At 74.7% G+C, this 56,849-nt stretch carries 49 protein-coding genes (2 of these 49 cut by a window edge); 27 read left to right on the forward strand and 22 right to left on the reverse strand.

Translation table 11 applies throughout. The features are described 5' to 3' along the window. A protein-coding gene (locus ACIP4P_RS15545) for a helix-turn-helix domain-containing protein (protein ID WP_400918266.1) crosses the window boundary here: on the reverse strand, positions 1–64 show its 5' portion. The gene continues 842 nt to the left of window position 1, outside the view; only the first 64 of its 906 coding nucleotides appear in the window; the start codon lies at positions 62–64; its stop codon lies off the left edge, out of view. 189 nt (positions 65–253) lie between these two features. Between ACIP4P_RS15545 and ACIP4P_RS15550 the strand changes: the two genes are divergently transcribed. Beyond that, positions 254–1,336 (forward strand): NAD(P)-dependent alcohol dehydrogenase, encoded by a 1,083-nt coding sequence (locus tag ACIP4P_RS15550; protein WP_400918269.1) that lies wholly within the window; start codon positions 254–256, stop codon positions 1,334–1,336. Positions 1,337–1,520: 184 nt separating this feature from the next. Here the strand turns inward: ACIP4P_RS15550 and ACIP4P_RS15555 are convergent, their stop codons facing one another. The 3 genes from ACIP4P_RS15555 to ACIP4P_RS15565 all read right to left on the reverse strand — a co-directional run bounded on the left by ACIP4P_RS15555 (position 1,521) and on the right by ACIP4P_RS15565 (position 3,688). After that, positions 1,521–2,135, reverse strand: coding sequence for a DUF6114 domain-containing protein (locus tag ACIP4P_RS15555; RefSeq protein WP_400918272.1), 615 nt, complete (start codon positions 2,133–2,135; stop codon positions 1,521–1,523). 2 nt (positions 2,136–2,137) lie between these two features. Next, on the reverse strand, positions 2,138–2,797 hold the full coding sequence (locus tag ACIP4P_RS15560; protein WP_400918275.1) for a DUF6230 family protein: 660 nt from the start codon (positions 2,795–2,797) through the stop codon (positions 2,138–2,140). A gap of 138 nt (positions 2,798–2,935) precedes the next feature. Next, positions 2,936–3,688 carry a TetR/AcrR family transcriptional regulator gene (locus ACIP4P_RS15565; RefSeq protein ID WP_400918278.1) on the reverse strand — a complete coding sequence of 251 codons (753 nt, stop codon included), beginning with the start codon at positions 3,686–3,688 and terminating at the stop codon, positions 2,936–2,938. Between the two features lie 295 nt (positions 3,689–3,983). Between ACIP4P_RS15565 and ACIP4P_RS15570 the strand changes: the two genes are divergently transcribed. The 3 genes from ACIP4P_RS15570 to ACIP4P_RS15580 all read left to right on the forward strand — a co-directional run bounded on the left by ACIP4P_RS15570 (position 3,984) and on the right by ACIP4P_RS15580 (position 7,201). Continuing rightward, positions 3,984–4,652 (forward strand): Tat pathway signal sequence domain protein, encoded by a 669-nt coding sequence (locus tag ACIP4P_RS15570; protein WP_400918281.1) that lies wholly within the window; start codon positions 3,984–3,986, stop codon positions 4,650–4,652. A 177-nt stretch (positions 4,653–4,829) separates the two neighbouring features. Further along, positions 4,830–5,741, forward strand: coding sequence for an AAA family ATPase (locus ACIP4P_RS15575; RefSeq protein WP_400918284.1), 912 nt, complete (start codon positions 4,830–4,832; stop codon positions 5,739–5,741). Continuing rightward, positions 5,738–7,201 (forward strand): VWA domain-containing protein, encoded by a 1,464-nt coding sequence (locus ACIP4P_RS15580; RefSeq protein WP_400918287.1) that lies wholly within the window; start codon positions 5,738–5,740, stop codon positions 7,199–7,201. Before ACIP4P_RS15575 ends, ACIP4P_RS15580 begins: the two co-directional genes overlap by 4 nt. Before the next feature lie 96 nt (positions 7,202–7,297). Here ACIP4P_RS15580 and ACIP4P_RS15585 read toward each other — a convergent pair whose 3' ends face one another. The 4 genes from ACIP4P_RS15585 to ACIP4P_RS15600 form a co-directional block, all read right to left on the reverse strand. After that, positions 7,298–7,663 carry a peptidoglycan-binding protein gene (locus ACIP4P_RS15585; RefSeq protein WP_400918290.1) on the reverse strand — a complete coding sequence of 122 codons (366 nt, stop codon included), beginning with the start codon at positions 7,661–7,663 and terminating at the stop codon, positions 7,298–7,300. A 295-nt stretch (positions 7,664–7,958) separates the two neighbouring features. Next, entirely contained in the window at positions 7,959–8,927 is a 969-nt protein-coding gene (locus ACIP4P_RS15590; RefSeq protein ID WP_400918293.1) for an alpha/beta fold hydrolase, read from the reverse strand. Between the two features lie 206 nt (positions 8,928–9,133). After that, the gene (locus ACIP4P_RS15595) at positions 9,134–12,619 is read right to left on the reverse strand and encodes a S8 family serine peptidase (protein ID WP_400918296.1); all 3,486 of its coding nucleotides are present in this window, start codon (positions 12,617–12,619) and stop codon (positions 9,134–9,136) included. A gap of 480 nt (positions 12,620–13,099) precedes the next feature. Continuing rightward, entirely contained in the window at positions 13,100–13,954 is an 855-nt protein-coding gene (locus tag ACIP4P_RS15600) for a siderophore-interacting protein (RefSeq protein WP_400918299.1), read from the reverse strand. Between the two features lie 90 nt (positions 13,955–14,044). Between ACIP4P_RS15600 and ACIP4P_RS15605 the strand changes: the two genes are divergently transcribed. After that, the gene (locus tag ACIP4P_RS15605) at positions 14,045–14,827 is read left to right on the forward strand and encodes a TetR/AcrR family transcriptional regulator C-terminal domain-containing protein (RefSeq protein ID WP_400918302.1); all 783 of its coding nucleotides are present in this window, start codon (positions 14,045–14,047) and stop codon (positions 14,825–14,827) included. A gap of 61 nt (positions 14,828–14,888) precedes the next feature. On the opposite strand, the gene ACIP4P_RS15610 is transcribed toward ACIP4P_RS15605, so the two are convergent. Then, positions 14,889–15,086, reverse strand: coding sequence for a hypothetical protein (locus ACIP4P_RS15610; protein WP_350513091.1), 198 nt, complete (start codon positions 15,084–15,086; stop codon positions 14,889–14,891). Between the two features lie 175 nt (positions 15,087–15,261). Here ACIP4P_RS15610 and ACIP4P_RS15615 point away from each other — a divergent pair, with 175 nt between their 5' ends. Both ACIP4P_RS15615 and ACIP4P_RS15620 read left to right on the forward strand, forming a co-directional pair. Beyond that, the gene (locus ACIP4P_RS15615; protein ID WP_400918305.1) at positions 15,262–16,716 is read left to right on the forward strand and encodes a D-alanyl-D-alanine carboxypeptidase family protein; all 1,455 of its coding nucleotides are present in this window, start codon (positions 15,262–15,264) and stop codon (positions 16,714–16,716) included. Positions 16,717–16,756: 40 nt separating this feature from the next. Continuing rightward, positions 16,757–17,167: a PPOX class F420-dependent oxidoreductase gene (locus ACIP4P_RS15620; RefSeq protein ID WP_400918307.1), complete on the forward strand. Its 411-nt coding sequence runs from the start codon at positions 16,757–16,759 to the stop codon at positions 17,165–17,167. Positions 17,168–17,183: 16 nt separating this feature from the next. On the opposite strand, the gene ACIP4P_RS15625 is transcribed toward ACIP4P_RS15620, so the two are convergent. Further along, complete coding sequence (locus tag ACIP4P_RS15625) at positions 17,184–17,963, reverse strand: MBL fold metallo-hydrolase (RefSeq protein ID WP_350513089.1); 780 nt, start codon at positions 17,961–17,963, stop codon at positions 17,184–17,186. A 118-nt stretch (positions 17,964–18,081) separates the two neighbouring features. Beyond that, positions 18,082–19,068, reverse strand: a complete 987-nt coding sequence (locus ACIP4P_RS15630) for a GlxA family transcriptional regulator (RefSeq protein ID WP_400918311.1) — start codon at positions 19,066–19,068, stop codon at positions 18,082–18,084. Between the two features lie 104 nt (positions 19,069–19,172). Here ACIP4P_RS15630 and ACIP4P_RS15635 point away from each other — a divergent pair, with 104 nt between their 5' ends. Then, positions 19,173–19,841, forward strand: coding sequence for an HD domain-containing protein (locus tag ACIP4P_RS15635; RefSeq protein ID WP_400918314.1), 669 nt, complete (start codon positions 19,173–19,175; stop codon positions 19,839–19,841). A gap of 33 nt (positions 19,842–19,874) precedes the next feature. Next, positions 19,875–20,276, forward strand: a complete 402-nt coding sequence (locus tag ACIP4P_RS15640) for an NTP pyrophosphohydrolase (RefSeq protein WP_400918317.1) — start codon at positions 19,875–19,877, stop codon at positions 20,274–20,276. A gap of 6 nt (positions 20,277–20,282) precedes the next feature. Here ACIP4P_RS15640 and ACIP4P_RS15645 read toward each other — a convergent pair whose 3' ends face one another. Next, entirely contained in the window at positions 20,283–20,750 is a 468-nt protein-coding gene (locus ACIP4P_RS15645; RefSeq protein WP_400918320.1) for a hypothetical protein, read from the reverse strand. A gap of 188 nt (positions 20,751–20,938) precedes the next feature. Here ACIP4P_RS15645 and ACIP4P_RS15650 point away from each other — a divergent pair, with 188 nt between their 5' ends. From ACIP4P_RS15650 to ACIP4P_RS15660, 3 genes are read left to right on the forward strand one after another with little or no spacing between them, the layout of a single operon-like run. Next, positions 20,939–21,100, forward strand: coding sequence for a hypothetical protein (locus tag ACIP4P_RS15650; protein WP_400918323.1), 162 nt, complete (start codon positions 20,939–20,941; stop codon positions 21,098–21,100). Further along, the gene (locus ACIP4P_RS15655; RefSeq protein ID WP_400918326.1) at positions 21,097–23,346 is read left to right on the forward strand and encodes a heavy metal translocating P-type ATPase; all 2,250 of its coding nucleotides are present in this window, start codon (positions 21,097–21,099) and stop codon (positions 23,344–23,346) included. The genes ACIP4P_RS15650 and ACIP4P_RS15655 overlap by 4 nt, the downstream gene beginning before the upstream one ends. Continuing rightward, positions 23,343–23,885, forward strand: a complete 543-nt coding sequence (locus tag ACIP4P_RS15660; protein WP_400918329.1) for a copper chaperone PCu(A)C — start codon at positions 23,343–23,345, stop codon at positions 23,883–23,885. Before ACIP4P_RS15655 ends, ACIP4P_RS15660 begins: the two co-directional genes overlap by 4 nt. 100 nt (positions 23,886–23,985) lie before the next feature. Here the strand turns inward: ACIP4P_RS15660 and ACIP4P_RS15665 are convergent, their stop codons facing one another. Beyond that, complete coding sequence (locus tag ACIP4P_RS15665) at positions 23,986–24,855, reverse strand: universal stress protein (protein WP_400918332.1); 870 nt, start codon at positions 24,853–24,855, stop codon at positions 23,986–23,988. Positions 24,856–25,184: 329 nt separating this feature from the next. On the opposite strand from ACIP4P_RS15665, the gene ACIP4P_RS15670 reads away from it, so the two are divergent. After that, positions 25,185–26,912, forward strand: coding sequence for a GAF domain-containing protein (locus ACIP4P_RS15670; RefSeq protein WP_400918877.1), 1,728 nt, complete (start codon positions 25,185–25,187; stop codon positions 26,910–26,912). A gap of 223 nt (positions 26,913–27,135) precedes the next feature. Further along, entirely contained in the window at positions 27,136–28,410 is a 1,275-nt protein-coding gene (locus ACIP4P_RS15675) for a hypothetical protein (protein WP_400918335.1), read from the forward strand. 133 nt (positions 28,411–28,543) lie between these two features. On the opposite strand, the gene ACIP4P_RS15680 is transcribed toward ACIP4P_RS15675, so the two are convergent. Then, positions 28,544–29,275, reverse strand: coding sequence for a class I SAM-dependent methyltransferase (locus ACIP4P_RS15680; RefSeq protein ID WP_400918337.1), 732 nt, complete (start codon positions 29,273–29,275; stop codon positions 28,544–28,546). A 294-nt stretch (positions 29,276–29,569) separates the two neighbouring features. Between ACIP4P_RS15680 and ACIP4P_RS15685 the strand changes: the two genes are divergently transcribed. The 10 genes from ACIP4P_RS15685 to ACIP4P_RS15730 all read left to right on the forward strand — a co-directional run bounded on the left by ACIP4P_RS15685 (position 29,570) and on the right by ACIP4P_RS15730 (position 41,901). After that, positions 29,570–31,144, forward strand: a complete 1,575-nt coding sequence (locus ACIP4P_RS15685) for an amino acid adenylation domain-containing protein (protein WP_400918340.1) — start codon at positions 29,570–29,572, stop codon at positions 31,142–31,144. Then, a complete protein-coding gene (locus ACIP4P_RS15690) occupies positions 31,134–31,394 on the forward strand; it encodes an acyl carrier protein (protein WP_350513077.1) in 261 nt (86 codons plus the stop codon). The genes ACIP4P_RS15685 and ACIP4P_RS15690 overlap by 11 nt, the downstream gene beginning before the upstream one ends. Then, positions 31,391–32,815, forward strand: a complete 1,425-nt coding sequence (locus ACIP4P_RS15695) for a flavin monoamine oxidase family protein (RefSeq protein ID WP_400918343.1) — start codon at positions 31,391–31,393, stop codon at positions 32,813–32,815. The genes ACIP4P_RS15690 and ACIP4P_RS15695 overlap by 4 nt, the downstream gene beginning before the upstream one ends. Before the next feature lie 136 nt (positions 32,816–32,951). Continuing rightward, entirely contained in the window at positions 32,952–34,694 is a 1,743-nt protein-coding gene (locus tag ACIP4P_RS15700) for a class I adenylate-forming enzyme family protein (protein ID WP_400918346.1), read from the forward strand. A gap of 66 nt (positions 34,695–34,760) precedes the next feature. Continuing rightward, positions 34,761–36,161: a KamA family radical SAM protein gene (locus tag ACIP4P_RS15705; protein WP_400918881.1), complete on the forward strand. Its 1,401-nt coding sequence runs from the start codon at positions 34,761–34,763 to the stop codon at positions 36,159–36,161. Continuing rightward, on the forward strand, positions 36,158–37,219 hold the full coding sequence (locus tag ACIP4P_RS15710; protein ID WP_400918349.1) for a RimK family alpha-L-glutamate ligase: 1,062 nt from the start codon (positions 36,158–36,160) through the stop codon (positions 37,217–37,219). Before ACIP4P_RS15705 ends, ACIP4P_RS15710 begins: the two co-directional genes overlap by 4 nt. After that, complete coding sequence (locus ACIP4P_RS15715) at positions 37,216–38,439, forward strand: AMP-binding protein (protein WP_400918351.1); 1,224 nt, start codon at positions 37,216–37,218, stop codon at positions 38,437–38,439. Before ACIP4P_RS15710 ends, ACIP4P_RS15715 begins: the two co-directional genes overlap by 4 nt. Positions 38,440–38,459: 20 nt before the next feature. Next, positions 38,460–39,761 (forward strand): MFS transporter, encoded by a 1,302-nt coding sequence (locus tag ACIP4P_RS15720; RefSeq protein ID WP_400918353.1) that lies wholly within the window; start codon positions 38,460–38,462, stop codon positions 39,759–39,761. Continuing rightward, positions 39,758–40,630 carry an SDR family NAD(P)-dependent oxidoreductase gene (locus ACIP4P_RS15725; protein ID WP_400918355.1) on the forward strand — a complete coding sequence of 291 codons (873 nt, stop codon included), beginning with the start codon at positions 39,758–39,760 and terminating at the stop codon, positions 40,628–40,630. The genes ACIP4P_RS15720 and ACIP4P_RS15725 overlap by 4 nt, the downstream gene beginning before the upstream one ends. A 14-nt stretch (positions 40,631–40,644) precedes the next feature. Next, positions 40,645–41,901 carry a phenylacetate--CoA ligase family protein gene (locus tag ACIP4P_RS15730; protein ID WP_400918358.1) on the forward strand — a complete coding sequence of 419 codons (1,257 nt, stop codon included), beginning with the start codon at positions 40,645–40,647 and terminating at the stop codon, positions 41,899–41,901. A 74-nt stretch (positions 41,902–41,975) separates the two neighbouring features. On the opposite strand, the gene paaI is transcribed toward ACIP4P_RS15730, so the two are convergent. After that, positions 41,976–42,392 carry a hydroxyphenylacetyl-CoA thioesterase PaaI gene (paaI, locus tag ACIP4P_RS15735; protein ID WP_400918361.1) on the reverse strand — a complete coding sequence of 139 codons (417 nt, stop codon included), beginning with the start codon at positions 42,390–42,392 and terminating at the stop codon, positions 41,976–41,978. 211 nt (positions 42,393–42,603) lie between these two features. On the opposite strand from paaI, the gene ACIP4P_RS15740 reads away from it, so the two are divergent. Further along, entirely contained in the window at positions 42,604–43,956 is a 1,353-nt protein-coding gene (locus ACIP4P_RS15740) for an FAD-dependent monooxygenase (RefSeq protein ID WP_400918363.1), read from the forward strand. Between the two features lie 66 nt (positions 43,957–44,022). Here ACIP4P_RS15740 and ACIP4P_RS15745 read toward each other — a convergent pair whose 3' ends face one another. The 4 genes from ACIP4P_RS15745 to ctaD all read right to left on the reverse strand — a co-directional run bounded on the left by ACIP4P_RS15745 (position 44,023) and on the right by ctaD (position 48,051). Further along, the gene (locus ACIP4P_RS15745; RefSeq protein WP_400918366.1) at positions 44,023–44,427 is read right to left on the reverse strand and encodes a pyridoxamine 5'-phosphate oxidase family protein; all 405 of its coding nucleotides are present in this window, start codon (positions 44,425–44,427) and stop codon (positions 44,023–44,025) included. Between the two features lie 90 nt (positions 44,428–44,517). Beyond that, a complete protein-coding gene (locus ACIP4P_RS15750) occupies positions 44,518–45,240 on the reverse strand; it encodes a response regulator transcription factor (RefSeq protein WP_350513065.1) in 723 nt (240 codons plus the stop codon). 460 nt (positions 45,241–45,700) lie between these two features. Continuing rightward, entirely contained in the window at positions 45,701–46,234 is a 534-nt protein-coding gene (locus tag ACIP4P_RS15755) for a hypothetical protein (protein ID WP_400918369.1), read from the reverse strand. 128 nt (positions 46,235–46,362) lie between these two features. Next, the gene (ctaD, locus tag ACIP4P_RS15760) at positions 46,363–48,051 is read right to left on the reverse strand and encodes a cytochrome c oxidase subunit I (RefSeq protein WP_400918885.1); all 1,689 of its coding nucleotides are present in this window, start codon (positions 48,049–48,051) and stop codon (positions 46,363–46,365) included. 680 nt (positions 48,052–48,731) lie between these two features. On the opposite strand from ctaD, the gene ACIP4P_RS15765 reads away from it, so the two are divergent. Then, on the forward strand, positions 48,732–50,576 hold the full coding sequence (locus ACIP4P_RS15765) for a BTAD domain-containing putative transcriptional regulator (RefSeq protein WP_400918372.1): 1,845 nt from the start codon (positions 48,732–48,734) through the stop codon (positions 50,574–50,576). A 333-nt stretch (positions 50,577–50,909) separates the two neighbouring features. Here ACIP4P_RS15765 and lanKC read toward each other — a convergent pair whose 3' ends face one another. From lanKC to ACIP4P_RS15780, 3 genes are all read right to left on the reverse strand, one after another. Continuing rightward, the gene (gene lanKC, locus ACIP4P_RS15770; protein WP_400918375.1) at positions 50,910–53,573 is read right to left on the reverse strand and encodes a class III lanthionine synthetase LanKC; all 2,664 of its coding nucleotides are present in this window, start codon (positions 53,571–53,573) and stop codon (positions 50,910–50,912) included. Between the two features lie 111 nt (positions 53,574–53,684). Further along, positions 53,685–54,923, reverse strand: a complete 1,239-nt coding sequence (locus ACIP4P_RS15775; protein ID WP_350513061.1) for an MFS transporter — start codon at positions 54,921–54,923, stop codon at positions 53,685–53,687. 154 nt (positions 54,924–55,077) lie between these two features. Next, on the reverse strand, positions 55,078–55,266 hold the full coding sequence (locus ACIP4P_RS15780; protein ID WP_400918378.1) for a hypothetical protein: 189 nt from the start codon (positions 55,264–55,266) through the stop codon (positions 55,078–55,080). Between the two features lie 393 nt (positions 55,267–55,659). Here ACIP4P_RS15780 and ACIP4P_RS15785 point away from each other — a divergent pair, with 393 nt between their 5' ends. Next, positions 55,660–56,849: the start of an adenylate/guanylate cyclase domain-containing protein gene (locus ACIP4P_RS15785; RefSeq protein WP_400918381.1), read on the forward strand. The gene runs 2,011 nt beyond the window's last position; 1,190 of the gene's 3,201 nt are visible here — the first part of the coding sequence; the start codon lies at positions 55,660–55,662; the stop codon falls past the right edge of the window.

The raw sequence follows: 56,849 nt of genomic DNA on the forward strand, positions 1-56,849 counted from the left end.
CCTCGGGCCGCAGCCGGGCGCGGCGGGATCGGAGGAACTCGCTGAGTTCGGTGCGCTGGTCCATGACTGCAGTATGCGGGCGCGGCGGCGGGCCCGGGGGCGGGCGAGGGTGACACTGCCGTGCGTAGGTTGCGCGGTCCTACGCTGTGCTCCCGTACGTGCGGCCGTGGTACGCACGACCGTCGTACGCGCGGCTGTCGTACGAAGAACGCCGACCTGGTTGGCCCCGCCGCCCCGGCGCAGTCTGAGGGGCATGACCGACGAGACGACAGCCACGCAGCACACCGCCACCCGCACCGTCGCCGCCTACGCGGCCCAGCGCCCGAACGCCCCGCTGGCCAAGACCACCGTCACCACCCGGGCCGTCGGCGAGCACGACATCGTGATCGACATCCGCTACTCCGGCATCTGCCACTCGGACATCCACCAGGTGGGCGAGGACTGGGGCGACGGGATCTTCCCGATGGTCCCCGGCCACGAGATCGCCGGGCTGGTCAGCGAGGTCGGCCCGGGCGTCACCCGCTGGAAGGTCGGCGACCGGGTCGGGGTCGGCTGCTTCGTCGACTCCTGCCGGGAGTGCGACCACTGCCGGGCCGGGCTGCAGCAGTACTGCACCGGCGAGGGCGGCATGGTCTTCACCTACAACGGCGTCGGCAAGGACGGCCGCCCGACCTACGGCGGTTACGCCGCCGAGCTGGTGGTGGACGAGGCGTACGCGCTGCGCATCCCGGACGGCCTGCCGCTGGACGCCGCCGCGCCGCTGCTGTGCGCGGGCATCACGGTGTACTCGCCGCTGTCCCACTGGGGCGCCGGCCCGGGCAAGAAGGTGGCGATCGTGGGCCTGGGCGGTCTCGGCCACATGGGCGTGCAGCTCGCCCACGCGATGGGCGCGGAGGTCACCGTGCTCAGCCAGTCGCTGCGCAAGCGCGCGGACGGGCTGCGGCTGGGCGCGGACCACTACCGGGCCACCTCCGACACGGCGGTCTTCGAGGAGCTCGCGGGCAGCTTCGACCTGATCGTCAACACCGTCTCCGCCGACCTCGACCTGACCGCCTACATCGGTCTGCTGCGCGTCGACGGCACCATGGTGCAGGTCGGCGTGCCGGAGAAGCCGCTCACCCTGTACCCGTTCCCGCTGGCCATCGGGCGCCGCTCGCTGGCCGGTTCGGCGATCGGCGGGCTGCCGGAGACCCAGGAGATGCTGGACTTCTGCGCCGAGCACGGCATCACCGCGGAGATCGAGCTGATCCGGGCCGAGCAGATCAACGAGGCGTACCGGCGGGTGCTGGACGGGGACGTCCGGTTCCGCTTCGTGATCGACGCCTCGACCATCTGAGGCCCTCGACCGTCTGAAGCCGTCGACCCTCGGAGGCCCTCGACCCTCGGAGGCCCTCGACCGCTCCTCCCACGACGGAGGACGGCAGGGCGGAGGACGGCAGGGCGGAACGCCCCGCGCCCCCGGTGCTCTCCCACCACCGGGGCGCGGGGCGTCGCCGACGACTCCCGGCCGGGCCCGGTCCCTAGACCCCCGCCGGGGCCCGGCGCTGCGTGCGCCGGTCCTCCCGCCGCTGCCGCCCACGGCGCAGCGGCTGGTCGGGCAGCCAGCCGAAGGTCAGGCAGGCGCCCACGATGCCGAGCAGCATCCCGATCACGAAGCCGCCCAGGTTGGACGTCACCCAGCTGCCCAGCGAGGCGAGCACGGCGAGGATGGAGTAGAACAGCCGCTGTGTCGGGTTGAACAGGATCAGCAGGCCGCACAGCACCATCACCGACGGCACCAGGTACCCCGCGAGGCCCACCAGCGAGATGTGCAGCAGGAGGGGCAGCGGGGCCCACAGCGTGAAGAGGATCTCGGCGCCGCCGAGCGTCACCAGCAGCCCGCCCCAGAACGGTCGCCCGCCCCGCCAGTCGCGTTTGACCCGGCCCGCGGGGCTCGCGGGCGCAGGGGTCGCAGCGGTCGTGGCGGCACTCGCGGGCGCAGCGGTCGCAGCGGCTCCGGTGGGAGCGGCGGCGGCGCCGGGGGCGGGGTCGGGGGCCGCGGCGGGCGGGGCGGTCGTCCCCTCGGCCGCCACCTCCCCGCTCTGCGGCCCGGCGCCCTCGCCGGTTCCGGCCCGCTCCGGTACGGACTCCGTCATGGTCAGCAGCCCTTGGAGCTGAAGCTCAGCCGCAGGTTGGGCAGCTTGAACCCGACGGCGGTGCTCGCGTAGTTGTGCTGGTTGACGTTGGTCAGCGTGACGTGGTCGGCCTGCTGGCCGAAGACGCCCTTGCCGCCCACGCCGGCCGACCCGGCCTTGGTGTAGGTGCTGGCGTCGCCGCCGATCTCGATGTTCTTGAACTGCGCGTTGCCGGCGGTCAGCAGGTCGGAGTCGGTGGTGAGGTCGGAGGCCGCCACCGGGGTGCCCTGGTCGCCGGCGTGGATCAGCAGGTTGACGCCGCCGAGGTCCACGCTCTGGCAGAGGTTGGTGATCTCGGCGGTCTTGATCGCCGACACCGCGACCAGCACCTGCCCGCCGGTCTTGCCCTGGTTGGGGCTGCCGGGAATCATGTGGTCCAGCGAGCCGAACTGGGCGAAGCCCTCGCCGTCGATCTTGTCGGCGGTGATGGTGAACGGCATGCCGGAGATGGAGAACTGCGCGGCGAGCACGCCCTGGGCGGTGAGGGTCATCAGGATGCCCCCGACCGCGACGGCCGGGACGGCCATCAGGGCGGAGCGCTTCATCCGCACCCGTCCTCTTGTGCGCCCGGTCGGCGGCTGCGGGGACTCCGCCGCGGCGGCGGTCTCCTCGGACATGGCCATGTGTGCTCCCTGTGGATGGATGGGTGTGCAGGCACTGGCACGTTGTCCTGGCGCGGACAGCGTTCCGCGCTCCGACCGGGCCGTCCGGCCCTCGACTGCGGGGCGGATCGGGTCGGAGCGCGATGAGTAACTGGGAAGCTACTGCTCGGTATTCGCCGGGTCAATACAGGTGCACGAAGGATCTTCACCAATCCTCGACCCGAGCCGGGCGGCCGCCTCGACCGGCCCGAGGAAGGGTGCCAGGCAGAACATCGCCAACACCGGTAGCAGGTCCGGCAGTTGATCGGTACGACCGGAGGAGATCCGCCGGTACACCGCGCTGTAGACGCCGCCGACCACCGCGTCCACCATCTCCTGCACCGCGACCCCGCCCGGAAGTTGGGGCACTTCGGCGAAGAACGCCCGGAACCGGGTCAGCAGTTGGTCCCGCTCACGGCGGCCGGCCGGGCCGACCGCCTCGATCTCGATCACCGCCATGGTCGCGAACGACGGGGTTCCGGAGAGGAGTTGGAGCATCGCCCCGAGCGCCTGGCGGATCCCGGTGCACCAGTCGGATTCGGCCGCGAAGGCCGCCGCCATCCGGCGGATCACCACCCCGGTCCCGTGCCGGTGCGCGGCCAGGAAGGCGTCCTCCTTGCCGCTGAACAGCTCGTAGAAGACCGGCCTGGTCACCCCCGCCGCGCTGCAGATGTCGCTCACCGTCGCGTGCTGGTAGCCGTGTTCGGCCACCGTGCGGACCAGCCCGTCCAGCAGCCGTTCGCGCTGGGTCGCGGCGACCACGCCGGCGGGCAGCCGGCGCGGGCCGGGCTTGATCGACCGGGCCGGATCCCGGCCGGTCCGGGCACCCGGCAGCAGGATCAGGTCGGAACTCCTGCGGCGTTTGGGATCCATCACCAACTCCTGTGTCCTGTATTGACATTGACGTAACACTGGGTTTACAACTCTGCCAGGTTTCCAACCCGGTCGGTGCGCAGGCCACCACCGGCCGGAACCCTACCCAGCACCGCTGCACGCTGCACGATCGCAAGACCGCCGTACCGCACGAGCGGGCCCGTGGCGCCGGGCCCGCAGGCACCCGCGGTCCGGCGGCGCTCCGGCACGCCATGCACCTCCCCCGCCGTGCACACCACCACACCCGCCGGCGGGGATTCCCCCACCCGTCCCCGGGACGGAGAGAGGCACCCTCATGCGCATCCGCCGCACGCTCGCAGCCGCTTCCCTCGCCGCCATCGCCCTCACCGGCGCCGCCGTCGCACCCGCCCAGGCCGACGCCGCCGCCGTCATGACCCAGGGCAGCGCCTCCGGCCCCGCCATCGCCGTCGGCGACAACCTGGTCGCCAACCTGGTCTCCGGCACCGCCGCCACCTTCACCGACGGCGCCGGCAGCACCAACGGCGTCAGCTGTGCCAGCTCCTCCTTCTCCGCGACCGTGACCTCCAACCCGGCCGCCCCCGGCAACGCCACCGAGCAGCTCAACAACCAGTCCTTCGACCAGTGCACCTCCAGCGTCATGGGCGTCATGAGCGTGCAGAGCGTCACCGCCACCAGCCTGCCGTACACCAACACGATCACCTCCGGCTCCGGCGCCGCCTCGCTCAACGGCACCAGCGCCGGCCCGGTCGGCATCACGGTCGTCCTGAACACCCTGCTGGGCCAGATCAGCTGCGTCTACCAGAGCCCGAACGGCATCACCGGCAGCACCTCGAACAGCAACAGCAGCATCACCTTCGCCAACCAGCCGGCCAACCTGGTCTCCGGCCCCGGCCTGTGCTTCTCCACCGGCTACTTCAGCGCCAGCTACGGCCCGGTCACCGACAGCACCGCCGCCGGCAGCCCGGTCCTGTACGTCAACTGACGCCCCGGCGAACGGTTCCACGCGAGCGGCGTACGACGGGCCACCACCCGCCGTACGCCGCTCCACCGCACCCGCCCGCCCCTCCGCCGGCCCCGGGACAAGCAAGTGACCGGCCGGTAGGGTGGCGCCGCACGGGCCCGACGGAACGGGCCCGGCGAACCGGAACGGGGCGGTCGGATGACCAGCGGCAGCAGCGGCGCGAACAGCGGCGGCAGCGCGAACGGCGGCGGCACGGGCTTCTTCACCTCGGTGGCCGACACCGCCGAACGGCTGGCCGCGACCGGCTACCTGGCCTCCACCGCCGTGGCCACCACCGTCTTCCTCGCCGACCGGCTCGGCAAGCCGCTGCTGGTCGAGGGCCCCGCCGGCGTCGGCAAGACCGAACTCGCCAAGGCCGTCGCCGAACTGGGCGCCGCCCGGCTGGTGCGGCTGCAGTGCTACGAGGGCATCGACGAGGCCCGCGCGCTGTACGAGTGGAACCACGCCAAGCAGCTGCTGCGGATCACCGCCGGCCGCGACGAGGGCTGGGACCAGGCCCGCGGCGACATCTTCGGCGAGGAGTTCCTGCTCACCCGCCCGCTGCTCACCGCCATCCGCGGCGAGGAGCCCACGGTGCTGCTGATCGACGAGATGGACAAGGCCGACGTCGAGGTCGAGGCGCTGCTGCTGGAGGTGCTCAGCGACTTCCAGGTGACCGTCCCCGAGCTCGGCACCATCACCGCGAGCCGCCGCCCCTTCGTGCTGCTCACCTCCAACGCCACCCGGGAACTCTCCGAGGCGCTGCGCCGCCGCTGCCTCTTCCTCCACCTCGACTACCCGGACGCGGAGTTGGAGCGCCGGATCGTCCGGCTCAAGGTGCCCGGCCTGGACGACACCCTGGCCGCCTCGCTGGTCCGGGTGGTCGGCGCGCTGCGCGCCCTGGAGCTGCGCAAGGCGCCGTCCGTCGCCGAGACCATCGACTGGGCCCGCACCCTGCTGGCGCTCGGCGCCGACACCCTGGACGACGCGGTCGTCCGGGACACCCTCGGGGTGATCCTCAAGCACCAGGACGACATCCGGAAGGCCGCCCAGAAGCTCACCCTCGCGTGAGCGGCACCCCCGGCACCCCCGAGACTCCCGGCACCCCCGCAGCCCCCGCGCCCGCCGACACCGCCGCCCGGCTCACCGGCCTGGTCCGCGCCCTGCGCGGGCACGGCCTGCGGATCGGCCCGGCCGAGACCGTGGACGCCGCCGCCGTCCTCGACGTGCTCGGCCTCACCGACCGGGAGCAGATGCGGGCCGGACTGGCCGCCGCGCTGCTCCGCTCGGAGGGCCAACGGCCGGTCTTCGACGCCTCCTTCGACCTGTTCTTCCCGCTCGGCGTCGGCACCCCCGAGGCCGTGCGCAACTCCCCGCCGCCGGTGCCCGACGACCCCGAACCGCCCCGCTTCGGCCGCCCCGACCCGCTGCGCGACCAGCTGCGCGAGCGGCTGGCCGCCGCGCTGACCGCCGACGACCGGGCCGCCCAGGCCCGGCTGGCCGGCGAGGTGGTCGAGGCCTTCGGCCGCTACGGCACCGGCGGCACGCCCGGCTCGGACGGCTGGTCCGCGCACCAGGCGCTCGGCCGCCTCGCCCCCGAGACCCTGCTCGCCCGGATCCTCGCCGCGCTGCGGCAGCAGGGCGCGGACGACCTCTCCGACCGCGTCCTCGCCGACGAGATCCGCCGCCGGATCCGGGACTTCCGCGCCCTGGTCTCCGGCGAGGCCCGCCGCCGGGTCGCCGAACTGAGCGGCGCCGAACGGATCGCGGAGCGCGCCGTCGCCCCCACCGCGGACCGGATCGACTTCCTCGCCGCCGGCCGCGAGCAGCTCGCCGAACTGCGCCGCACCGTCCACCCGTTGGCCCGCAAGCTGGCCACCCGGCTGGCCGCCCGGCGCCGCCGCGCCGCCCGCGGACGGATCGACCTGCGCCGCACCCTGCGCCGCTCGCTCGGCACCGGCGGGGTGCCGCTGCGCCCGGCGTACCGGCTGCGCCGCCCGGCCCGGCCCGAACTGGTGCTGCTCTGCGACGTGTCCGGCTCGGTGGCGGGCTTCGCCGACTTCACCATGCTGCTGGTCCGGGCGATGAGCGAACAGTTCAGCAAGGTCCGGGTGTTCGCCTTCGTCAACCGCACCGCCGAGGTCACCGACCTGCTGCGACGCGGCCAGGACGACCCGGCCCGGCTGGCCGCGCGGATCCTCGCCGAGGCGAAGGTGACGGGCTACCACGGCAACAGCGACTACGGTTCGGCGCTCGGCGACTTCGCCGAGCAGCACCTGGACGCGGTCGGCCCGCGCACCTGCGTCCTGGTCCTCGGCGACGCCCGCAACAACCACCGCGACCCCAACCCCGAGGCGCTGCGCCGGATCGCGGCCCGGGCCCGCCGGGTGTTCTGGCTCAACCCCGAGCACCCCGGGCTCTGGGGCACCGGCGACTCCGCCGCCCCGGCGTACGCGGACGTGGTGGAGATGCACGACTGCCGCAACGCCCGCCGCCTCGGCGAGCTGATCGCCCGCCTGCTGCCGGTCTGAGGCCCACGACGGCGGAGGCCGCCGGCCCGAACGCCGAGGAACGGCGGTCGGACCGGCGGCCTGGACCTCACCCCGGTCACGCGGGTGGCGGAGCCGTCAGCGGGTGGTGGGGATGAGGTAGCCGCAGGCCTCGATCTGGACGACGTTCTGCGACTTGGCGAGGTAGTCGTAGTAGAGGCGGTCACCGGTCTTCGGACCGACGATGCCGTCCGCCTGGAGGCCGCGGTTCGACTGGAAGTCGGTCAGCGCCTTGTAGGTGGCGTCGCCGTACTTGCCGTCGACGTCGATGTTGTAGCCGGCGTCCCGCAGGCCCTGCTGCACGCAGGACACGGCCTGGCTGTGCTGGCTGGGCTTGATGTACGCAACGCCCGGGTCGGCGTGCGCGACGCCGCCGAAGACGGTGACGGCGAGGAAGGCGGCACCGGCGGCGACGGCGCCGCGCTGGAACAGGTTCTTGCTCATGGAAGGTCCCCCACACGGAGTTCGGTTCGTCCGGACCACAGTGGCGGGGGATCGCAACTCGCGGTCCCCGGTGCCGGACGGGGACCATCCTGGACAGCCCGGAGGCCGTCCCACGAGGGGCCGGGCTTCCCTGGGACGTCCCGGTCGCCGCGCGGCCTCCCGAGGCCCGCGCTGACGCACTTTCGGGCGCCCGTCCCGGGCCACGCGTCCCCGCGTCCCACGGGTCCGGCCCGGTCGCCACCCGCGGGGACGGGGGAGACCGGGCCGGTGGGTGCCCCGGGCCGGGCCGCGGCGGCTACTTGTCCAGGCTCGCCAGGAAGTCCAGCAGCGCCGCGGTCACCTCGGCCGGGCGCTCCTGCTGGGTCCAGTGCCCGGTGTCCGGCAGCCGCACGTGCCCGTGCAGCCTGGGCAGCCGGCCCAGCAGGTGGGCCAGGGCGCCCGGCGGCAGCATCGCGTTCACCAGGTCCTGGTCGCCCGCGATGTACAGCGCCGGCACCTCGACCGTCACCCCGGTGAAGGCGGCCAGCAGTTCGGCGTTGCGGTCCAGGTTGCGGTACCAGTTGAGCCCGCCGGTGAAGGCCCGCTCGCCGTGCGGCGCGTAGTCGGCGGTGAAGGCGTCGAGGTCGGCCTCGGTGAGCCAGTCCGGCAGCCGCTCGGGCTCCGGGACGGTGTCCAGCAGGCCCTGGCCCTCGGGGACGATCCACGGGCGCGGCACGCCGTCCGGCTGGATGCCGCACAGGATGCGCCGCAGGCTGGACCTGATGTCGGCGGCCAGCTCGGCGTCGGCCCGGCCGGGCTCCTGGAAGTAGATCTGGTAGAAGCCCTCGCCGAAGTTCTCCCGGGCCGCGGTCAGCGGCGGCGGCCCGCCCAGCGGCAGCGGCGGCACGCTCAGCCCGGCGACCCCGCGCACCAGGTCCGGCCGCAGCGCGGCGGTGGCCCAGGCGACCGGCGCGCCCCAGTCGTGCCCGACCAGCACGGCCCGCTCCTCGCCCAGCGCGCCGATCAGCGCGGTGACGTCGCCGACCAGGTGCAGCAGGGAGTACTTGTCCACGTCCTCCGGCTGGGAGCTCCGGGCGTACCCGCGCTGGTCGGGGGCGACCACCCGGTACCCGGCCTCGGCGAGCGGCCCGAACTGGTGCCGCCAGGAGTACCAGCTCTCCGGGAAGCCGTGCAGCAGCAGGACCAGCGGTCCCTCGCCCTGTTCCGCGAGGTGCAGCCGGACGCCGTTCACCTCGACCTGGCTGTGCTTGATCGCCTCGTTCAACTGCCGCTCCCGATCTGCTCGGTCCGATCCTCGCGACCCTCCTGCCCGCTCGGCGGCCGGGTGACACCGGCGGTTTCCGCCCGCCGGAACACCCGGAACACCCGGAACACCCGGAGCAACCTGAACGACCACGACAAGCAGCCGAGGCCGCCCCGGAACTCCGGGACGGCCTCGGCCTCAGAACCGCTCGCTGAACTGATTGAGCGTCAGTTCACCGTGTAGCTGTACGGGATCGCCGCGAGCACCGAACCGGTGGTGCCGAGGCTGTTGTTGGCGGTCGGCACGAAGGTCGGGCCGGACACCAGGTAGAGCACACCCTTGACCGTGCTGCCCTTCGGGCCGGTCGGGGTCACGGTCACCTGCAGCGAACCGCTGGCGCCGGGGGCGACGGTCACCGGGGCGGCGGCCGGGGCCGAGGCGTTGACACCGGAGGCGTACGGGTCACCGGTGCTGGAGGTCAGCGCCGGGTCGAAGGCCAGGGTGTGCGCGGTGGCGCTGATGCTGGAGGTGCCCTTCGGCGCGCCGGCCGGCCCGAACGGGCCGATCTGCTGGACGAAGGTGCCCCAGGAACCGGGGACGACCGGCTGCTCGGCGCTGCCCTTGGAGGTCACGGTCGAGATGGCCGAGCCGTTCTGGGCCTTCTTCAGGTCACCGAAGAGGTCCGGCGAGGCGGTGGTGGCGCTCAGCTCGATCTGTGCCGGCGTCGAGGACGCCGCCACGGCCTTGAGCTGGTCGGTGCCCGGGGGCACCAGGAAGCTCGGCACCGAGGAGGTCAGGCTCAGCGGCAGGTTGACGCTGGCCGAGGCACCCTGCGGCACCAGCGGCAGGTCGACGCGCTTGTCGAGGCGACCGTCGGCCGCGATCGACTGGGTGGCGACCGTGTTGTTGGTGTAGTTCACGTTGACGGTGACCGGCTTGCCGGCCGCCAGCTTCGTGTTGGTGTCGTTCGGCAGACCGGCCGCGGTGGCCTGGTTCTGGTTGAACGCGATGGTGCCGGCGAAGTCCTGGGCGAGCTCCTGGCCGCTGACCGGGCCGAGCACGTTCAGGACGAAGCGCCAGTGGCCCTCGGCCGGGTTGATCGTGGTGGCCGAGACGCCGTTGGCGGAGCCGGTGACGTTGCCCTGGGCGTCGAAGAGGGCGTTGCCCTCGATGTCGACCGGGGTGCCGTTCGGGCTGATCAGGGCGCCCTGCATGAACAGGTTCGCGTCCTTGGCGACGGTCACGCCGACCCGCAGGTCCTTCTGGCCCTTCGGGACGTCGAAGCCGTAGGCGAACATCTGGGTCGGCGAGGAGCCGCGGCCGTTGCCACCGGTGATGGTGCCGGTGAAGGCGCCCTGGCCGTTGGTGACCGGGACGAGGCTGCGCAGCACGACCGGGACGCTGGTGCTGTTGCCGTTCGAGCTGGAGACGACGACCGCCTCGCTGCTGTCACCGCTGGTGGCCGGGGTGGTGAGCTGGACCTTGAGGGTCTTGGTCTCACCGGGCTGCACGTCGGTGCTGGTCGGGCTCACCGCGCCGGCCGGGACCGCGCGCTGGGTGGAGGTGCCGAGCTGGACGTCACCGGTGTAACCGGCCTTGCCCGCCGGGGTGTACAGGACCGCGGTCCACTCGCCGGCGGCCGGGTGCGGGACGTCCACCAGACCGAAGTTGGACGGCGTGGCGCCACCCTGCGGGCGGGTGTTGGTCTCGAAGCCGCCCGACGGGTTGAGCAGCGTCATGCGGACCACGGGGCCGTTGGTGACCGGGTTCGGGCCACCGTGCCAGGCGATCGACGCCGCGAGGCGGTCGGCACCGGCCGGAACCGTGAACTTGACCTGCTTCTGCACCCAGTCCGCACCGTTGGTGGCGTACTTGAAGGTGTCGGTGGAGGCCGTGTCCAGCTTGACGGTCTGCTGGTTGTTGGCCAGCGGCGCGAAGCTGCGGGTGGTGGCGCTCACCGTCTGCGGCTCGTCACTGGTGTTGGTGACGGAGACGTCGGTGGTGTGGGTCGAGCCCGGGGCGCCGGCGATGCTCACCTGGCCGGTGTTCACCACGACGGTGTTGGCACCGTCGGTGCCGTCGCCGTCGTCGTAGCCGCGGGCGGCCTCGACGGCGGCCCGGACGTTCAGGAGGCCCGCGCCCTGCTCCTCGGCCGGAACGCCGAGGTCGGTGGCGGTGCCGGTGATGAACTTCTTCACCAGCGCCGGGGACGGGGAGTCGCCGCCGTGGGTGTCACGGTAGGCCTGGATGACCAGGGCCGCGGCACCGGTGACGAACGGGGCGGCCTGGCTGGTGCCGCCGAAGGGCTGGATGTTCGCGCCCTTGCCGTTGTAGTTGGTGCAGTCCGCGTACTTGGTGGTGTCCGCGGTGCACAGCGCCCAGTCCGACTCGCCCGGGGCGACCAGGTCGAGGGTGCGGCCGGCCATGGTGAAGCCGCCCGAGGAGAGCGCGGAGATCCGGCTGTTGCTCCAGGTCCCGTTGGAGAACTTGGCGGCCGCGTAACCGGTCTGCTGGTAGTTCTGGTTGTCCGTCGACGCGCCGACCGAGATCACGTACGGGTCGGTGGCCGGGGTGCCGATGGTGCCGCTGAGGCCCGCGTCACCGGTGGAGACGGCGATCGTGACACCGGCCTTGACGGCCTGCTCGTTGAAGAGCGCGATGGTGTCGTGGGCGCCGCTGTCCGGGGTGACGTTGCCGCCGAAGGACTCGTTCAGCACGTCCACGTGGGCGACCCGCACCGCGTAGTCGATGGACTGCAGGATCGACGAGTTGGACATCATCTCGCCGCCGGCCTTCAGGGCGACCAGGTCGGCGTCCGGGGCTAGGCCGCGGATCTTGATGTTGCAGCCGGCCGGCAGCGGGTGCGAGGCGTTGACGAACTGCGAGACGTCGTAGGTCTGACGGCCCTGGGCGATGACCGCCGAGGCGTCGCCGAAGGCCTCGGCGCCACCGCTCGGCGCGTTCCAGCCCTCACCCGAGAAGTCCTGGTAGTCGACCACGGCGTGCGAACCGTCGGCCCGGATGAAGTCCGGGTTGTTCGGGTCGAGCGCGTCGGCGATGTAGGCGACCTTGACGCCCTTGCCGGTGGCCAGGTTCTCCACGCCGGGCTTGCCGTTGCCGGAGTAGGCGTGGACCGAGTAGAGGCCTTCCGGCTCCAGCAGCGGCTTGCTCGGGTCGGAGGGGCAGACCGTGTTGGTCGCGTTCTCCTGGGCACCCTGGCCGTTGCTGCCCGAAACGGCCTGCGCGTCGTCGCCGGACTTGCCGGTCGTCGCGGCCGCGCTGTCCGCCTTCTTGGCCGCGGTCCCGGGGACCGGGGCGACCTGCACCTGGGTGTCGGCGACGACGGCGGCGACCGCCGGGTCGGACTGCAGCGAGGCGCGCAGGGCGGGGCTGACGGTGGCCGAGAAGGCGTTGCCGACCACGAAGGTCTTGACGTCGGTGCCGCCGTTGGCCTTGACCTTCTTCAGCAGCGGCGCCTGCGAACTGGCGGTCTTCTGCTGACGGTCGCCGAGGTGGCCGTGGTCGGCCGGGGCGTCCGCAATCTGGTCCTTGAGGATCACGATCACCGGCGCCGGCGCCCCGTCCGCGGACGCCTGGGCGTGCTGCGGATCCTGGGCCGGAGCTGCGCTGGCAATGGTCCCGAGGCTCAGGACCATGGAGGCGGCGGTGACGGTGACGGCGGCTGCTAGCTGGGTCTTGCGCCAGCCGATCAATGGACATCCTTTCGTCTGATGAGACGTCAGGATGCACGGCTGAGCGCACCCGAATCCTGGTAGGACGCGTGGTTGCTCCGGACCGCGCGTCCCGACAGCGGACGCATTCCAGCGCATCCGCCACGACCACGACAAGGGGTTAAAACCCCATCAGAAAGTAAAAATGACCATCGGAAAGTAAAATACACAGTATAAATCGAGCCGGGTCCGCCCCATTTTTCACCGATCAGAGCCGGTCAGAGAACGGTGAGAACTGATCGATCCCCCTGCAAAGACCGACGTGGCGAACACTGGCCACCGGCGGAACATCGCCAACTGCTGACAACTTGTCGACATCGCGGCCCTTCTTCCCCGTCGATCGCGGTCGAAACAGCGCACGGCAGGGCTCGCGCCGAGGCGCACGGCATGCAGAACGTCCCGGACGCCCGGAGAGTTCACGGGCGCCCGGGACGGTTTCCGGGGCTTCAGCGACGCGCACGTTCAGGAGGAGGACGCCAACCGCTCCCGGGCGTCCGCCAGGTCCTCCTCGGTCGGCGCGTCGTCCTGGCCGAGCCGGTGGCGCCAGTACCCGGCGAAGTCGATGTTCTCCTTCGGCACCCCCTCCCCCTCGATCAGGAACCGGCGCACCGCCCGCACCGCCCCGGCCTCCCCGGCCAGCCAGACCAGGGGCTCGCCGCCCGGCAGCACGGCGTCCCGGAACTCCTCGACCAGCAGGCTGCCCGGCGCGGCGCCGTCCCGGTACAGCCAGCGCACCTCCAGCTCGGCGCGGCTGGTCAGCTCCTGACGCTCCGCCCGGTCCGCGACCTCGATCCAGACGTACGCCGGCTTCCCCTCCGGCAGCGCCTCCAGCAGCGTCGCGACGGCCGGCAGCGCGGTCTCGTCACCGGCCAGCAGCAGCCAGTCGGCCTCCTGCCCGGCCTCGGCGAACGGGACCGCCGGGGCGTACAGCGCGGAGGGGCCGACCATCCCGAGCCGGTCCCCCGGCGCGGCCCGCAGCGCCCAGGCCGCGGCCGGGCCTGCGTCGCCGTGCAGCACGAAGTCGATCTCGATCCGCCGGGTGCCGGGGTGCCGGCGGCGCAGGGTGAAGCTGCGCAGCACCGGGCGCTCGGCCTCCGGGATCGCCAGGTAGACCTGGTACCAGCCCATCGGGTCGTCCTGTCCGGCGGGCAGCAGCGGCTCGCGCTGACCGGGGCGCGGGAAGCAGAGCTTGAGCTGCTGGTCGGGCGCGGTGCCCACGGTGTCGGCCAGTTCCTCGGCCTCGAAGGCGACCCGGGCGGTGCGCGGTGTGATCCGGTCGACCGCTACCACCTGGAGACGGGTGACGGGCAGTGTCATCGCGAAACCCCTTCACTGCGGAATCCTGATACCTTACGGCATAAAGAGTTGCTGCCGCGAGGATACTTTACGCCATAAGGAGATGTCGGGATGACCGTCTACGCCGGACAGGGGGACGCCCACCGTTCCCTCGCCCTGCTCTGGGGCCGACCCGACGAACCGCCCACCGGGCGCGGCGGACGCACCGGACGCAGCGGCCCCAAGCCCGGGCTGAGTACGGACACGATCGTCTCCGCCGGGATCGCGGTCGCCGACGCCGAGGGAATGGCGGCACTGTCGATGCGCGCCGTCGGCGAACGGCTCGGCCGCACCGCGATGGCGCTCTACACCTACGTCCCCGGCAAGGCCGAACTGCTCGACCTGATGCACGACCGGGTGCTCGCCGAACTCCCGGCCCGACCGGCACCGTCGGACCACTGGCGGGACGCCGTCACCGCCTGGGCCGAGGAGTTGTCCGCCTGCTACCTGCGCCACCCCTGGGTGCTCCAGGTCTCGCAGGCCCGGCCCGTCCTCGGCCCCGCCGAACTCGCCGCGATGGAGCACCTGTTGAGCGCCCTGCGGCCCGCCGGGCTGGCACCGGAACGGCTCCGCGGAGCGGTCGCCGCGCTCTGGCAGTACGTCCGCGGCATGGCCGCCACCACCGCCGACGCGCGCGGCGCGGCGGCCGCCACCGGCGTCGCGGACGAGGAGTGGTGGCACACCCGGTCCGCCCGACTCGCCGAACTGGCACCGGACTTCGCGCAGCGCTTCCCGCTGCTGACCGCCCTGCAGAGCTCCGGCGGCGGCGCGCCGGAGGAGAGCGGCCGGGAGGCCTTCCGGAGCGGGCTCGCGGTGCTGCTGGACGGGATCGCGGCGAGCAGCACGACGGCCTGACCGGTCGGACCGGTCGGACCGCCCGATCGGACCGCCCGGCCGGGCCCTCCTTCCGGAGGGGTCAGCCCCGGCGGGCGGCCGGGATCGACAACAGCACGCCGAGCACCAGCAGGACGACGTACCCGACGGTCTCATGGCCGTCCGGCACCAGGAACCGGACGAACCCGAACAGCCGGAAGCCCCCGAGCCGGTCGGCCAGCAGGCCGGAACCGCCGCCCAGGATCAGCACGAAACCGAGGTATCCGAGCAGGGTCTTCATGCCCCCGAGCCTAGGAAACCGGCGCCGCCCGCCCAACCGACTTTCGGCGCGACCCGGGCCCACCAAAGTCGCGACCCGGGCGGGCGCCGGTGGGGCCCGGGCCCCGCCGGGTCCGGAACTCCGGACGGAGCAGCAGCGCACGGCGGCCCCGCGGCCCCGCCGGTACGTTCGCCGTGTGCAGTCAAAGCGTGTGCAGCAGAAACGCGTGCCGCGGGACCGCGTGCCGCAGAAGTCGCAGCAGTCCCCGTCCGTCGCCAGGGTCGCGGCCGCCACCGCCGCCTCCGCCCTGGTGCTCGCCGCCGGAGCCCCGGCGGCCCTCGCCCAGGACGCCGCCTCCATCGTCGGCGGGGAGCGGCTCGGCCGCCCGGCCGTCCAGGTCGCGCCGCTCGCCGGGGCCCCCGCCCTCCCCACCGAACTCACCGGCCGCTCCTGGCTGATCGCCGACGCCGGCACCGGCGAGGTGCTCGCCGCCCGCAACGCCCACCAGCCGCTGCCCCCGGCCAGCACTCTCAAGATGCTGTTCGCGGACACCGTGCTGCCCAAGTTCGACCGGTCCACCGAGCACCAGGTCACCCCGGCCGAACTCGCCAACCTGGGCGTCGGCAGCAGCCTGGTCGGCGTCAAGGAGAACCTGCCGTACCGGGTCGAGGACCTCTGGCGGGGCGTCTTCCTCAGCTCCGGCAACGACGCCGTGCACGTCCTGGCGCACATGAACGGCGGCGTCCAGCAGACCGTCGGCGAGATGCAGGCCCGCGCCCGCTCGCTCCAGGCCCAGGACACCAAGGTGGTCTCCCCCGACGGCTACGACATGGACGGCCAGGTCTCCTCCGCGTACGACCTCACCCTGTTCGCCCGGGCCGGCCTGCGCAACGCCGACTTCCGCTCCTACTGCGCCACCCGCACCGCCCGGTTCCCCGGCGGCCTGGACAAGACCACCGGGCAGCGCACCGCCTTCGACATCGCCAACACCGACCGGCTGCTCGGCAAGTACCCCGGCCTGATCGGCGTCAAGAACGGCTACACCACCAACGCGGGCGCCACCTTCACCGGCGCCGCCGAACGGAACGGCCGCACCCTGCTGGTCACCGTGATGCACCCCGAGGCGCAGGTCAAGGTCTACGACGAGGCCGCCAGCCTGCTCGACTGGGGCTTCGCGGCCGCGGGCAAGGTCCAGCCGGTCGGGCAGCTGGTCGAGGACCTCGGCGCCCCGAAGGCCACCGGCGGCCCCGGTGACCCCGGCGCCGCCGGTGCCGCGGGCGCCCCGCTCGGCGGCGACCCCCGGGCCGCCGCCGACCTCGACGCCGGGCTGCCGCCCTGGTCCCGTCCGCCGACCATCAGCGGCCACGACTCCGCTCTGACGCCCGCGCTGTGGACCGGCGCCGCGGTCGCCACCGGCCTCGCCGTCTGGGGCACCGCCCGCACCGCCGCCCGCCGCCGCACCGCGGCGCTCGCCGCCCGTCCGGCCCCCACCACGGCCACGGCCACCGGCGGCCCGACCGGCAGCGGATCCACCGGCGTCGGCGGCACCTCCGCGATCGGATCCACCGGCGTCGGCGGCCGCAGCCACCGGCGGCTCACCCGCCGCGCCCGCGCCCTGCTGCGCACCGTCCGCCCCCGCCGCCGCCCGTGACCCGCCGGGGCGGCGGACCCGAGGCCCTAGAATTCCGATCATGACCACGCCCGACCCCGCCGCCCCGGACCGGCTCGCCCGGATCGTCAGCCTCTCGGCCGGCAGCTACCTGCTCGTCACCACCTACAAGAAGGACGGCACCCCGGTGCCCACCCCGGTGTGGGTGGTCCGCGACGGCGAGGCCCTCGGCGTCTGGACCGTCGCGGACTCCTGGAAGGTCAAGCGGATCCGCAACCGCGCCGACGTCCTGGTCGGCCCCTGCGACGTCAAGGGCCGCCCGACCGACGAGCAGTACCCGGCCACCGCCGAGCTCCTCTCCCCCGAGCGCACCGCCGCCTACCGCACCCTGCTGCGCCAGAAGTACGGGCTGCTCGGCGTGCTCACCCTGCTCGGCAGCCGGCTGCGCCGCGGCGAGCGCGGCACGATCGGCATCCGGATCACCCTCGCCTGACCCACCCTGACGGACCTCAGGGGTGCGGGTCCGCCAGCACGCTCGGCACGCCGACGAACTCCGACTCCGGGCCGAACCGTTCCTCCAGCGCGTCCGCCAGGGCGGTCAGCGCGGCCGCGCCGTCGCCCCGGTACGAGGAGCCGTGCATCACCGCCAGGGTGCGCGGCCGCAGGTCGGCCAGGGCGCGCAGCGTGGTGGCGGCTGCGGTCAGGCAGGAGGTCTGGCGGAACAGCCGCTCGGACTCCAGGGCGGCCTCGACCAGGTCGGCCTCGGTCACGGCCGGACCGTTGCCGAGGTGGGTGAACAGGTCCCCGCAGAACAGGGTGCCGGTCTGCTCCTCGAACAGCACCCGCGCCTCCCAACCGTGCGGCACGTGCGGGGTGTTGATGTTGCGCAGCCGCCGGCGCACCTGCCGCCCGCCGAGGTCCAGCACCTCGCCGTCGTCCATCGGCACCGGCGGGCGGTCCGCGAGGTCGTTCAACGAGACCAGGCAGCCCAGCGTGTTGTGTGCCACCCGGGCGTGCGGGGCGGCCGCCAGGAACTCGTTCATCGCCCCGCACTCGTCCGCCTCGACGTGCCCGAAGGTGACCCAGCGCAACCGCTCCAGCGGCAGCACCCGGCTGATCGCCTCCGACACCACCGGGAACAGCTGCCGCATCCCGGTGTGGAAGAGCAGCGGCTCCTCGGCGTCGACCAGGAACTGGTTGAAGGTGAATCCGGCGGGCGGGGCGATCTCCGGGACGTGGGTCGACACCCGGTAGATCCGCTCGGCGATCTCGTCGATGCGTGTCTCCATGGGCCCGTTGCCTACCTGTCCCCCGGACGGGCCCCCGGCAGGCGGCGCCGGACATGCCGCCGGGGTCGCCGGTTCGGCTGAGCCCCGGGTGGCCGGAAGCCCGGACGGCCGGGGGCGGTCAGCCGGTGCCGGGGGCGCCCGGGGTACTGGTACTGCCGAACCGGCGGCGGTACTCGGTGGGGGTGGTGCCCAGGTGGCGGGCGAAGGCGCGGCGCAGGGTCTCGTCGCTGCCCAGGCCGCTGTGCCGGGCGGTGGCGGTGATGCTGTGCCCGTCCAGCAGCAGCTGCTGGGCGCGGTCCAGGCGGACCCGCTCGACCCAGCGGGCCGGGGTGGTGTGCAGTTCGGCCTGGAAGAGCCGGGTCAGGTGGCGGGTGCTGACGGCGGCGGTGGCGGCCATCGCGGGCAGGCTGTGGTCGGCGGCCGGGTCGGCGAGCACGGCGTCGGTGAGGGTGCGCAGCAGCTCGCCGCGGGCCGGCGGGGTGGCCAGCGCGGTGGAGAACTGGGACTGGCCGCCGGGGCGCTGCATGAAGACGACCAGTTCGCGGGCGATCTCCCGGGCGGTGTCGGGCCCGTGGTCGTGTTCGACCAGTGCCAGGGCGAGGTCGATGCCCGCGCTGATGCCCGCGCTGGTGTGGTAGCGCCCGTCCCGTACGTGCAGGGCGTCGGGTTCGACCCGGACCCGGGGGTGGCGCAGTTCGAGGGCCCGGGCGTGCCGCCAGTGGGTGGTGGCGCGGCGGCCGTCCAGCAGGCCCAGCGCGGCCAGCACGAAGGCGCCGCTGCACACCGAGGCGACCCGCTGCGCCCGTTCGGCCAGGCTTCGCGCGGCGGCGAGCAGGGCTTCGTCCGGGCCGCCGTCCGGGCCCTCGGCGGCGAGGTGGTCGGCGCCGGCGACCACCAGGGTGTCCAGCGGCCCCACGTCCTCCGGTGCGGCGGTGGCGGCCAGCGCGACGCCGTTGGAGGCGGTGACGGTGCCGCCGGACGGGGAGACCAGCACCGTCGCGTACGGGTGGCCGAGCCGCCCGGACTCGTGGAGCACCTCCAGCGGGCCGCTGACGTCCAGCAGGGTCACGCCGTCGAACACGAGGAAGGCGACCCGGCGCGTCATGTCCGGATCCGAGGGGTGGAGGTCTGTACGGACATGGCGCCAGCCTACCCGGCCGGGCGACGGTGGAGGAGTCCACCGATCGGCTCCCGAAGGAGATGACCCCCATGACCGACATGACCACCGGAACCACCGGAACCACCGAGACCGTCGCCGGCGTACGGATCCCGGACAGCGCCCTGGCCCGCGAGGCCACCGAACTGGTCCGGGACGCGGCCTCGCCGCTGATCTTCGACCACTCGCGCCGGGTGTACCTGTTCGGGGCGCTGCGCGGCGCCGAACAGGGCCTGGCGTACGACCCGGAGCTGCTCTACGTCGGGGCGATGTTCCACGACCTCGGCCTCACCGGGCGCTACGGCCGCACCGACCAGCGGTTCGAGATCGACGGCGCGGACGAGGCCCGCCGCTTCCTGACCGCCCACGGGATCGCCGACGAGCCGGCCCAGCGGGTGTGGACCGCGATCGCCCTGCACACCACCCCGGAGATCCCGCTGCACATGGCGCCGGAGATCGCCCTGGTCACCCGTGGCGTGGAACTCGACGTGTTGGGCCTCGGCTACCACGCCGTCAGCGCCGAGCAGCGGGCCGCCGTGGTCGCCGCCCACCCCCGGCCCGACTTCAAGAACCGGATCCTGGCCGCGTTCACCGAGGGCATCCGGAACCGCCCGGACAGCACCTTCGGCAACGTCAAGGCCGATGTGCTGGCGCACTTCGTCCCCGGCTTCGAGCGCGGCGACTTCGTCGAGGTCATCCGGGGCTCCGACTGGGCGGAGTGAGCCCGCCCCTTCGCCGTGGCAGGCTTGGCGGTCATGGAACAGGACGAGGCGGCGCCGCCGACCCTGCTGGTGGTGGACGGCGCGAACGTGGTGGGCTCGGTGCCGGACGGCTGGTGGCGGGACCGGCGGGCCGCCGCCGAACGGCTGCGGGACGCGCTGGTGGCGGTCGCCGCCCGGGGCGTGCCGGAGCACCCCGGTCCGCTGGAGGTGGTGCTGGTGGTCGAGGGCGCGGCCCGGGGCGTGAGCGGTGTGCCCGAGGTGCGGGTGGTGTCGGCGGTCGGCAGCGGCGACGACCGGATCGTGGAGCTGGTCCGCGAGGCCCGCGCCGAACACCCGGCGCGGGCCTGCGTGGTGGTCACCGCCGACCGTGAACTCCGCGGCCGGGTGGGCGCGTTGGGCGCGGCCGTGACGGGGCCGCGGAGCGTCCGGTCCTGAGCCGGCTCAGTCCTGGTGGACGGGCCGGATCTGGAGGGCATTGATGCCCCAGTGGATCGACGGGTCCGAGGTGTGCACGGTGAACTGGAAGTCCCGGCCCGGACGGGCGGGGATCTCCACCGAGCCGACGCCCACGGAGCCAACCGGGCACTGCACCGTGAAGTCGGCCGGGGCCTGGCCGCCTACGTGCACCCGCACCGAACCGCCGCCCTGGCAGCCGACGGTGACGGAGATCGGCAGCGTCTCGATCGCCGAGGCGGTCACCGCGCCGCCGTTCCCGACCCAGTCCGCGATCGAGAACATGGTGTCCTCGTCCGGGGTGGGCGGCAGGACCTGACCCGTCCCCAGGTGGCCGAACGGCTCGTCCGGGCCGGGCCCGTCGGTCGGCTGCGCCGACGCCGTCCCGAGCAGCGTCACCGACACCCCCAGCACCCCCGCCGCCATGGTCAGGGCGCGCGTCTTCGTCCGCTTCATGATCATCCCCCCGGATGTCCGTCGTCCGTGCCGGTGATCGGCACGCGCAGCGATCGTACGACGTCGAACGGCCGGGGCCGGTGGGGAGTGACGAGCACCACTCCGGACGACTCCGGCCGCACGGGAACCAACCGTTCCGGCCGTCCGACTGGTGGGGGGTGAATGCGAAGTCGCCGGGTGTCCGGCCGTTGAGTGTGCTGGCGGGGTTCGTCCTGCTGCTGGTGGTGGTGTTCGTGGTGGCGTACGCGGTGGGGCGGCAGGCCGGGCCGGTGGCGCCGGGGCTGACACCGAGCCGGGGCGCCGGAGCCTCGCCCGGCATGGGTGGGCACGACATGGGCGGCATGCGGTGAGCCCGGTCGCGGGAGCGGACGCCGACGCGCTGGTGTCCACCGACCTGGCGGTCGGCGGGATGACCTGCGCCGCCTGCGTGGGCCGGGTCGAGAAGCGGCTGGGCCGGATCGACGGGGTGACGGCCGGGGTGAACCTGGCGACCGGCCGGGCTCGGGTGCTGCACCCCGCCGGGGTGTCCGTGGACGAGCTGGTCGCGGCGGTCGAACGGGCCGGTTACACCGCCGAGTTGGCACCGGCCGGGGTGCCCGCCGGGATCGCCGCCGAGGAGCCGGACGAGCGGTGGCGCCTGCTGGTGACGGCGCTGCTGGCCGTCCCGGTGCTGGTGCTGTCGATGGTGCCCGGGCTGCAGTTCACCGGCTGGCAGTGGGTCTGCTTCGGGCTGGCCGTCCCGGTGGTGACCTGGGGTTCGGCAGGCTTCCACCGGCGGGCCGGGCAGGGGCTGCGGCACGCCGCGGCGACCATGGACACCCTGGTCAGCCTGGGCGTCCTGGCCTCCTTCGGCTGGTCCGCGTACGCCCTGTTCCTCGGCGGCGCCGGGCAGTTGGGCATGCGGATGCCGTTCTCGCTGACCGCCGACGGCGGCGGCGCCGCGCACGTGTACCTGGAGGCGGCGGTCGGCGTACCGCTGTTCGTGCTGGCCGGGCGACTGCTGGAGGGCCGGGTGCGCCGCCGCAGCGGCTCCGCGCTGCGGGCGCTCGCCGAGCTGGGCGCCAAGCAGGTGTGCGTCCGGGCGGAGGACGGCGAGGAACGGCTGATACCGATCGAACTCCTGCTGCCCGGGCAGGAGTTCGTGGTGCGACCGGGGGAACGGGTGGCCACCGACGGGGTGGTGCTCGAAGGGGGTTCGGCACTCGACCTGAGTCTGCTGACCGGGGAGAGCGTGCCGGTCGAGGTCGGCCCCGGGGACCGGGTCGCCGGGGCGACGGTGAACGTCGGCGGCGCGCTGGTGGTCCGGGCCACGGCGGTCGGCGCGGACACCCAACTGGCCCGGATCACCGCCCTGGTGGCCGACGCCCAGGCCGGCAAGGCCCGGGCGCAGCGGCTGGCGGACGCGGTGGCCGGGGTGTTCGTCCCGTGCGTGCTGACGGTCGCGGTGAGCGTGCTGGGCTTCTGGCTGGGCGCGGGCGCGGCCCCGCAGGCGGCGGTGACGGCGGCGGTCGCCGTCCTGGTGGTGGCCTGCCCGTGCGCGCTCGGCCTGGCCACCCCGACGGCACTGCTGGCGGCCACCGGCCGGGGCGCCGAACTGGGCGTGCTGGTACGCGGACCGGAGGTGCTGGAGAGCCTGCGCCGGGTGGACACCGTGGTGGTCGACAAGACCGGCACGCTGACCACCGGCCGGATGGAGCTGACGGCGGTGACCGTCGCCGAGGACGGTGCGGAGCAGGAGGTGCTGCGGCTGGCGGGCGCGGTCGAGCACCGCTCGGAGCACCCGATCGGACGGGCCGTCGCGGCCGCCGCCCGGGAGCGCTGCGGGGCCCTGCCCCCGGTGGACGGCTTCGCCGCCACGACCGGCCTCGGGGTGTCCGGCACGGTCGAGGGCCGGACCGTCCGGGCCGTCCGGCCGGACGGCGCCGAACTGCCCCCCGCACTCGACGCGGCGGTGGCGGCGGCCGGAGCGGCCGGCCGCAGCGCCGTCCTGGTGGAACTGGACGGGCGGGCCGCGGCCGTGCTGGCGGTCGGCGACACCCTGCGCTCCGGCAGTTGGCGGGCCCTCCACCGGCTGCGCGGGATGGGCCTGGAGACCGTCCTGCTGACCGGCGACGGCCCCGGCGCGGCCCGGACGGTGGCCGCCGAACTGGGCATCGAGCAGGTCCACTCCTCGGCCTCGCCCGAGCGCAAGGCCGAGGTGGTGGCCGAACTGCGCGCCGCCGGACGGACGGTGGCGGTGGTCGGCGACGGCGTCAACGACGCGGTCGCCCTGGCCTCGGCCGACCTCGGGGTGGCGCTGGCCTCCGGCAGCGACGCCGCGATCGGCGCCGCCGGACTGACCCTGGTCCGCGGCGAGATCGAGGCGGTGGTGGACGCCGTACGGCTGGCCCGGCAGACCCTCGCCACCATCCGGGCCAACCTGCTCTGGGCCTTCGGCTACAACCTGGTGCTGATCCCGCTGGCGGCCGTCGGACTGCTGAACCCGATGCTGGCGGCGGTCGCGATGTCGCTCAGCTCCCTGCTGGTGGTGGGCAACAGCCTGCGGCTGCGCACCTGGGAACCGGGGCGCGGCCAGCGGAAGGGGGCCCGGCGATGAGGGCGGGCAAGCGGCTCAAGGCGGCCGGCCCGGCGACGGCGTGGGCCGAGCGGCTCGGGACGGCCGAGCGGCTCAGGGTGGTCGGCCCGCCGGTCGGCGCGGCGGTGCTCGCGCTGGCCCTGCTCACCGGCTGGACGGCGGTCGGCGGCGCCGGGCGCCCCCGCCCGGTGGTAGCCGACAACGGCTGGATACTGCAGCCCACGGCGGGCGCGGCCCCGGCCACCGCGGCGTTCTTCACGATCCGCAACCCGGGCGACGTGCCGGACGAACTCACCGGCGCTAGCTGGGAGTTCGGCGGACCGATCACCCTCAAGCGGCACCTGCACCAGGGCTCGGCGGGCCGCTGGGAACCGGTCGCCGCGCTGCCCGTGCCCGGCCGGGGCGAACTGGCGATGTCACCGGAGGACGCCGACCTGATGATCGCCGCCCCGCCCCCGTTGCGGCCCGGCCAGCAGGTGGCCTTCACCCTCACCTTCCGGCACAGCCCGCCCCTGCAGCTCACCGCCGTGGTCCGCACGCCGGCCGACCGGCCGCGCTGAGCTGAGCTGAGCTGAGCCGAGCCGAGCCGAGCCGAGCTGAACCGTTTCGGCCCGGCCTCGGGGGGTTCCCCGAGGCCGGGCCGAAACGCTGCGGGGCCCGTCACCCGTGCGGGACGACCGCCACCGGCGCCTCGGCGTGGTGCAGCGCCGCGTGGGCGACCCGGCCGAGCCGGGGGCCGAACTCGACCGGGCGGCGACGCCGGCCCACGACCACCAGGGCGGCCCCGGCCGAGGACTCGACCAGGCCGCGGGCCACGCCCAGGCGAACGTCCTCGACCACCGCGACCTCCGGGTGCCGCTCGCGCGGCCCGGCCAGGGCGAGCGACAGCAGCTTCGCCTCCAGGGTCTCCAGCTGGGCGACCTCACCGGCCGGGACGGCGCCGCCCGCGTAGCCGAACAGCGGGGGCAGGTCCCAGCCGTGGACGGCCCGGAGCCGGGCGCCGCGCAGGGCGGCCGCGCGGAAGGCGAAGTCCAGCACCTCCTCCTCGGGGGCGTGGGCGTCGACCCCGACCACCACCTCACCGGCGCCCGGGGAACCCGGGGAACCGGCGGAGCCCGCCTCCCGCACCACGACCACCGGCACCTCGCTGCGCCCGGCCACCGCCATGCTGACCGAGCCCAGCAGCAGCCCGGCGAAGCCGCCGTGCCCGCGCGAGCCGAGCACCAGCAGACCGGCGTCCGCCGCGGCCGCGACCAGCCCGTCCACCGGGGCGTCCAGGACGGCGTCGGTGTGCACGGCCAGGTCCGGGTGGTCCGCGCGGACCGCATCGGCGGCCTCGGCCAGGGTGCGCTGGGCGGCGGCCGGCAGGTCGTCGGGCTCGGCGAAGGAGGACACACCGTCGGTCAGCCACGGCCAGGCGTGCACCAGCCGCAGCGGGGCCCCGCGCCGCAGCGCCTCCTCGGCGGCCCAACGGGCGGCGACGGTGCTCGCCGCGGAGCCGTCGACCCCGGCCACAACGGTTGACGTCATGAGAGTTCCTCCACTGGTTCGGCCACTGGTCCGGCTCCGGCGACGGTGCGCCCTGACGCCCCGTCCGTACTGCTCCGCCCCTCACCCTGCCCTCCGCCGGCGACCCGGCGCCAGAGGCCGCAAGCCCTGCGCGCACGGGACGAAAGACCCGCCCCCGGGCACCCTACGGGCGACCCCGCCCTGCACCCCGCCGACACCCGGGCACTACCGTGAGGACACAGCATTCCCGCTGGTCGGACGGCCCCGCGCCGCCCGGCCGGGCAAGCGGGCGGACGAGGAGGACAGCGGTGGGCGGAGCGGACGGCAGCGCGGCGGGCGGCGGCGCGCGGATGCCCCGACTGCGCCTGGACGAGCTGCTGGAGGAGCTCCAGTGGCGGATCGACGCGGCGCGCGGGACGCAGAACCGGGTGCACAGCCTGCTGGAGGCGGTGCTCGCGGTCGGCCGCGAACTGGACCTCGCCCAGGCGCTGCACCGGATCGTCGAGGCCGCCGTCGACCTGGTGGACGCCCGCTACGGCGCGCTGGGCGTGATCGGGCCGGACGGGCACACCCTGTCGCAGTTCCTGACGGTCGGTCTGTCCGAGGGCGAGATCGCGGAGATCGGCCCGCCGCCCTCCGGCCGGGGCATCCTCGGCGAACTGATCCGCCACCCGCAGCCGCTGCGCTGCCCGGTGCTCTCCGAGCACCCGGCCTCGGCCGGCTTCCCGCCCGACCACCCGCCGATGCACACCTTCCTGGGGGTGCCGGTGCGGGTGCACGGCGAGGTGTTCGGCAACCTCTACCTGACCGACAAGCGCGGCGGGCTGGACTTCGACGAGGACGACGAGGCGGTGATCTCCACCCTGGCGGTCGCGGCCGGGGTCGCCATCGACAACGCCCGGCTGTACGAGGAGGCACAGCTGCGCCAGCGCTGGCTGCGGGCCAGCACCGAGATCACCCGCAGCCTGCTGTCCGGCGCGCCGCGCCTGGAGGTGGTGGAGCTGATCGCCCGTCGGGCCCGGGAGATCGCCGGCGCCGAGCTGGCGGACGTCTCGGTGGCGCTGGCCGGCCCGGAGGAGCGGGCCGAGGAGCTGGCGGTGGAGGTCGCGCTCGGCGCCGAGCCCACCGCGCGGCTGGGCGTGACGGTGCCGGTGGACGGCACCCTCTCCGGCGCCGCGTACGCCTCCGGCTCGCCCGCCACCAGCGACGACCTGGCCTGCGACCCGCGCTTCCCGGCCGGTCCGGCGGGCCGCTTCGACGGGCTGGGCCCGGCCGTCGCGGTACCGCTGGGCACCGGCCCCGGGTACGGGCGCGGCGTGCTGCTGCTGGCCCGGGCACAGGGGCAGCCGGCCTTCGGGCCGGAGGAGACCGGCCCGCTGCTGGGCTTCGCCGACCAGGCCGCGCTGGCCCTGGAGCTGGCCGAACGGCGGCGCGACGCCGAGCAGTTGAACCTGCTGGAGGACCGCGACCGGATCGCCCGGGACCTGCACGACCTGGCCATCCAACGGCTGTTCGCCACCGGGATGACGCTGCAGAGCGCGGGCCGGCTGATCGACAGCCCGGCCGCCGCCGACCGGGTCGCCCGCGCGGTGGCGGACCTGGACGAGACCATCAAGATCATCCGCTCGACCATCTTCGGCCTGCGCGCCCACAGCGAACCCGACCGCGGACTGCGCGCCCGCGCCACCCGGGTCGTCACCGAGGCGCAGGGCCCGCTCGGCCTCGCGCCGCGGCTGAGCATGGAGGGCCTGCTGGACACCGACGTGCCGCAGGAACTCGCCGAGCACGTGGTCGCGGTCCTGGCGGAGGCCCTCAGCAACGCCGCCCGGCACGCCCGGGCCACCCGGGTCGAGGTCACCCTGCGGGCGCTGGCCGGGCGGGTGGTGCTCACCGTCACGGACGACGGGGTGGGCATCCCCGAGGGCGGGCGGCGCAGCGGGCTGCGCAACCTCGCCGAGCGCGCCGAACGGGTCGGCGGGGTCTTCACCCACGGCCCGGCGGACGGCTCCGCAGCGAGCGCGGGCGGCGGTGAGGCCGGCGGGACCCGGCTGGTGTGGGAGGCCCCGCTGGGCCGCTGAACCGCCCGGGTAGGCCGCTGAACCACCCGGGTGGGCCGCTGACCCGCCCACGCGGCTCCCGGAGCCGCCCGCCGCCGTACGGGGGAACTCCGCCACCGCCGCCGCGCCGCGCTCCCGGCCCCGGGCCGGGCCGCCCCTAGCCTGCTCGCGTTCCCCTTCCCGCCTGCCGCCACGCCCGGCGGCCGGCGGTGGAGCCAGCCGAGCACGAGCACGAGGACGGCCGATGGCCCACGAGTCACCCGCGACCGCCGCCCCGCCCCCGGGCACCGCCGAGGTCCCGTCCGCGCCGCCGCCCAGCGGGCCGGTGACGGCCCTGCGGCTGGCCGTCGCCGCGGCCGGCGCGCTGCCCGCCGTGGTGCTGCGGCTGGCCGGGATCCACCCCGCACCGGTGCCGGCCATGCTGCTGTTCGGCCTGGGCGTGCTGTCGGCGGCGCTGCTGCTGATGTGGGCGGCGGAGACGGCCCGGGCGGACATCTCCGGTCCGCTCGCGCTGGCCCTGCTCGCCTTCATCGCCGTCCTGCCCGAGTACGCCGTCGACCTCTGGTTCGCCTACACGGCCGGCACCCGCCCCGAGTACGCCGCCTACGCGGCCGCCAACATGACCGGCGCCAACCGGCTGCTGGTCGGCATCGGCTGGCCGCTGGTGGCGCTGGCCGGGTACTTCGCCGCCCGTCGCCGGGGCGCCGCGCCGGGGATCACCCTGCGCGAGCACCGCCGGATCGACACCGCCTTCCTGGGCGCCGCCGCCCTGGTGGCCTTCGTGATGCCGGCGACCCGGCAGATCTCCTGGGTGCTGTCGGTGGTGCTGATCGCCTGGTACGCCTACTACCTGTTCCGGATCAGCCGCTGCAGCGAGACCGACGAGGAGGAACTCCTCGGCGTCCCGGCCCGGTTGGCGCTGCTGCCGGCCCGCCGCCGGCAGGCCGTCACGGTGCTGGTGTTCGTCGCGGCCGCGGCCGTGGTCTTCGCCTGCGCCGAGCCCTTCGCCACCTCACTGGTCGATGCCGGGTCCTCGCTGGGCATCGACCGCTTCCTGCTGGTGCAGTGGCTGGCCCCGCTGGCCTCCGAGGCCCCCGAACTGATCGTCGCGGTGGTCTTCGCCTGGCGGCTGCGCGGCGACGACGGGCTGGGCGCGCTGCTCTCCAGCAAGGTCAACCAGTGGAGCCTGCTGATCGGCTGCCTCCCGCTCGCCCACCTGCTGGGCGGCGGCCCGGCCTCGCTCCCGCTGGTCGAACGCCAGGTGGACGAGGTGCTGCTGACCGCCGCGCAGACCGTCCTCGCCGTCGTCCTCCTGCTGGACCTGCGCTTCCAGCCGTGGAAGGCCGGGCTGCTGTTCGTCCTCTTCGTTGCGCAGTTCGTCCTGCCCGGGGAGTCCGCCCGGCTGGTACTGAGCGGGGTCTACCTCGGCCTGGCGGTGCCGATGCTCGCCGTCCGGCTGCGTGAACTGCCGCCCACGGTACGGGCCCTGGCGGGTCGGATCGCGGGCGATCCGCACTGAAGCCGCACTCCCCCGTGTTGCCCCGCACCGCCCCTACGCACTGCGCCCGGCGGGCGGGCGGCGCGGCCAGGACGCCCGGCAGGTGTTCGGTGAACACCTCGGGGCGTTCCATGGTCGGGTGGTGACAGGACCCTCAGCCGCGGAAGGCGAGCAGGCGGTAGCGCGGGTCGGGGCGCGGGGCGTCCTGGTCCGGCAGGGCCGCCAACGCCCGCACCGCGGCGGCGAGTTCCGCGGGCTCCCGGCACCACGGGAGCCGGCCGCGCTCGGCGGCCTCCCGCCAGGCCCGGGGGCTGCGACCCTGGCCGAGGCCGGGGAACGACGTCTCGCCCACCGGACGCAGGCCGAGCGCGGTGGCCTGGGCGGTCAGCAGGTCGGCGGCGTCCGGCACCCGCGGGGCGTGGCGACGGCGCAGTGCGGCGGTGGCCTCGGCGAGGTCGCTCGACTCGGTGAAGTACGCGTCGTTCTTGTCCGCCGTGGTGACCAGCACCCCGCCCGGGCGCAGCACCCGGCGGGCCTCCGCCAGCACGGGCGCGGCGTCGGGCAGCAGGTGGAGCAGCCAGACCAGCAGCACGGCGTCCACCGTGCCCGCGCGCAGCGGCAGTTGCGCGGCGTCCGCGCACAGCACGGCGCCGGGCAGCCGGCGCGCCGCGAGCCGCAGCATCCCGGGTGAGCGGTCGGCGCCCAGAACGGTCCGGCCGGGGCGGAGCAGCCGGGCGGTGACGATGCCCGTGCCGCAGGCGACGTCCAGCACCACCCGCGCACCGACCGGCAGCAGCCGTTCGACGGCCGCCGCGGCGACCCGGGCCCGTGGTTCGCCGCCGCGCGAGGCGTCGTAGTCGCGCGCCTCGGCGTCGTAGTCGAGCATCGGCCGCCTCCGTTCCGGGCGTAGTCAAGCGAACCGGAGGGCGGTCGGGCAAGTACCGCGCACGGATCGGCCGGCGGCCCTCCCCGTTCCGCCCGCGCGGCACTGACGTGACGTCAGAACATGTCAACCACACCGTCCTTGCCCGAACAGTCGGACCAGTCCGGGGCGGTTCACAGTTCCGCCACGGGGCCTTGGAAGAACACCCTCAACATCCATTGTCGCCACGCATGTTCGAAGGTAGAGTCGCCGTTCGCCGAGCACGGATGAGCGGTTCTCAGCGCATTTGGGGCGGGCATGTCAATTAATCGCGGTTCCCTCCAGGTCGCCCCCGACCTGCTCGACGTGTTCAGAGATATCGCACGTCGAAATCCCCATCGTCCGGCGATCGTCCACAACGGACGCGCCCTGACCTACCGCCGGCTCCTGGAGTCGGTGAACACCCTGGCCGACGGCCTGGGACCGGCGCCCGGCACGGTCGCCGTACCGGCCGTCCACGCGACCGGAACGGTGGTCGCACTGCTCGGCGTGCTGACCGCCGGGGGCGCCTATTGCCCCGTCGATCCGGCATTCCCGACGGCCCGCCGACACGCCATGGCGGCGGCCGCGCAGTGCCGTACCGCGGTGTCCGGAAGCTCCGGCGACCGGCTCCGACTCGGCCTCCGATTAGTGGCGTCACCGGAACCGCCGGAAATCGCCGGGAACCCCCCGGGAAGCCCCCCGGGGGATCCACCCGGGACGGACCCGGAACAACCGGCCTGCATTCTCTTCACGTCGGGTTCGACCGGGCAGCCGAAACCCGTCCTCACCCCCCGCCGGGCCCTCACGGCCACCGCCCGCGCCCTGGGCCGGCTGTTCGGGCTCACCCCCGAGGACCGGGTGCTCCAGTTCGCCTCCCTGAACTGGGACACCAGCTTCGAGGAGATCCTCCCCACCCTCACCACCGGCGCGACCCTGGTCATCGACCGGGACGCGCACAGCGGCTCCTTCCCCCGGTTCCTGCGACTGCTCGACCGCGAGCGGATCACCGTCCTGGACCTGCCGACCGCCTTCTGGCACGAACTGGTCCACCACCTGGTCGACTCGGGCGACCGACTGCCCTCCTGCCTCCGCCTGCTGGTGATCGGCGGGGAGGCGGCCGCACCCGCCCGGCTGGCCGACTGGACCCGGCTGCCGACCGGCGGGATCAGGCTGCTGAACACCTACGGCTGCACCGAGACCACCCAGATCACCCACGCCGTGGACCTCGCCGGCCCGCTCGCCCCCGGGCGGCACTGGGACGGCACCGCCCGCGCCCCGATCGGCCTCGCCCTGCCGCACGTCGTCGAACGCATCGACGAGCGGGGCGAGTTGCTGATCGGCGGCCCGTCCGTCGCGCTCGGCTACCTCGGCCTGCCCGAGGCCACCGCGGCACGCTTCACCACCCTGGACGGCGAACGCTACTTCCGCACCGGCGACCGGACGGCCCGCGACCCGGACGGGCTGCTCACCCACCAGGGCCGACTGGACGGCGAGTTGAAGGTCCGCGGCATCCGGGTGGACCCGGCCGAGGTGGAGGCCCACCTCACCGCCCACCCGGACGTCACCGCCGCCGCCGTCACCGGCGCCACCGAGGCCGGCCGCACCACCCTGGTCGCGTACGTGGTGGCGCGCCCGCACGCCGCCGCCCGCGCACCCGGCCCCGAATTCGGCCGCGCACTGCTGCAGCACCTGCGGGAGCGGGTCCCCGGCCACCTCGTACCGGCTCGGATCACCCTCGTGCCCGCCCTGCCGCACACCCCGAGCGGCAAGGTCGACCGGGCCGGCTGCCACCGGCAGTACGCGACCCACCCCGACAGGTCGAGACCGAAGGAGACCCCTCGTGAACACTGACCCCGTGCGCACCGCCGAACCCACCGCCCCCGCCACCCCGGAGGCGCTGGCCGCCGTCTTCCGGCGGGTCCTGGAACGCGAGGACGTCACCGCCGACTCCGACTTCTTCGACCTGGGCGGGGACTCGCTGGTCGCCACCCGGGTGCTGAGCGCCGTCGCCCGCCTCCACGGCGTGGAACTGACCTTCGACGACTTCCTGTTCGCGCCCACCCCGGCCCGCCTGGCCCGGCGGATCGCGGCCGCCGCATGAACGAGGGCCACAGACGCAGCGCGGTCGTGGTCGGCGCCGGCCTCGCCGGACTCACCGCCGCGACCGGACTGGCCGCCCACGGCTACGCCGTCACCGTCCTGGAGGCCCGGGACCGGGTCGGCGGCCGCACCCACGGCATCGAGGCCGCCCCCGGCGTCCGGGTCGACGCCGGCGCCGCCTACCTCGGCGACCGGCACACCGAACTGCTCGCACTGGCAGCGGACTTGGGCCTCAAGACCACCCCCACCACGATGCTCGGTGCCAGCCGCTTCGCCCTCACCCCCGACCGCCCCGACAGCACCGGCAGCCCTGCCCGTCCCGACCGCCCTGCCCGTCCCGACACTCCCGGCGCCGGGGACGAACCCGCCACCCGGGACGGCCGGTTCCCCCCGCTGGACGCCGTCGCCCTCGGCGACCTCTTCGAGCGGCTGACCGAACTCACCGACGCGGTACGGCCCGAGGCCCCCTGGCTCACCCCGGACGCCGAGCGGCTGGACGCCCTCACCGCCGCCGACTGGGCCGAGCAGCACGTCACCCACCCCGACGCCCGGCTGTTCTTCCCGCTCTTCCTCGGCGAGATGTGCGCCGCCGACCCGGCCGACCTCTCCGTCCTCCACCTCGCCTTCTACCTGCGCTCCGGCGGCGGCCTGCGCTACCTCAACGCCTTCGCCGGCGGCGCCCAGCAGGACCGGATCGACGGCGGCGCCCACCAGCTCTGCGAGCGGCTGGCCGAACCGCTGGGCGCCCGGGTACGCCTCGGCGAGCCGGTCCGGGCCGTCCACCAGGACGACCGGTCGGTGACGGTGCACACCGACCGGGGCGCCCACCGGGCCGACGTCGCGGTGCTGGCGCTGCCGCCGCTGCTCGCCGACGCCGTCGCGTACGAACCCGCCCTGCCCGCACCACGCGCCGGGGACCGCACCGCGCGCGGCTGCGCGATCAAGGTCCACCTGGTCTACCCGTCCCCGCTCTGGCGCGAACACGGCCTCTCCGGCTGGTCGGTGAACGCCCGGGGGCCGCTGCTCTCCACCGTGGACGACTCGCCCGGCGGCGGCCCGCCCACGGCGGGGATCGGCGTGCTGACCGGCTTCGTCACCGGCGCCGAGGCCCACCGCTTCGGCGCCCTCACCCCCGAACGGCAGCACGCCGAGGCCGCCGGCCAGGCCGCCCGGCTGTTCCCGATGCTGCCCGAGCCGCTCGACGTCCACGTCACCGACTGGCTCGACGACCCCTACAGCCGGGGCTGTTACGCCGCCCTGCTCGGCCCCGGCGACTGGATCCGCACCGGCCCGACCCTCACCCGGCCGCACCGACGGGTGCACTGGGCCGGCACCGAGACCAGCACCGCGTTCTTCGGCCTGATGGAGGGCGCGGTCCGCTCCGGCCACCGGGTGGTCGCCGAGATCCTCGCCCGCGCCTGAGCCCGCGCCTGAGCCCGCGCCTGAGTCCGCACCTGAGCCCACGGCCCTCCCTCCCCCTTCACCTTCACCTCCACCACGCCCCCCAGGCGCCCGCCCCACCGGGCCGCGCGCCCGGCACCCCACGCCCGGAGATCCCATGAGCGACCAGACCGCCCCGAGCGGGCAGACCCCCATCGCGCCGCTCGCCGCCCGCGAGCGGCTGATGGCCGAACCCGCCCTCGGGGCCGGCAACTTCCTCGACCACGCGGTCGCGGCGAACCCGCACCGGTCCGTCCCCTCCGTCTTCACCCACCGCACCGACCACCGCGGTGAGGTCGTGCTGCGCGGCCACAGCCTGCTCGACCTGGTCGCCCTGCGCGACCGCTACGCCGCCTGGTACCACGCCAACGGGGTCCGTCCCGGCGAGCCGGTCGCCGTGGTGGTCGGCGAGGGCCTGGAGCCGCTGCTGCACTTCCTCGCGCTCACCTCGCTCGGCGCCGTCCCCGCACTGGTCAACGACGCGCTGCGGCACGACGTGCTGGTGCGCTACCTGGACCACGTGGGGGTGGTCGGCGTGGTCGCCGACGACACCACCCGGCTGGCCGCCGCCTACCGGCAGGACCCGCAGCGGCGGCCCCGCTTCCTCGCCCCGGCCGCCGAGGTCCGGGCCTTCGACGCCGACGCCGTCACCCTGCCCACCGGGCACCCGTACCGGCACGCCGCCGAGGACGTGGTGGCGCTGATCCACTCCTCCGGCACCACCGGCACCCCCAAGTCCACCATGCTGGCGCACCGCGGCTTCTGGGACGGCAAGCAGCCCCGGATGACCCGCTTCCCCGCCGAGCCGTACGACCGGCTGATGTCGCTGATGCCGCACACCCACGCGGGCGGCCTCAGCTACTTCCTCACCGCCGTACTGCTCGGGCTGCCGACCGTGGTGATGTCGGACTGGCGCCGCGTCGTCGTCGAGCCGGTGATGGAGGCCTTCCAGCCGACCATGGTCGCCTCCTTCCCGCGCACCTTCGTCGAACTGGCCACCGGCGAGCTGCCGGTGCGCGGCGCGGCCCGGGTGCACTCCTGGTTCAACACCGGCGACAGCGCCCACCACGGGCACATCCGCCGACTGGTCACCCTCGGCGAGCGGCCCGCCGGACTGGTCCGCCCCTGGCTGCTGCCGCGCGAGAAGGCGGAACAACCCGCCCTGCCCGGTTCGCAGTTCATCGACGGCCTGGGCTCCTCGGAGATGGGCATGGCCCTGTTCGGGCAGGTCACCACCCCGGAGAGCGAACGGGACGACCGCTGCGTGGGCCGACCGCTGGAGGTGGTCCGCCGGGCCGCCGTCCTGGACCACAACGGCACCGAAGTCCCGGACGGCACGGTCGGGTTGCTCGCCGTCGACGCCCCCTCGCTGACCCCCGGCTACTGGAACGACGAGCGGCTGACCGCGAGCTTCGAGCTGGCCGGCTACTGGCTCACCGGCGACGTCGCCCGCCGCGGCGCCGACGGCCGCTTCCACCACCTCGACCGCACGGTGGACGTCATCGACACCGTCCACGGCCCGGTCTACAGCCTGCCGGTCGAGGAGGTGCTGCTGGCCGACTGCGCCGAACTGATCCGGGACTGCGCGGTGGTGGGCGTCCCGGCCGGCCCCGGAGGCGGTCAACTCCCCATCGCCGTCGTCCAGTTGCAGGAGGTCCGGGCCGAGGTCGAGGCCGGGGCCGGGGCCGGAGCCGAGGAGGTGCGCGCCGCCGCCAACCGGGCACTGGCCGCCGCCGGGCTGCCCGCCCTCGCCGCCGTCCGACTCGCCCTGAAGCCCGAGGACTTCCCGCTCGGCCCGACCGGCAAGGTGCTCAAACGCGAACTGCGCACCCGCCACGCCGGCCTCCTCACCGGCCAGTAGGGCACCGTGGACCACCCCGCCGACGGCACCGACCACACCGGCCGTGCCGACCCCACCGACCGCCCGGTGATCCGCCAGCCGTACCAGTACACCCGGACGCCCCTGGTCGAACCGGACTGGCGCCGACTGCCCGGCTGGCGCCAGGTCACCGAGGCCCAGTGGCGCGACGCCCAGTGGCAGCGCGCCCACTCCGTCCGGACCGCCCGCCAGCTGCGGGCCGTCGTCGGCGACCTGCTCACCGACCACGTCTACACCGAACTCGCCGCCGACCAGGTCCAGTTCGCCACCATGCCGGTGCTGCTGCCGCCCCAGGTGCTGAACACCATGGCCGCCGACGCACCGACCGAGCCGGGCGCCTTCACCGACGCCTTCCTCGCCGACCCGGTGCGCCGCTACATGCTGCCCGTGCGCACCGACCGCCACCCGCGCTGGCCCAGCCACCCCCGGGCCGAACGGGACTCCCTGCACGAGGCCGAGATGTGGGCCGTCGAGGGCCTGACCCACCGCTACCCCACCAAGGTGCTGGCCGAGCTGACCGCCACCTGCCCCCAGTACTGCGGCCAGTGCACCCGGATGGACCTGGTCGGCACCTCCACCCCGCAGGTCGCCAAGACCCGGCTGCTGCTGCGCCCCGCCGACCGCCAGGAGCAGATCCTCGACTACCTCAAGCGCACCCCCTCGGTGCGCGACGTGGTGCTCTCCGGCGGCGACCTCGCCAACGTGCCCTGGCCGCGCCTGGAGTCCTTCCTGCTGCGGCTGCTGGAACTCGGCTCGGTCCGCGACATCCGGCTCGCCAGCAAGGCCGTGGTGGGCCTGCCCCAGCACTGGCTGCAGCCCCGGGTGCTGGCCGGCGTGGCGCGGGTCGCCGGGATCGCCGCCCGCCGGTCCGTCAACCTCGCCGTGCACACCCACGCCAACCACGTCCGCTCGGTCACCCCGCTGGTCGCCGAGGCGGCCCGGGCGCTGCTGGACGCGGGCGTCCGGGACGTCCGCAACCAGGGCGTGCTGATGCGCGGCGTCAACGACACCCCGCAGGACCTGCTGGACCTCTGCTTCGCCCTCCAGGGCGAGGCCAACGTGCTGCCGTACTACTTCTACCTCTGCGACCTCGTGCCGGGCGCCGAGCACTGGCGCACCCCGCTGCACCGGGCGCAGCACCTCCAGGAGGCGATCATGGGCTACCTGCCCGGCTACGCCACCCCGCGCCTGGTCTGCGACGTCCCGCGGGTCGGCAAGCGCTGGGTGCACCAGGCGGTGGCGTACGACCGCGAGCGCGGCATCTCGTACTGGACCAAGAACTACCGCACCAGCCTGGAGGGCGACGCCGCCGACCCGGACGTCCTCGACCGCCGCCACGCCTACTACGACCCGGTGGACACCCTGCCCGAGGCCGGCCGCCGCTGGTGGGCCGGGCAGGCCGCCACCCCCGGACCCGCACCCGCGCCCGCACCCCGAGGAGCCGCATGAACACCGCCGACCAGGCCGACCCCGCCGACCCGGCCGGCCCGCTGCGCCGGATGTGCTGGATCTTCCCCGACCGGGAGTCCTCCCGGATGGCCGAGATGTGGCACGGCTTCTTCTGGGACCGCTACGCCGAGTGCGCCGCCGAACTCGGCCTGCACTGGAGCCGGCACGCCCCGGACGCCGTCAGCGTGGACGCCACCGGCCCCGGCCGCCCCCGGGTGTACGTGGACGACGAGTTGGTCACCCCCGAGTCCACCCTGTTCATCACCGCGCTCTACTCGCTGCCGTACCAGGCGATGGACGTCTTCAACCAGTACGCCCTGTACGCGGTGCTCGAACAGGCCGGCTTCTACCTGCCGTTCCCGCCGCAGGTGTCGCTGATCGGCAACGACAAGCTGGCCACCCTGCTGTTCCTGGCCGGCTCCCCGGTCCCGACCATCCCGACCGTGCGGATCGGCACCGGGCGGGAGACCGCCAAGTACGGCTACGAGGTGGCGCTCGGCGGCATGACCTACCCGGCCATCGTCAAGCCGGCCGGCTGGTGCGGCGGCGGCGGGATCAACCTGGCCCGCGGCCCCGAGGACGTCCGCGGCCTGGCCACCCTCGCCCAGGGCGGCGACACCACCCTGGTGATCCAGCCGTACCTGGGCGACGGCACCGTCGACTACCGGGTGTACGTGGTCGACGGCCGCCCGTACGCGGTGATGAAGCGCACCCCGCTGCCCGGCTCCCCAGTGGCCAACGCCAGCCGCGGCGGGACCATGGAGTTCCCCCCGGTACCTCCCGAACTCGCCGCCGCCACCGCCTGGTTCGCCGAACGGCTGCCGATCCCGTTCTTCTGCGTCGACTTCCTCCACGACGGCGAGCGCTACTGGTTCTCCGAGCTGGAGCCGGACGGCGTGATCGCCCCCGACCTCACCGACCCGGACCGCACCCTGCAACGCGACGTCACCCGGGCCCGGTTCGCCGCCTACCGGGACGGCCACGCCAAGTGGCTCGCCGACGGCGCCCGCCCGCTCACCCTCCCCCTCGGCCCCGACCACCGGACGGACCCCCGATGACCGCCTTCTCCCTCCCCCCGGAGGAAGCCGCCCCGCGGCTGTCCGTCGCCCGGCGCACCCTCGCCCGCCTGCGGACCGTGCCCGGCCTCGCCGAACGCTACGAAGGCCACCCGGACGTCCGCACCCTCGACGGCCTCGCCGCGCTCCCGCCGCTGGCCAAGGACGACCTCAACACCGCCCTCGCCCACCTGGAACCGGCCGCCGAGCACACCGCCACCTGGCTGTTCCAGAGTGGCGGCTCCACCGGCGCGCCCAAGCTCGGCTACGCCCCCACCGGCTTCTACATGGCCGGCGTGCACGCCCACTGGCAACCGCTGGACCGCTCGGACGTCTTCGTCAACGCCTGGGGCGCGGGCCGGATGTGGGGCGCCCACTTCCTGGCCGCCGCGCTCGCCGACCTCGCCGGCTGCCGGATCATCGCCCTCGGCTCGGTCACCGCGGCGGAGTACGGCCCGTGGCTGGAGTTCCTGGCCGCCCGGCGGGTGACGGCCATCGGCGGCACCCCCAGCGTGCTGCGGCTCTGGTTCACCCACGCCCGCGCCGCCGGGATCCGCCTGCCCGACCTGCGCAAGGTGCTGTGGCTCGGCGAGGCCTGGCAGGACCAACTCGCCGAGGACCTCGCGGTGGTGGCCCCGCAGGCCCGCCGCTGGGGCATGTTCGGCAGCACCGAGACCTGGGTCGTCGCCACCAACACCCCGGACTGCCCGGCCGACACCTTCCACCCGCTGCCGCACCAGTTGGTGCACGCCGACGCCGACGGCCTGCTGGACTTCACCACCCTCGACCCCGAGATGCTCAACCCTGTGCTGCGCTACCGCACCGGCGACGCGGGCGAGTTGACCGGCTGCCCGTGCGGCCGCCGGGGCCCGGCGATGCGGGTGCACGGCCGCCGCGACAGCGTCGTCCAGGTGCGCGGCCTCGGACTGGACGTGGACCAGGTGATCGCCCACGCGGAACGCGCACCCGGCGTCGCCCGCGCCCAGCTCGTACTCACCCGACGGGGCGGCCGGGTCACCGAGTTGGACGTCCTGCTGCTCACCGCCCCCGGCGCCGCCCCGGACACCGGCCGGCTGCGCAGGGAACTGCTCGCCGCCACCTTCACCCTGAGCACCGCCTTCCAGCACGACCCCGGCAACGTCCGGGTCCGCACGGTCAGCGAGCTGATCGGCAACGAGCGCACCGGCAAGACCGCCGCCCTGGTCGTCCGGGAGGAGACGTGAAGAGCGGACCCGGAGGAGACGTGAAAGGCGGACCCGCGAGCACCCGACTGGGGCGCGGCTTCTCGCTGTTCTGGGCCGGCCAGACCGTCAGCCTGGTCGGCGACAAGGTCACCGTCTTCGTCGTCCCGACCCTGATGATCTTCGCCCTGCACGCCTCCGCCCTCCAGGTCGGCGTGGTGGCGATGGCCCAGTACCTCGGCATCCCGCTGCTCGGCCCGATCGCCGGGGTGCTGGTCGACCGCTGGGACAAGCGCCGCACCATGCTGGTCTGCGACCTGGTCCGGCTGGCCGCCGTCGCCGCGATCCCGCTGGCCTACGCGCTGGACGTGCTCTCCACCCCGCTGCTGTTCGGCTGCGTCGCCGTCATCAGCGGCGCGACCATCTTCTTCAACGTCGGCTACCTGGTCGCCGTCCCCGCCGTGGTGCCCGAGGACGGCATGGTCCGCGCCTACTCCCGGCTGGAGGGCAGCGGTTCGGTCGCCGAGGTCGCCGGACCGTCCATCGCGGCCGCCCTCTACAGCGCGCTCGGCGTGGCCGCCCTGCTCGCCGACGCGGCCAGCTACCTGGTCTCGGCGGTCTGCTTCCGCGCCATGCGCCCCTGGGGCGAGCGGACCGTCGAGGAGGGCGGCATCCGGGAGCGGCTGACCCGCGGCTTCCGGCTGAACTGGGCCGACCCGGTGCTGCGCCGGGTGGTGCTGGCGGCCGTCGTGCTCAACTGCGGCGGGCCGGTGTTCGTCACCGTGCTGCCCGTCCTCGCCTACCGGGGCCTGGGCGTCCAGGTCGGCGTCTTCGGCGCGGCCATGTCGGTCGCGGCCCTCGGCGCACTGCTCGGCGCCGTGGTCGCGCCCCGGCTCTCCCGGAGCTTCGGCCTGGGCCGGACCCTGGCCTGGTCGCTGCTGTTGCACTGCCTGGTCGGCCTCGGCGTGCTCGCCGCGCCCGCTCTGCCGCCCGGCCCGGTGATCGCCGTGACCATGGGCTGCTACGGCTTCTTCATGTCCTGCCTCAACGTGTGCAGCGCCCCCACCCGGCAGTCCCGGATGTCCGCGCGCAACCAGGGCGTGATGCACGCCGCCTTCCGGACCGTCACCTGGGGCGTGATCCCGCTCGCCGCCCTGGTCGGCGGCCTGGCCGTGACCCTGCTGACCGGGCCGCTCGGCGTCCTCGATGCCGCCCGGGCCGTGATGGCGGGCGGCACCCTGCTGGCCGCCTGCTCCTTCCTCCCGGCCCTCGGCATCCAACCGCTGCTCGACGCGTCCGCCGCCGAGGCCGCCGCCGAATCCACGGTCGAACCGGCCGCAGAGCCCGTGGAGCGCACCCCGTGAGCGCCCGGGGCCAGGTGCTGCTGGTCACCGGGACGTCCTCCGGCATCGGCCTCGCCACCGCCGTCGCCGCGGCCCGCGCCGGGTTCACCACCGTCGCCTCGCTGCGCGACCCCGCCCGCTCGGGCCCGCTGCGGGAGGCCGCCCGAGAGGCCGGGGTCACCCTGGACATCCGGCACCTCGACGTCACCGAACCCGCCTCCGTCGCCGACTGCGTGGACGACCTCGCCCGGACGTACGGGCGGCTGGACGCCGTCGTCAACAACGCCGGCGTCGCCAACTCCGACCCGACCCTGGAGATGTCCACCGACGCCGCGCTGCGAGCCAACCTGGAGGTCAACTTCTTCGGCGTGGCCGCCGTCAGCCGCGCCGCGATGCCCCTGCTGCGGGCCTCCGGGGGCCGGCTGATCACCGTCGGCAGCGTGCACGGCGTCATCGGCCAGCCCTTCAACGAGGCCTACTGCGCGGCCAAGTTCGCCGTCGAGGGCTTCATGGAGGCGCTCGCCCCGGTGGCCGCCGCCCACGGCGTGCGGGTCTCCGTCGTCGTCCCCGGCTTCGTGCCGGACTCCCGTTTCGGGATCTTCCCCGACGTCGACCGCCGGACCCTGCACGCCGCCTCCGGCCCGTACGCGCCCACCTTCGCCGGCTACCTGGACCGACTCGGCGCCCAGGGCTGGGAGAGCGCCGCCCAGAGCGCGCGGGAGGTGGCGGCCGTCGTGCTCCGCACCCTCGACGACGAGGACCCGCCGTTCCGGGTGCCGACCGGCCCGTGGGCCTCCGCCTACCTCGCCGCCAAACTCGCCGACCGGGACGGCTCGACCGTCCAGCGGCTCGCCCGCACCTGGCTCGGCCAGCCCGAATTCCCCTCCTGAACCGTGGAGTCGACGTGCCCGCCAAATCCGTCTCCGAACTGGTCGCGTTCGCCCGCGCCCACTCGCCGTTCTACGCCGAGCTCTACCGCGACCTGCCTCCCGGCACCGACCGGCTCGACCGGCTCCCGGTGATCGACCAGGCCGCCTTCTGGACCGCCAACTCCTGGCCCGACAACCGGGTGCTGACCGGCCCGCTCACCGACGCCGGCGTCTACCGGACCGGCGGCACCACCGGCGCCCCCAAGCTCTCGCCGTGGACCCGCACCGAACACGCCGACTCCGTCACCGCCTTCGGCGCCGGCCTGGTCCGCGCCGGCCTCCGGCCCGGCCACCGGGTCGCCAACCTCTTCATGGCCGGCGAACTCTACGGCGGCTTCCTCTACATCGAGAACGCCCTGCACCACGCGCCGGTGGAGAACGTCCGCCTGGCCGTCGGCGGCGCCGCCCCGGACGACGCCGTCGCCGACCTGATCGGCGGCTTCGGCGTGCACGTCCTGGCCGGCGAGCCGATGAAGCTCAGCTCCGTCGCCGAGTGCCTGGTGCGGCGCGGCGAACGCGCCGACTCCGTCGAACTCCTGCTGTTCGGCGGCGACCTGCTCTTCGCCGACCTGCGCCCGCTGCTCGCCCGCGCCTTCCCGAAGGCCGTCGTCGCCTCCGTGGGCTACGCCTCCAACGACGCCGGGCTGGTCGGCTCCCCGGTGCCCGGCGACGACCCCCGGGTGCACGAGGCCTTCCCGGACCGGACGGTCGTCGAGCTGGTCGACGACGCCACCGGCGAGCCGATCACCACCCCCGGCGTGCCCGGCCGGGTCGTGGTCACCAACCTGTTCCGCACCCTGCTGCCGATCCTGCGCTACCCCACCGGCGACCGCGCCGAATGGACCGACGACGGGTGCCGCCGCTTCCGCCTGCTCGGCCGCTCCGCCGAGGGCGCCCGGGTCGGACCGGTCGCGATGCCCACCGAGGAGGTCCGGGCCGCCCTGCTCGCCGCCGACCCCGCCGGAGCCATCGCCGGGATGCAGCTGGTCCAGCGCCGCTGGGACGGCCGCGACGGCCTCGTCCTGCGGCTCGGCTGCACCGAACAGCCCCCGCCCGGCCTCTCCGAGCGCCTGGTCGAGGCCGTCTACGCCGCCCGCCCGCTCTACCCCGCGGAGGTCGCGCTCGGCACCGTCCACCACCTCACCGTGGAGTGGGTCCCGCGCGCCGAACTCGTCACCAACCCGCGCACGGGCAAGCTCCAGCAGGTTCTGGACGAGCGCCCGCACGACTGAGCGTGCGAGCCGTGCGTGCGAGCTGTGCGCGCGAGCCGTGCGTGCGAGCCGTGCGTGCCGGGGGGGTCGGCCGCTCAACCGCCGTTCTGCGGCCGGCCCCCGACCACCACGCTCTGCCCGCGGAACTCGGCGATCACCCGGTCGTCCGCCGGCCGGCGCACCGTCACGTCGTAGATCCCGGTACGCCCGGCCCGCGAACGCTCCACCGCCTCGGCCACCAGCTCGTCCCCCACCGCCGCCGGAGCCAGGAAGACCACCTGGGCCGCCTGGGCGACGGTCACCGGACCGTGGCTGTTGCAGGCGTACGCGAAGGCGGCGTCGGCCAGCAGGAAGAGGAACCCGCCGTGCGCCGTGCCGTGCCCGTTCACCATCGTCGGGGCCACCGTCATCCGCATCACCGCGCGCCCGACGGACGCCTCCGCCAGCACGAGGCCCAGCGAGCGGCTGGTCTCGTCCCGCTCGTACAGGGCGGCGATCACGGGGTCGAACATGGCGGCGCGGTCCCTCCGTCGACGGTGTCCGGCCCAGCGTAGGGGACCGGCTGCCTCCGGTCAGCTGCTGATCCCCGGTCAGTGGCTGATCGCCGTCAGCGGCTGATTCCCGGTCAGCGGTCCACCACCGGTACCGGCGGGCTGTCAGCGGGTTGCCGACGGGTTGCCAGTGGGTTGCCGGTGCTGTGAGCGGACTGTTCGCGTCCTGTGAGTGGGCGGGCGCAGGCTGGTCCACAACAGCAGCACCGACTCACCGGAGGCCACCGTGTCGATCGACTCCCGCACCAACTCCTCTGCGGACCACGCACCTTCGAGGCCTGAAGCCCGCCGGCCCCGGGCCTCCGTCCTGGTCTCCGGCGCCGGGATCGCCGGCACCGCCCTCGCCTACTGGCTCCACCGCTACGGCTTCCGGGTCACCGTCGTGGAGCGTGCCCCGGCCCTGCGCGGCGGCGGCCAGGCCGTCGACATCCGCGGCAACGCCCTGGACGTCATCGACCGGATGGGCCTGCTCGACGAGGTCCGGGCCCGCCGCACCGGCCTGCGCGGGATGTCCCTGCTCGACGCGGACGGCCGCGAACTGAACCGCACCACCGAATGGACCGCCAGCGGCGGGCCGGTCGGCGGCCCCGACGTGGAGATCCTGCGCGACGAACTGGCGGAACTGATCGCCGCGGCGGCCGGGCCCGGCGTCGAGTACCGCTTCGACGACTCCATCGCCACCCTCGTCCAGGGCCCGGACGACGTCCGGGTCCGCTTCCGCGACGGCACCGAACGCTCCTACGACCTGGTCGTGGGCGCCGACGGACTCCACTCCACCACCCGCCGGCTGGTCTTCGGCCCCGAGACCGACCACCTCCGCTCCACCGGCATCTACATCGCCGGCTGGAGCGTCCCCAACCACCTCGGCCTCGACCGCTGGGAGATCATCCAGCAGTCCGACGACGGCTGGGGCTCCCTGGTGATGACCGTCCGGGACAACACCGAACTGCGGGTCTTCGTCCGCTTCAACACCGACGAGCCGCTCGACCGGATGCTCCCGCGCGACCGCGCCGAGCAGCGCAAACTGGTCGCCGAACGCTGCGCCCACCTGCGCTGGGAGGTGCCGCGCTTCCTCACCGGGATGTGGGAGACCGAGGCCTTCCACTACGACGTCGTCGCCCAGATCCGGATGGACCGCTGGTCGAAGGACCGGGTCGCCCTGGTCGGCGACGCCGGGTACTGCTGCTCCCCGCTCACCGGCCAGGGCACCAGCGTGGCCCTGACCGGCGCCTACGTCCTGGCCGGGGAGCTGCACGCGGCGGACGGCGACCACCGCACCGCCTTCCGCGCCTACGAGCACCGCCTGCGCGACCACGTCGCGGCCAACCAGGCCATCCTCGATCTGACCACCGGCCCCGACGGGCACGGCACCAACCTGTTCGAGGCCCCGGACGGCCCGGCGGCCGGCGGCGAGCACGACGGTGGAAGTGCGGGCGAGGGCGTGCGGGGCTTCGACCGGCCGGGGATCGAGATGGAGACGGCCTTCCGCGCCGCCACCGTCTTCGACCTGCCCGACTACTCCTGAACGCCCCGCCCCCGCCGGGGCCGAACCGCCGCCGCCCGTGCCGCCGCCCGTGCCGTCGGCCCCGGGCTACGGCAGGCGGCGGCCGATGACCAGCTCCGGGCGGATCCGGATCCGGACCGCGTCGGGGGCGCCGGCCGCCACCGGACGGACCTGGGCGCGGCCGAGGACGGTGACGAACCAGCCGGAACCGTCCCGGCCGTCCACCTCGTCGGCCTCGAAGGCGATCACCGCGCCGTCCACCGCCCGGGCCAGCTCGGATTCGGCGGACGCCGCGACCAGCACCCCGCCGGGCGCCAGCCGGAACGACACCGGGAGCACCGCCGGCAGGGCGCCGACCGTGTAGACCACCCGCCCGACCGGGGCCCGGCGCAACAGCTCCAACGCCCGGCTCCGGTCGAGTTCACGGAGGCCGGACCGGTCGGGGACGTCGCCGGAGGAGGGTCGGGGGGACGGAACGTGATCGCGCTTCATGCGAGCGATGCTCGCCCCGGGCCGGGCCCCCTCACGAGGGCCGATGGTCCCGCCGAGGGGCCCTGGCGGGTCCCGGCCCGCCCAGCCGTCTCAGCTCGCCCAGCCCCGGCCGCCGCGCGGCTGGGCGGCCTGCGCCGCCGACTGCCGCAGCTCGGTGGCGATCAGCGCCGCCTGCACCCGCCGCTCCACGCCCAGCTTGGCGAGCAACCGGGACACGTGGTTCTTCACCGTCTTCTCCGCCAGGTAGAGCCGCTCACCGATCTGCCGATTGGTCAGGCCCTCGCCGATCAGCGCCAGCACCTCCTGCTCGCGCGCCGTCAACCCCGGCCCGGCGGTCACCGGCCGGGCCGGCTCGGCGTCGCTGCGCAACCGGTTCAACAACCGGGTCGCCGCGCCGGGGTCGAGCATCGACCGCCCCGAGGCGACGGTACGGACGGCGGCGACCAGGTCGGTACCACTGATCTGCTTCAGCACGTACCCCGCGGCACCCGCCATCACGGCGTCCAACAGCGCCTCCTCGTCGTCGAAGGAGGTCAGCATCAGACAGGCCAGATCGGGCATCCGCGAGCGCAGCTCCCGGCACACCGACACCCCGTCCCCGTCGCCCAACCGCACGTCCAGCACCGCCACATCGGGCCGCAGCGCCGGCACCCGTACCAGGGCCTGCTCCGCCGTCGCGGCCTCCCCGACCACCTCCAGGTCCGGCTCACCGTCCAACAGGTCGTGCACCCCACGGCGCACCACCTCGTGGTCGTCCAGCAGGAACACCCGGACCGGCGCCGGAGCCCCGGCGCCCTCCGCCTTGGTCGCCATCACGCGGCTCGCTCCACCTTCGTCACCCCCGCACACTCCCAGCGGGGCCCACCGCATCATCCCCCACCCCGACACCCCCTCCCAGGGCCCAACGACCCCATTCCGCCCTGCCCACTCCCGGCCCTGCTCCCTCGCTCACGGTTTCCGCCAGCGCCCCGCCCTGCTCCCCGTCCCTCTCCCCCGCTCACCGTTTCCGCCAACTCCCCCTCTCCGCACACCCTCCCCACCCCACCAACCCCCCCGCCCCTTTCACGCCCCCACGACTTCCCTCCGCCCCCTTTCCCGCCCCGCCCATAGCGCGCCCCGGAGGGGAGCAACAGCGCGGCCCCGGAGGGGCCCAAAGCCCGCACGGCGGCGGGCCTGAAGCCCCGCCGCCGCCAAACCCCCCATGCGCGCCCCTACCTGCCAGCCCACCCCCGTCGCGCCCCGGAGGGGCGCCATGGCCCCCGGAGCCCCCGACTCAACGCCCCTGCCTCCGCACGCTTCCCAGCCCCATCAGCAGGAACGCCAGGGCCACGCCCGCCCCGCTGACCGCCGCGAGCAGGACCTTCGCGCCGAGCCCGCCGCCGTCCGACAGCAGGATCGCCGCCGCCCCCAGCGAGGCCACGGCGGCCCCCACCACCAGCCACCCGGCCAGGGCGACGGCCGCCGGTCGGCCGCCCCGCGGTACCGGCCCGGCGTCGAGGGCGGCCCACCGGACCGCGCTCTCCCGCTGCTCCCCGCGCCGTTCCCACAGCGCCCGCACCCGCAGGGCCGTACCGCCGACCAGCCCGGTGAGGGCCACCTGGGCGGCGGGCCGCCAGTCGGTCAGGGCGAGCAGCAGCCCGCCCGCCAGCGCGAGCGTCGCCCACCAGAGCACGCAGGCCGCCGCGGCGGTGCGGGTGGAGCGCGGCCGGTCGGCGCCGGCCTGCAGGTCGGCGATGGCGGGCAGGTACCAGACGCAGCCGCTCGCGGTGAGCGCGGCGGTGCCGATGGCGAGGACGGTGTGGGTCACGGGCCGGCCTTCCTTGGGTCGCGGGGTTCACGGTGTCACGGGGATCACGGGGATCACGGGATTCGGGGAGCCGTCCCCGCCCGCCCGGGGCAGCGCTGCGGGCGGGGACGGCGGTCAGGGGACCGGCCTCAGCCGTCGGCGGCCGACGAGCCCGCGTCCGAGCCCGAGCCCGCCACCGCCTCGGCCACCCGCGCCCGTTCCGCCCGGGTCAGCGGCCGGTCGTACTTCGCCGGCTCCACGTCCCCCAGGTGCTGGGCCGGCTTCCCGCTGTGCTGCAGCACGTCGCGGGCGGCGATGTCCGGGTGGTGGAGGTCGAAGGCCGGGGATTCGGAGCGGATCCGCGGCAGCTTGACGAAGTTGTGCCGGGGCGGCGGGCAGGAGGTGGCCCATTCCAGCGAGCGGCCCCAGCCCCACGGGTCGTCGGAGGTGACCTTCTCGCCGTACTTGGCGGTCTTCCAGACGTTGTACAGGAACGGCAGGATCGACAGCCCGAGCAGGAACGATCCGATGGTGGAGACGGTGTTCAGGGTGGTGAAGCCGTCCGAGGCGAGGTAGTCGGCGTACCGGCGCGGCATGCCTTCGGCGCCCAGCCAGTGCTGTACCAGGAAGGTCGCGTGGAAGCCGACGGTGAGCGTCCAGAAGGTGATCCGGCCGAGCCGTTCGTCGAGTTTCTTGCCGGTCATCTTGGGCCACCAGAAGTGGAATCCGGCGAACATCGCGTACACCACCGTGCCGAACAGCGTGTAGTGGAAGTGCGCGACGACGAAGTACGAGTCGGAGACGTGGAAGTCGATCGGCGGTGCCGCGAGCAGCACGCCCGTCAGGCCGCCGAACAGGAAGGTGACCAGGAAGCCGACCGTCCACAGCATCGGCGTCTCGAAGCTGAGCGAGCCCTTCCACATGGTGCCGACCCAGTTGAAGAACTTCACGCCGGTCGGCACGGCGATCAGGAAGGTCATGAAGGAGAAGAAGGGCAGCAGTACCTGCCCGGTGACGTACATGTGGTGCGCCCACACCGTCACCGACAGCCCCGCGATGGCCACCGTGGCGGCGATCAGGCCCGCGTAGCCGAACATCGGCTTTCGGCTGAACACCGGGATGATCTCCGACACGATGCCGAAGAACGGCAGGGCCAGGATGTACACCTCGGGATGCCCGAAGAACCAGAACAGGTGTTGCCACAGCATCGCCCCGCCGTTGGTCGGGTCGAAGACGTGCGAGCCGAACTTGCGGTCGCACTCCAGGGCGAGCAGCGCGGCGGCCAGCACCGGGAAGACCAGCAGCACCAGCACCGAGGTGAGCAGCACGTTCCAGCAGAAGATGGACATCCGGAACATGGTCAGGCCGGGGGCGCGCATGCAGATGATGGTGGTGATGAAGTTGACCGCGCCGAAGATGCTGCCGAAGCCGGACAGCGTGACGCCCATGATCCACATGTCGGAGCCGATGCTCGGCGAGTGGACGGCGTCGGAGAGCGGCGCGTAGAGGAACCAGCCGAAGTCGGCGGCCCCCTGCGGGGTGGCGAAGCCGGCGGCGGCGATCAGCGAGCCGAACATGAACAGCCAGTAGGACAGCATGTTCAGGCGTGGGAACGCCACGTCCGGCGCGCCGAGTTGCAGCGGCATGATCCAGTTGGCGAAGCCGGTGAACAGCGGCATCGCGAACAGCAGCAGCATCACCGAGCCGTGCATGGTGAAGGCCTGGTTGAACTGCTCGTTGGAGAGGATCTGCGTCCCGGGCCGGGCGAGTTCGGCGCGCATGACCAGCGCGAGGATGCCGCCGATCAGGAAGAACGCGAACGAGGACACCAGGTACATGGTGCCGATCGTCTTGTGGTCGGTGGTGGTCAGCAGCCTGACCACGGCCGATCCGGGTCGGCGGGCTCGAACCGGCGCGGCCGGAAGGGGCGTTGGCGGTGAGGTGGGGTCGCCCTGTGCCTGGGTGGCGCTCAAGGACGCACTCCTTCGGAACGTCGTGCGAATGATGGCGATCCATGATCCGAACGCGCACCCCGCGCACCCCAGGGTCCTTGGGCCCGCCCGGCCCGGGCCGCTGGGCCCGAGTTCCGGCCCCCCGACCGGGACCTCCCGACCGGGACCCGGCGCCCGCCCTCCCGCTCGCGCCCCGCTCACCCCGCCGCCCAGCCCCGCTGGAGGACCAACGGAGCACCCCCGCCGTACCGTTCCCGAACCGTCCCCCGACCGCTCCCGAACCATCGGACGACGAACCCCCGTACGACCCCTGTACGACCCCCGAACGCCGCACCCCGACGCCGCCCCGCACCCCTGCCCACCAGCCACGGCCCCGCCCGGCCGGGAGCTTCCCAAGATCCTTCAACCATCCTCCGACAGGAGGGAGTTGTGTCGATCCCGTGCCCGAACCCGCCCGGTTCCGTGCCCTTCGACGCCCCCGGCCGTCCACTAGCCTGCGCCCAGGAACCGCACCACCCCCCGGTCACGCCCCCGCACGCCCCCAGTCACGTCCCGGAGGTACGCCGATGACCCAGGCCCGGCCCGCCGCCCCCACCTCGCAGCGCTTCTGCGTCCTCGGCCCGCTCACCGCCGAGGCGGGCGACCGCCCGCTCCCGCTCGGCCCGCCGAAGCAGCGCTTGGTGCTGGCCGTCCTGCTGAGCCGGGCCAACACGGCCGTCCCGGTCGAGCTGCTCACCGACGCGGTGTGGCCCGAGGAGCCACCGCGCACCGCCCGCAAGAACCTCCAGGTCTACGTGTGCGCCCTGCGCACCCTGCTCGGCCGCCGGGACGACCCGGACCGGCTGGTCCACTCGGCCGGCGGCTACCTGCTGCGGATCGCCGAACCCGAGCTGGACGTCCTGCAGTTCCGCGCCCTCGCCCGGGCCGGCCGGTCCGCCGCCGACCGCGGCGCCCTCGCCCCCGCCGCCCGCCTGCTGCGCCAGGCCCTCGACCTGTGGCAGGGCCCGCCGCTCGCCGACCTGCGCCGCTCCCCCGCCGTCCAGGCCGAGGCCGACCGCCTGGAGGCCCGCTGCCTGGGCGTCCACGAGGACTGGGCGGAAACCGAGTTGGAGCTCGGCAACGCCACCGCCGTGGCCGAGGAGCTCGCCGACCTCGCCGAACGCCATCCGCTGCGCGAACGCCTCCAGGCCGCCCGGATGAACGCCCTCCACCAGTCCGGCCGCCAGGCCGAGGCGCTCGCCGTCTACGACACCCACCGCCAGCTGCTCGCCCGCGAGTTGGGCCTCGAACCCAGCCCCGCCCTGACCGACCGCTACCGCCTGCTGCTCGCCCGCGGCCGCACCCGGCCCGCCACCGGCCGCACCGCCCGGGCCTCCGCCGCCGCCACCCTGCTGCCCGCCGACACCGCCGACTTCACCGGAAGGACCGACGAACTGCACGAACTGGTCGCGGAGTTGGGCGAGTCCGGTGGCCGCGTCACGCTGCTCTCCGGGCCGGCCGGCAGCGGCAAGACCGCGCTCGCCGTCCACGCGGCCCACCTGCTCGCCGACCGCTTCCCGGACGGACGCCTGCTCCTCCGCCTCCGCGCCGACGACGGCACCCCGCGCCCGCTCCCGGAGCTGCTCGACGAACTCGCCGCCCTCACCGGCCGGTTGGACCTCAACGACGGCCCCACCCCGGACCCCGGCGACCCCGACCGGGCCGCCGCCCTCTGGCGCGCCTCCCTCGCCGGACGCCGGATGCTGCTGGTCCTGGACGACGCGGCGAACGAGTCCGTGGTCCGCGCACTGCTGCCCGGCTCCGGCCGCAGCTCCGTCCTGGTCACCTCACGCAGCCAACTCGCCGGCCTGACTGCGGTGCACCGCATCACCGTCCCGCCGCTCACCCCGGCCGAGGCCCTCGACCTGCTCGGCCGCATCACCGGCCCCGGCCGGACCGGCGCCGACCGCGCCGCGGCCGCCCGGATCGTCGACGCCTGCGGACTGCTGCCGCTCGCCGTCCGGGTCGCCGGCGCCCGCCTCGCCGTCCTGCGCCACCTCCCGCTCGCCGAGTACGCGGCCCGCCTGGAGGACCCGACCGGCGCCCTGGACGAACTCGTCGCCGGGGACGTCACCGTCCGCGCCCGCCTCGACTCCGGCTGGCACGACCTCCCTCCGCAGGGCCGCCTGGCCCTCGCCCGACTGGCCACCCTGCCCCTCGCCCTGCTCTTCACCCTCCCCGAGGCCGCCACCGCCCTCGGCCGCCCCGAACACCTCGCCCTGCGCACCCTGGAAGCCCTCACCGACACCGGCGCCGTCACCTCCCCCACCGGCGAGGTCACCGCCCACGCCGCCCTCTACGCCCTCCCCCGCCTCACCCACCTCCACGCCCGCGAACACGCCACCACCCTGACCACCCCCTCCCTCACCTGACCCCGGGCCCCGTCCCGAGCTCAATTCCCCCTATCCCCACTCGCCCCAACACATCCCTCCTCTCCGTCCCCGTCCCACCCGGCGCCCGCCCATCCACCTCCGCCCCAACACCGCCCGCCCATCCGCCTCCGCCCCAACACCCGAGCCCAAACACCCCCACCTCTCGATCCCCGTCCCAGCCCCCGCCCATCCACCTCCGTCCCAACCCCCCGCCCATCCACCTCCGCCCCAACACCCCCCGCCTCTCCATCCCCGTCCCAACCGGCGGCCCGGAGGGGCGCAACAGCGCAGCCCCGGAGGGGCGCAACACCCGCCGCGGAGCGGCGGCACAGCTCACCCCAGCGTCACCAGCTCGACGCCAGCCGCCCCCACCTCCTCGACCCCCCGCAGGGCCAGCAGCACTCCTGCCGCCCCCGTGTGCAGGTCCGCCGAGAAGCGCCGCAGCCGCATCCCCGGCACCAGCAGCCCTTCCGGCCGCGCCACCAGGTGCCACTGCAACTTCCGCACCTGCCCGAGCACCGCCTCCCGAACTGCTCCTTCCCGAGCCGCCGCCCCCTCCCGAACCTCCCCGTCCCCGCCCAGCCGAGCGAGCGCCAGCATCAGCCCGGCCCGCCCCCGGAACAGTCCCGGTTCCCGGATGAACCCCGGCGCGCACACCTTCCGCACGTCCGCCACGAAGGCGTCCGCACCCCGCAACTCCCCGCCCAGCTCCGCCAACTCCCGCAGCACCAGGGCGATCCCGCTGCTTCCCCGGTCCAGGTAGGCCAGCCGCCGCCCCCGGTCCAGTACCTGCACCGAGCCGTCCGGCACCCGGATGCACTGCCCCATCGCCCGTTCCAGCGCCACCCGCGCCGCGTCGAGCAGCCACCGCTCCCCCGTGCACCGGTAGAGCCGGAGCTGCAGCAACGCGATGCCCGCCAGCCCGTACAGCAGCCCGGCCGCCGTCGGCTCGGTCAGCCCGGCCACCGGTTCCCCGCGCACCGCCGCCGCCAACTCCCGTGCGTCCCCGAGCGCTTCCGTCAACAGCCCGTCCGCCATCGCTGCCGGCCCCGGCAGCGTCGACGCCAGCCGGACCCGGGCCAGCGCCGCCCCGGCCCGCCCGCCGTACAACCCGGGCTCCCGGGCCGGCCGCACCGCACCCGCACCACGCGCGCCCTGCCCCCCGCGTACCCGCGCGAGCAGTTCCGCCGCATCCTCCGTCCGCCCGATCCGCGCCAGCACCACCGCCACCCCGAGCGGCCCGTCGTACAACCCGCCGAGCCCGGACCCGAACCCGGACCCGAACCCGGACCGGACGCCGCGCCGTCGCATCGCCGCGACCAGCCAGTCCGCGTACTCCTCCGGCCAGTCGGCCCCGACCCGGTGCAGCGCGTACAGCACTCCGGCCGCACCGTGGGCGACGCCCGTGCCGCCGTCGGCGAAGCCGGCCACGTCCCCGGGGAACAGCCGGTCCGGCCGGTCGGGGGTGGCCCCGGCGTGGATGCCCGCCACCAGTTCGTCCTGGACGGCGCCCAGCGAGGGCCCGTCCAGCAGTTCCCGCCCGCGCCGCTCGCACGCCACCGCCACGCCGACCGCACCGGACACCGCCGGTACCCCCGGCACCCCCGGTCGCACCGGCCCGTCCCCCTCCCCCAGCCCGAACCACTCCCGCGCCCGCCGCTCCAGCGCCGCCAGCTTGCCCGGGTCCCGCTCGGCCAGCTCCGTCACCGGCATCAGCAGCATCAGCCAGCTCGCCCACAGCAGGTACCGGTCCGCCGCCGCCCCGTCGAGCCCGGCCGGCACCGGCACACCGCCCGCTCCGGCGACCGGCACCCGCCGGTCGGTCAGCTCGGCCGCGTACTCGAAGTCGACCAGCACCACCGACCCGTCCGGCCGGAGCACCACGTTGGCCGGGTGCAGGTCTCCGAACCGCACTCCGCGCCGGTGCAGCGCTTCGAGCGCGCGCTCCAGCCGGGCGACCACCCCGGTCACCCAGTCCGCGTACTCCGTCCGCTGGGCGGCGGTGCAGTTCTGGTGGACCAGCGGGTAGCGCCGGATGGCCTCGGCGAACAGCTGGACGCCCTCGATGTGCTCCTGCACCAGGAAGGTGTGTTCCCACACCGTGCGCACCTCGCGCAGCCGGGGCACGCAGTCCAGTCCGGCGAGCCGCTCCAGCGCCCACTGTTCGCGTCGCAGCCGGGTGACGGCGTCGGCGCCCGCCGCGTCCAGCCCGGCGTGCGGTCGGGCCTCCCGCAGCACCACCCGCTCGCCGGTCGCGAGGTCCGAAGCCAGGTAGATCCCACCGGCGTTGGTGAACTGGAGCACGTCCAGGATCCGGTACGGCAGGTCCCCGGCGGCGGCCTGCCGGGCGGCCAGGTGCGGGCGCAGCGCCGCCGGGGGCTCGACCCAGGACGGCAGCCGGAACACGGGTTCGCGCGGGTCCGGCACCAGTCGGCCCGCCGGGTCGCGCAGCGCGGGGACGGTCCGCCCGGTCGCGTCCTGGCACCAGAGTTCGACGAAGGCGCCGTAGCGCGCGTACAGCGGGGCGCCGCCGATCCGCAGGTCGGTGAGCACGTACGGGCCGGGCCGCCCTTCCAGTGCGGCGCCCAACTCCTCGGCCAGGGCCAGGAATTCGCCTTCGTCCACCGGGTAGACGGTGATGAACTTGCCGCTGCTGCCGCGCCCCGCGTACTTGCTGTCCGCCACCCGCAGTGCCTGGGCGCTGCGCAGGAACTTGAAGGCCGTCCGACGGGCGGTGCAGATCCGGGCGACGGTCTCCAGGGTGTCCGGCGCCTGCTCCGGCACGGCGGAGACGTGCAGCTTCCACCCCTGCTCCGGCAGCCGTACGCCGTCCGGCAGCAGCACCGTCCACAGGCCCTGTCGCTCGCGCCGCCACCCGGCCGGGACCTCTCCGGTCCCGGGCCGGTAGCGGCTCGCCCGGTCGGGCAGCCGCCCGGGGGTGTCGTAGTAGGTCGGGTCGGCGAGGCAGTACAGCTGGGTCTCGTGGGCGCCGGCCACAGCGCACCACCCCCTTCCCTGAGTCGTCACGCTTTCCCTGAGTCGTCACACGGAGTCCCACCGGCGCCCGGCCGCGCCCTTCCTCACCCTGCCGAACCCGCCCTGCCGGGCTCAGCCCGCCGGGACCGCCACCGGCCCCCGCCGCACCGGTGGCGCCCAGGTCACCACGGCCGCGCAGAGCGCGATGGCGAGCGCCAGCAGGGCGAAGCTCCGGGTGCCGCCGAGGGCGCCGAGCAGTGCACCGCCGACCAGCGGGCCGAAGGGCTGCACCAGGGTCGACAGGAAACCGGCCGCGCTCTGCACCCGGCCGATCCGGTCCGGCGGGGCGGCGAGCAGCATGCCGGAGACGAAACCGATGCTGGCGACGGTGGACAGGCACATGCAGACCGCGCACAGCAGCCCGATCAGCACCGGCGCCCGGGTGAGCACCAGGACCCCGGCGGTCAGCGCGGACGCCCAGCAGGCCAGCGCCACCAGGCTGCCGTCGCGCGCCCGGGCGTCCAGTCGCGGGGCGAGCAGCGCCCCGGCCAGCGCGCCGGCGGCGGTGCAGGAGACCACCGTGCCGCCGCCCACGCCGGAGTGCCCGCCGTCGGAGGCGACGGCGAGGGTGGTGAACATCAGCGCGCTGAACGCGAAGTTCATCCCGAGGCCGAAGATCAGCAGCAGTGTCCGCAGGTACGGCTGCCGCCAGATGAAGGCGATCCCGGCGGTCAGCTCGCTGCGGCTGAACACCGCTCCGGCCTTGGTCTCGGGCACCGAGCGGGTGCGCATCAGCGCCACGCAGACGGTGGAGAGGAACAGGCCGACGCCTTCGGCGAGGAACGGCAGCACCGGGTGCCAGGCGAACAGCGCACCGCCGCCGAGCGGTCCGACCAGCCGGGCGGCGGCGCCGCGCGCCTGCATCCGGGAGGAGGCCTCGCGGACCTGTTCGCGTGGCACCACCGCGCGCAGCAGGCCGCCGGCGGCGGGCCCGTAGGTGCTGGCGATGAGGGCCCCGGCGGCGGCGACCAGCAGGACGAGGACCAGCGGGGCGTGCCCGTGGAGCACGGCGAGGACGAGGGCGGTGACGGCGAGCAGGCTGCCGACGTCGCACAGCCGCATCAGCCGGCGGCGTTCGATCCGGTCGGCGAGCACACCGCCGGGCAGCATGCTGAGCAGCAGCGCGCCGACCGAGACGGTGCCGATGGCGCCCGCCCGGGCGGGCGAGCCGGTCTCCCGCAGGACGAGCAACGGCAGGGCGATCGACGCGAGTTGGGAGCCGAGCGAGGCCAGCAGGCCGCCGACCCAGAGCAGCCGGAAGTCCCGGTTGCGGGCGAGCGGAGCGGGCCCCGCCGCGGGGGTGGCAGCCATGGCCGTCCTCCATGCTCGGGGGGGGTGTTCCGGGGGATGCTCATACGGAGTCCACAGCGCCGGTACCGGAGCAAACGGACCGGACCGGACCGGACCGACGGCCGGGGGCGGCGGTGCGACCGCCCCCGTGCCGGGGTCACTCACCTGCCGCAGCTCAGGAGGCCGAGGTCTCGGCGGAGTTGACGTAGCTGACGATGCTGAAGCAGTTGCCGTCCGAGGCGGCCTGGAGGACCTTGAGCGCCTGGAGGTCCAGCACGTTGGCGGCGTGCGCCTCGACCTCCGCACTCTCCTCGCCGCTCGGCTCCTCGATGTTCTGCTCCATGTTCTCGATGTTCTCGGCCATGGTGGAACTCCCTTCGGTACGTGGGCTGTCGAAGCCGCGAGGGCCGGCCGTCCGTCGCGGCGGCCCACCCTAGGCAGGCCGGGCTGCGGATCGCCCGGGAAACGGTTGGCCACCGGTATGGCCGCAGGTCGGCGCCGGTGCCGGCAGCATCGCGCCGCCCCCCGCACCCGCCGTCGCCCGCCCGCTCCCCGCTCCGACCTGCGGCCATACCGCCCGCACACCGTCTCCGAACCGGACTCGAAGCCGGCCCGGCGACCCTGGCCGGGCACGCCCGCACACCCACCCCGACGGGCACCGACCACGCCGCCCGACCACCACCGCCGTCCGACCACCACCGCCGCCCGGCCGATCGCTCCGCACCGCACCGCGAAGGACTATCGAAGGACTCCCACTATGCCGTGCCCACAATGCGCCCAACTCGCCAGCACCAATGACCAGTTCTGCCCTGCCTGCGGCGCCCCCCGGGCGACCGCCCTCGACCTGGCGGCCGAGGAACGCAAGCTGGTCACCGTGGTCTTCTGCGATCTGGTCGACTCCACCGCCCTCTCCGGCGCGCTCGACCCGGAGACCCTGCGCGAGGTGATCCTGCGCTACTTCGAGCGGATGCACCGCCAGATCGAGGCGCACGGCGGCACCTTGGAGAAGTTCATCGGGGACGCGGTGATGGCCGTCTTCGGCGTGCCGGTGATCCGCGAGGACGACGCCCACCGGGCGCTGGCCGCGGCCCTGGCCATGCTGGAGGACCTGGAGGACCTCAACGCCGAGCTGGACGCCACGCTCGGGGTCCGGCTGGACGTCCGGATCGGGGTCAACACCGGCCAGGTGGTGGCGGGTTCGGACGCCTCGGCACGTCAGGCGCTGATCTCCGGCGAGACGGTGAACATCGCGGCCCGGCTGCAGACCCGGGCCGCCCCCGGCCAGGTGCTGATCGGCCCGCAGACGCTGCGCGCGGCGGGCCCGGCCGCCCAGGTGGACGAGGTGGGGCCGCTGCAGCTGAAGGGCAAGGTCGAACCGGTCACCGCCTACCGACTGGTCGGCCTGGACGAGGACGACCCGGAGCTGCTTCGCCGCTTCGATGTTCCACTGGTCGGTCGGGAGAGCGAACTCGACGCCCTGGACGCCGCGTTGGCTCGGGTGGCCGGCGGTGGCGGGGCCGAACTGCTGCTGGTGGTCGGCGAGGCCGGGATCGGCAAGACCCGGCTGGTGCGCGAGTGGCGCGAGCGCTCGGCCCGGCACACCGCGCGCAGCGGCACCGGTCGCTGCCGCAGCTTCGGCGAGCAGGGTGTGCTGGCACCGCTGTCCGAGGCGGTCCGGACCCTGCTGGACGAGCCCGGCGCCGCCGCCCCGGCCGAGGCCCTGACCCGCCTCGCCGACGCCGTGTCCGAGCCCACAAGCACAACCACAACCGGCACCGACCTCACCACCCCCCGCCCCCTCGACCGCTCCCTGGCCCAACTGGCCGCCATCCTGCGCGGCCGCACCGTCGAGCGTCCGGCCGTGCTGGTGCTGGACGACTGCCAGTGGGCCGGCCCCGTCCTGCTGGACGCCGCCGAGCGGCTGATCGCCGCACTCGGCCCGGCGCC

It is taken from the genome of Kitasatospora sp. NPDC089509, from assembly GCF_044749365.1.
In the GTDB taxonomy this organism is placed as follows: Bacteria; Actinomycetota; Actinomycetes; order Streptomycetales; family Streptomycetaceae; genus Kitasatospora.

Bases quoted from the DNA above. Each gene is read 5' to 3' on its own strand.
- ACIP4P_RS15560 (WP_400918275.1), bottom strand. From the start codon at position 2,797: ATGGCCATGTCCGAGGAGACCGCCGCCGCGGCGGAGTCCCCGCAGCCG.
- ACIP4P_RS15765 (WP_400918372.1), top strand. From the start codon at position 48,732: ATGACCCAGGCCCGGCCCGCCGCCCCCACCTCGCAGCGCTTCTGCGTC.
- ACIP4P_RS15610 (WP_350513091.1), bottom strand. From the start codon at position 15,086: ATGAAGACCCTGCTCGGATACCTCGGTTTCGTGCTGATCCTGGGCGGC.
- ACIP4P_RS15605 (WP_400918302.1), top strand. From the start codon at position 14,045: ATGACCGTCTACGCCGGACAGGGGGACGCCCACCGTTCCCTCGCCCTG.
- ACIP4P_RS15745 (WP_400918366.1), bottom strand. From the start codon at position 44,427: ATGAAGCGCGATCACGTTCCGTCCCCCCGACCCTCCTCCGGCGACGTC.
- ACIP4P_RS15695 (WP_400918343.1), top strand. From the start codon at position 31,391: ATGAACGAGGGCCACAGACGCAGCGCGGTCGTGGTCGGCGCCGGCCTC.
- ACIP4P_RS15550 (WP_400918269.1), top strand. From the start codon at position 254: ATGACCGACGAGACGACAGCCACGCAGCACACCGCCACCCGCACCGTC.
- ACIP4P_RS15710 (WP_400918349.1), top strand. From the start codon at position 36,158: ATGAACACCGCCGACCAGGCCGACCCCGCCGACCCGGCCGGCCCGCTG.
- ACIP4P_RS15775 (WP_350513061.1), bottom strand. From the start codon at position 54,923: ATGGCTGCCACCCCCGCGGCGGGGCCCGCTCCGCTCGCCCGCAACCGG.
- ACIP4P_RS15685 (WP_400918340.1), top strand. From the start codon at position 29,570: ATGTCAATTAATCGCGGTTCCCTCCAGGTCGCCCCCGACCTGCTCGAC.
- ACIP4P_RS15675 (WP_400918335.1), top strand. From the start codon at position 27,136: ATGGCCCACGAGTCACCCGCGACCGCCGCCCCGCCCCCGGGCACCGCC.
- ACIP4P_RS15565 (WP_400918278.1), bottom strand. From the start codon at position 3,688: ATGGATCCCAAACGCCGCAGGAGTTCCGACCTGATCCTGCTGCCGGGT.
- ACIP4P_RS15630 (WP_400918311.1), bottom strand. From the start codon at position 19,068: ATGACGCGCCGGGTCGCCTTCCTCGTGTTCGACGGCGTGACCCTGCTG.
- ACIP4P_RS15665 (WP_400918332.1), bottom strand. From the start codon at position 24,855: ATGACGTCAACCGTTGTGGCCGGGGTCGACGGCTCCGCGGCGAGCACC.
- ACIP4P_RS15620 (WP_400918307.1), top strand. From the start codon at position 16,757: ATGACCACGCCCGACCCCGCCGCCCCGGACCGGCTCGCCCGGATCGTC.
- ACIP4P_RS15585 (WP_400918290.1), bottom strand. From the start codon at position 7,663: ATGAGCAAGAACCTGTTCCAGCGCGGCGCCGTCGCCGCCGGTGCCGCC.
- ACIP4P_RS15600 (WP_400918299.1), bottom strand. From the start codon at position 13,954: ATGACACTGCCCGTCACCCGTCTCCAGGTGGTAGCGGTCGACCGGATC.
- ACIP4P_RS15780 (WP_400918378.1), bottom strand. From the start codon at position 55,266: ATGGCCGAGAACATCGAGAACATGGAGCAGAACATCGAGGAGCCGAGC.
- ACIP4P_RS15555 (WP_400918272.1), bottom strand. From the start codon at position 2,135: ATGACGGAGTCCGTACCGGAGCGGGCCGGAACCGGCGAGGGCGCCGGG.
- ACIP4P_RS15645 (WP_400918320.1), bottom strand. From the start codon at position 20,750: ATGAAGCGGACGAAGACGCGCGCCCTGACCATGGCGGCGGGGGTGCTG.
- ACIP4P_RS15640 (WP_400918317.1), top strand. From the start codon at position 19,875: ATGGAACAGGACGAGGCGGCGCCGCCGACCCTGCTGGTGGTGGACGGC.
- ACIP4P_RS15660 (WP_400918329.1), top strand. From the start codon at position 23,343: ATGAGGGCGGGCAAGCGGCTCAAGGCGGCCGGCCCGGCGACGGCGTGG.
- ACIP4P_RS15625 (WP_350513089.1), bottom strand. From the start codon at position 17,963: ATGGAGACACGCATCGACGAGATCGCCGAGCGGATCTACCGGGTGTCG.
- ACIP4P_RS15570 (WP_400918281.1), top strand. From the start codon at position 3,984: ATGCGCATCCGCCGCACGCTCGCAGCCGCTTCCCTCGCCGCCATCGCC.
- ACIP4P_RS15680 (WP_400918337.1), bottom strand. From the start codon at position 29,275: ATGCTCGACTACGACGCCGAGGCGCGCGACTACGACGCCTCGCGCGGC.
- paaI (WP_400918361.1), bottom strand. From the start codon at position 42,392: ATGTTCGACCCCGTGATCGCCGCCCTGTACGAGCGGGACGAGACCAGC.
- ACIP4P_RS15715 (WP_400918351.1), top strand. From the start codon at position 37,216: ATGACCGCCTTCTCCCTCCCCCCGGAGGAAGCCGCCCCGCGGCTGTCC.
- ACIP4P_RS15670 (WP_400918877.1), top strand. From the start codon at position 25,185: ATGCCCCGACTGCGCCTGGACGAGCTGCTGGAGGAGCTCCAGTGGCGG.
- ACIP4P_RS15575 (WP_400918284.1), top strand. From the start codon at position 4,830: ATGACCAGCGGCAGCAGCGGCGCGAACAGCGGCGGCAGCGCGAACGGC.
- ctaD (WP_400918885.1), bottom strand. From the start codon at position 48,051: ATGTACCTGGTGTCCTCGTTCGCGTTCTTCCTGATCGGCGGCATCCTC.
- ACIP4P_RS15700 (WP_400918346.1), top strand. From the start codon at position 32,952: ATGAGCGACCAGACCGCCCCGAGCGGGCAGACCCCCATCGCGCCGCTC.
- ACIP4P_RS15635 (WP_400918314.1), top strand. From the start codon at position 19,173: ATGACCGACATGACCACCGGAACCACCGGAACCACCGAGACCGTCGCC.
- ACIP4P_RS15750 (WP_350513065.1), bottom strand. From the start codon at position 45,240: ATGGCGACCAAGGCGGAGGGCGCCGGGGCTCCGGCGCCGGTCCGGGTG.